This is a genomic window from Nocardia sp. NPDC050378, assembly GCF_040655675.1.
Classification (GTDB): domain Bacteria; phylum Actinomycetota; class Actinomycetes; order Mycobacteriales; family Mycobacteriaceae; genus Nocardia; species Nocardia coubleae.
Genome location: NZ_JBFAKI010000002.1, coordinates 114,587 through 171,136, shown reverse-complemented (window position 1 = coordinate 171,136; position 56,550 = coordinate 114,587). Strand labels below are relative to the sequence as shown.

Sequence of the window (56,550 nt, the reverse complement as noted above, 5' to 3'; positions counted from 1 at the left end):
TGAACGGGTCGTGTCGTTCCCGCCGCAGCCGGTGATCACCCAGGACAACCTCACCCTGCAGATCGACTCGGTGGTGTATTTCCAGGTCACCAGTCCGCAGGCCGCGGTATACGAGATCAGCAACTACATCGCCGCCGTCGAGCAGCTCACCGTCACCACCTTGCGCAACGTGGTCGGTGGCATGACCCTCGAGGAGACGCTGACCTCGCGCGACCAGATCAACAACCAGCTGCGCGGTGTGCTCGACGAAGCCACCGGCCGCTGGGGTCTTCGGGTGGCCCGGGTGGAGCTGAAGTCCATCGATCCGCCGCCGTCGATCCAGGAGTCGATGGAAAAGCAGATGAAGGCCGACCGCGAGAAGCGGGCCATGATCCTCACCGCGGAGGGCACCCGCGAGTCGCAGATCAAGACCGCCGAGGGCGCCAAGCAGGCCCAGATCCTGTCCGCCGAGGGCGCCAAGCAGTCGGCGATCCTGTCGGCCGAGGGTGAGCGGCAGAGCCGCATCCTGCGGGCACAGGGTGAGCGGGCCGCGTCCTATCTGCAGGCCCAGGGTCAGGCCAAGGCCATCGAGAAGGTGTTCGCCGCCATCAAGAACGGCAAGCCGACGCCGGAACTGCTTGCCTACCAGTACATGCAGACGCTACCGATGGTGGCGAAGGGCGATGCCAACAAGGTGTGGCTGGTCCCCAGCGATTTCGGCAAGGCACTCGAGGGGTTCGCCCAGAACTTCGCCACCAAGGGTGACGACGGGGTGTTCCGGTACGAACCGAACACCGAGGACACACCGCCGGTGAGGATCGAGGACGACTCCGACGTGGCCGACTGGTTCGAGACCGCCTCGGACCCGAAGATCGAGCAGGCGGTCCGCGCCGCCGAGGCCACCGCCCGTCAGCCGGTCGAGGGCTTCGAGCCGACGCTGCCGAAAAATCTTGCGCCCAAACCGGAACGCAACCTGCCCGAACCGCCGCCGGTGGGCCCGGTACAGTCCCAGCCCGGCGACCCGTACGGTCGCCCCTGGCAGCCGCCGCAGCAGACGTAACCCACGGTGTCGGCATTCGACACCGGTCCGGGCCTTCGTGGTCAGCGGGGGAGGGGGAGCAGTTCGACGAGAGTGCCTCGGCCGGTGCCGGGCGGAAGGACTGCCAGGGCTTGGCAGCCGATGAGGCCGGCCAGGTGGGGAGTGTGGGCGGGGCCGGTGCTGCGCCAGACGCCGCCGGTCTGTTGCTGGACGGGGACGATGCGGGTGGCATCGCCGGCCATCACGCCCGCGTCGGAGAGCCTGCCCCACATGGTCGGGCCCGGGGTGCGCAGGGTGAGCGCGTCGATGACAGCGGGGCCGACGGCCAGCAGGGCGGCGACGGCGGCGAGCGGGTTGCCGGGCAGGCCGAGCAGGACACGGCCGTCGGGGAGCTGGGCGACGAGGGTCGAGCCGCCGGGACGAATCGCGACCCGGTCGACGACGATGCGGGCACCGAGGTCGGCGAGCAGGGTGCGCAGATGGTCGGCGGCGCCCCGGCCGGTCGCCCCGACCATCACCACCAGGTCGGCGTGCGATTTCAGGGCGAGCCAGGAACGCAGCAGGTCGCGTTCGTCGGCCAGATGCCACAGCCCCGTGCTCTCGATGTCGCAGCACCGCAGGAACTCCGGCAGCACCGGACCGAGCGAATCGCGGGTCTCGCCCGGACCGAGCGGGCCGACCGCACGGATCTCGTCACCGGTCATCACCACATCCGCGCGCAACGGCCCACGCACCGTGACGGTTTCGGCCTCGGCACTGAGCGCGGCCGAGACCAGTGCGGCCGACACCCGTGTGCCGGCGGGCGCCAATTGTGTTCCGGTGGACCAGTTCTCGCCTTGCCGCCGGGTGTCGTCGCGTACCGGGGCATCGGGCGCGCGCAACACCACCGGTTTGCCGGATACCACGGTGGTGACGATGTGTTCGTCGCGCAGAGTGGCCGTGGTGCCCAACGGGGTGGCGGCGCCGGTGGCGATCCGCACCGCCTCACCGGGGGCGAGCACCACCGAACACGGACGCCCCGCGTACCCGACTTGCTCGTGCACCCGCCACCACGGCCCCGGCCCCGCGACCGCGTAACCGTCCATGGCCGCCGTATCCACCCGCGGCAGCGGCGTGGCCGCACGCAACGCCACCGCCAGCGTTGCGCCGAGCGCCTCGCCCACCGGTAGCTCACGCACCCCCACCGGCTCCAGACCCGCCGCGATCCGCGCACGCACCTGTTCCAGCCCGCACCGCGTCACCGCGACGATCTCCGCCCGCGCGCTCACCACCACGTCCACCCTTCCGCCCGCCGATACTCCGCCCATCGTCCGCACCCCCCATTGCCTGCGATTTTCTCCCCAGTTGCCGCCCGATAACGTTGTCCTCACCCCCACCGGTCCCCGCCGGTGCGATGCGGTTCGGCGTGGTCTCGGTGCGCGGACCGGATTCGCGTGGCTGAATGGAGGGGTGGACACGGGACAGCGGAAGCGGGCACAGGCGTTTGTCGAGCTGCATCGGTCGGGGTGTTTCCTGTTGCCCAATGCGTGGGACGCGGGGAGTGCGCGGGTACTCGAAGCCGCTGGATTCCCGGCGATCGCCACGACCAGTGCGGGGATCGCGTTCTCGTACGGCAGGCCCGACCACGACTTCCACGCCGCGGCGGAGGACGGGCGGGTCGACAAGGGCACGATGCTGCGCCGGATCGGGGAGATCACCGGTGCGGTGGGGATTCCGGTGAGCGCCGACCTCGAGGAGGGGTACGGGCCGGACGCGCAGGCCGTGGCCACCACCATCGCGGAGGCCATCGCGGCCGGGGCGGCGGGCGGCAACATCGAGGACTTCACCGGTGAGCGCGCGGCCCCGCTGTTCGAGGAGGTGCACGCCGTCGATCGGGTACGTGCCGCCCGCGCGGCGGTCGCGGCCAGCGGTGCGCCGTTCGTCCTCGTCGGCCGCACCGACGCCCTGCTCGTCGGTGGCGGGCTGGACGAGGCGATCCGCCGGGGCAACGCCTATCTCGCGGCGGGCGCGGACTGCGTCTTCGTTCCCGGTGCCGCCGACGCCGAAACCATCGCCACCCTCGTCCGCGAACTCGACGGCCCCCTCAATGTCGTCATGGGACTCACCGCCAGCCTGACCATGGCCCAACTCGCCGACCTCGGTGTCCGACGGGTCACCGTCGGCGGCAGCATCGCCCGCATGCTCTACCGCCACCTGTTCGACGCAGCCCGCGAACTGGCCGACCACGGCACCTTCAACTACGCCGAGAACCAGCTCGGTCAGGACGCGCTGAACGACCTTTTCACCCGCCGCGCCCTCCCGGGCGAGTAGGTCACGGCCGCGCACCGCGCAACTCGAGCAGCACACCGAGGGAGCCCATTTCGCGGCTCTGCGACTGCGCCATGGACCGCGCGGCCTGTTTGACCGGTCCCTCGGTGAGCAGGGCGTCGGCGGCGCGGGCCATCGTTATTCCACCCGCGTGGTGGTGGTACATCAGCCGAAGGAACATGATCTCGGCCTCGGCACCCCGTGCCGTGGTGAGGGCGTCCAGGTCGGCCTGTGTCGCCAGCCCCGGCATGGTCGTGGGACCGGTCGAATGGTGGTGCGTCGTCAGCCAGCTCATCGGTGTGGTCGCGGTCGGCGCGGCTCCGGCGAGCTGTGTCCAGCCGAGCAGGGTGCCGATCTCGACCCGCTGGGTGTCGGCGATCTGCTCGGCGAGCGCGCGAACCGCCGCGTCGACGGCGGGGTCGAGTCGTTGCACGAGGATCACGGCCTGCTGGTGATGAGCCGTCATGTCCTGCACGAAACCCAGCTCGGTCGTGTTCAGCACCGGTGCGGGCGTGGATGTTTCGGGCGCGAGCAGCGGTCGCGACGCCGCACCGAGGACGAAGAAGAACACGGCTGCCGCCAGGGCGGCCGCCACTCCGAGAGCCCTCGGGCGAGCAGCGGACGTGCTCATGACCCGAGCGTCGAAACCTGGTCGGCGGGCGCCCGATACACCGACTCGTCCAGATTCAGCACCATGAACCCGTTGTCGGAACAGGTGACGTACAGCTGATTTCCCCGCCACTCGGGCGGTGACATGCACCAGTCCGCCGACAGATCACCGAACGCGACCCGCCCCGCCCGCGCCGACAACACCTGCGCCGGGTCGAACAACCCGTCCGCCATGGCCCGCAGTGCGGCGGGCGCACTCATCGCCGGGATACCGATGATCGAGGCCAGCGCGTGCGGGGAGTTCCAGATCTCGAGGTTGCGTCCGGTGCGGGCGGGCGGGTTGAAGTAGGCGATCTCCCGGATCGCTGCGGGGTCGCGCACGTCGAACACCCGGATACCCGACGAGGTCCAGCCACAGGCGAGCGCGGTCGGGTCGGCCGGGCGGTCCGCCGTGCAGTAGTGCGGATCGTAGGAGAACAGCGAATTGCCCATCGCCGAACCGATCTGGGCGTCGACGTGCTCGCCGAGATTGATCTCGAGTTTGATCTTGTTCACGATGCGCGGCGCGGTGTCGTCGGAGACATCGATGAGTTTCACCCCGCCGGAGCCGCCTTCGTCGACGGTGAACAGGTGCGGCACACCGTCATAGGTCACCGGCACGCTGTGCTGGGTGGCCCAGCCGTCGGTCCAGAAGGTGCGCCCGAGGTGGGGCACCTGCGGGTTCGGATCGCGACGCTGCACGGCGCTCACGTCGAGCACGGTGAACCCGCCGAGCGCGGAGAGGTAGAGCCGGTTCCCGTCGGGGCTCACCCCGAAGCCGTGCGCCTCGATCCCGGTGAGCCCCTGCCAGATCACGCGCGGATTCGCCGGATCGGTCAGGTCGATCGCGCTGAGCAAGCCGGGCGCGATGCCCGAGGCCCAGTAGGTGCGGCCGTCGGGGGAGAAGCCGCCCTCGTGCGTCGTGATCGGCAGCGGCATCACGGGATTCGTGCCCGGTCCCGGATTCAGCAGCCGGGGATGCGCGCAATCGGAGATGTCGTACACCGACAGGAAGCCCGCGCCGATGGCGAGCGGAACCCCGGTGCCGACGAGCAATTCGCGAGTCGTGTTGACCTTCAACGTCTCCCAGGTACCGGCCAGCATCGCGGGTTCGGCGAGAGTCGCGGTGTGCCGTGGATTCGCCGGGTCGGACACGTCGAGCACCTGCACGCCCGGGTGTTCACCGAGCAGGGTGCCGGGAAAGAACGACCCGACATAGACGCAGTGTTCGAAACTGGTCGAGGTGATTCCGGCTCCGCGCCCGGTGTATCCGCCTGCCATCGACATGTTGCAGTGGTAGCCCTGCGCGCTGCGACCACTGTCCCGGTCGGCGGCGGGCACATCGCCCTGCAGCCCCGTCTCCGGCGCGGACCCGGGCCCGCACTCCGCGCGTGGCACCGATGTCCGCCCGATGTCGAAGAATTCGTGTACCAGCTGGTCGAAGGGCTGATCGGCGGCCGCGCCCGACGGCAGTCCGATCGCGATCAGCGCGGCTACCGCCGCCGGTGCCGTCGCGCGTACGACCCGAGTCCACAGGTGCATCGTTGCCTCCTCGATCCGCCCCCGACGACTACTGACTCAGACAGTCGTCTGTGCGAATCGTAAAGCAACCGAAAGATTGCCGGAGGTGGTTTCGGGGAACCAAGTCAAGGCTGGGTCGTGCCTTACCCGAGGTCCGCATCGATGCGCTGTACGGTTGCTGCAACCGGCCGGTTCGTCTGGGCGGGCCGGTGTGCGTGCGGCCGGAAAGGAATACGGACTCCATGTCTTACAACGCTGTCGACAGATCCGGTGACGCCGACGCGACACCGGGAGCGGTACCCCCGGGAGCATCGCGTAAACCGGGGCTCGATCGATTCGTCTTCGCCGCCACCGCGATCGGTGCGCTGGCCTTCGTCGCCTGGGGCGCACTCGACGACGAAAGCCTCGCCGCCGCGGCGAGCTCCGCCCAGAAGTGGGTCATCACCAACACCGGCTGGTTGTTCGTGCTGGTCGCCACCGCGTTCGTGGTGTTCGTGATCTGGCTGGCGGCGAGCCGCTACGGTCGTATCCCGCTCGGCGCCGACGACGAGAAACCCGAGTTCCGCACGGTCTCCTGGATCGCCATGATGTTCAGCGCGGGCATGGGCATCGGGTTGATGTTCTGGGGCGTTGCCGAACCGTTGTCGCACTTCGTGAATCCGCCGCCGCACACCGCCGAGCCGGGCTCACCGGCCGCCGCCGAGGTCGCGATGGCGACCACGCTGTTCCACTGGACGTTGCACCCGTGGGCGATCTACGCCGTCGCCGGCCTCGCCATCGCCTACGGTACGTTCCGGAAAGGCCGCTCGCAGTTGATCTCCTCGGTGTTCCGGCCGCTGCTCGGCCGCCACGCCGACGGCCTCGGTGGCCGCGCGATCGACATGATGGCGATCTTCGCGACGCTGTTCGGCTCGGCTGCCTCCCTCGGCCTCGGCGCCCTGCAGATCGGTGCGGGCATGGAGTTCAACGGCTGGATCGACGGTGTCGGCAAGATCGGTCTCGTCGCCGTCATCTCGGGCCTGACCGTGGCGTTCGTGTTCTCGGCGGTCTCGGGTATCGAACGCGGCATCCAATGGCTGTCCAACATCAATATGGTGCTGGCCCTTGCCATCGCGGCGTTCGTGTTCATCGCCGGGCCGACGCTGTTCGTGCTGAACCTGTTGCCGATCGCTCTCGGCGACTACGTCGAGATGCTGCCGACCATGGCCTCACGCACCGGCGCCGGTGACGAGGCGATGAAGGCCTGGCTGTCGAGCTGGACGATCTTCTACTGGGCGTGGTGGATCTCGTGGACCCCGTTCGTCGGCATGTTCATCGCCCGCATCAGCCGCGGCCGCACCATCCGTCAGTTCGTCACCGGTGTGTTGCTGGTGCCGAGCGTGGTGAGCCTGCTGTGGTTCGCCGTCTTCGGTGGCGCGGGCATCGCCGAGCAGACCAAGGACCGCGCGCTCACCGAAGCCGACGGTTCGGTCGACTCGAACTTCGCCCTGTTCCACCTGCTCGACCAGTACCCGCTCACCTCGATCACCACCGTGGTGGTGATGATCCTCGTGGCGATCTTCTTCGTCTCCGGTGCCGACGCCGCCTCCATCGTGATGGGCACGCTGTCCGAACGCGGCAGCATCGAACCGTCGCGGTGGATCGTCATCTTCTGGGGCGCGGCGACCGGCGCGGTCGCGGCGATCATGCTGGTCATCGCCGATTCCGACAATCTCGGTGGCGCGCTGACCGGCCTGCAGGCGCTGACGACGGTCGTCTCGCTGCCGTTCCTCGTGGTGATGATCGCGATGTGTTTCTCCCTTTACAAGGACCTGCGCGACGACCCGCTGATCGTGCGGGCCGACCGGGGCGCGGAACTCATCGAGATCGCCGTCGACAAGGGCACCGAATTGCACGACGGCGACTTCGCTCTGGTCACCGAGCCCGCTACCGACGAGATCGTCATCGATCTGAAAAAGAAGGACCCCAGCGACTGACCAGTTACTTTAGGTTAGGCTGCCTTTCGTGAAATTGTCTGTGGGTCGGATCGGTCTGGTTTGTGTCACCGCCGCGGTGGCGAGCGTGCTCGTCGCCTGCGGCGAATCCGAGCAGGTCGAGACTTCCGCTGCGGCGGCAGGCGGCGAAGGCCGCACCAGCTATCCGCTCACGCTGGACAACTGCGGAACCGGCGTCACCCTCGACGCGCCGCCGCAGCGGGTGGTGTCGCTGGATCAAGGATCCACCGAGATCCTGCTGTCGCTCGGACTCGGCGACCGGGTCGTCGGCACCGCGTCCTGGACCGACCCGGTGCGCGACAACCTGGCCGAGGCGAACAAGTCGGTGCCGCGCCTGGCCGACAACGCCCCCACCTACGAGGTCGTCCTCGACACCGACCCGGACTTCGTCACCGCGTCGTTCGGTCGGCACTTCGAGCAGGGCGGCGTCGCCGATCGCGCCCGGTTCGCCGAAACCGGCATCGACACCTACCTGTCGCCCACCGATTGCGACAACGGGGTGAGCATCAACGGCGGCGGCAAGCGAACCGACCCGCTGACCATGGACTCGCTGTACCAGGAGATCCGCGAGCTGGCGACGGTGTTCGACGTGACCGACCGCGGCGACCGGCTCATCGCCGAGCTGCGCACCCGGGCGGACGCGGCCGTATCGGGGATCACGAAGACGAACATTTCGATGGCGTTCTGGTTCGCCGACACCAAGAGCCCCTATGTCGCGGGCGGTCTCGGCTCGGCGAACCTGCTCGCCACCACGGTCGGCGCGACCAATGTGTTCGCCGACCTCACCGACGACTGGCCCGCCGTCGGCTGGGAGACCCTCGTCGACCGCAACCCCGACGTACTCGTCCTCGGTGACCTGCTGCGCAACCGTTTCCCGGGTGACCGGCTGGCCGACAAGACCGCCTTCCTCGAATCCGATCCCGTCACCCGCGATCTCGAGGCCGTCCGCACCAAGCGCTACATCGCGTTGCACGGCGCCGAGATGAATCCGTCCATCCGTGCCGTCGACGGCCTGGAGAAGGTGGCCGCGGGCCTGCGCGAACTGAAGGTGCCCAACTGAGTACCGTGCGCGAGCAGGCACGCACCACCCTCGGTCCGGTTCGGGAGCGTCCCCTGGTGCTCTGGACGCTGATCGTCGTCGGTGGGCTCGCCGCGCTCGCGGTGTCGATCCTGATCGCCGTCACCCTCGGCCCGGCCGACATCTCGCCGGTGAACGTGCGCGACGTGCTGCTGAACCACCTCGGGCTCACCGATGTCCCCGTGCGGGTGTCGAAGAACGCGATCGTCTGGGAGGAACGCCTGCCGCGTGCCCTGGTCGCCGCCGCGTGCGGTGCCGGGCTCGGCATCTGCGGTGTGATCATGCAGTCGCTGCTGCGCAACCCGCTGGCCGACCCGTTCGTCCTCGGTATCTCCTCCGGTGCGTCGACCGGCGCGGTGATCGTCGGTGTGCTCGGGGTGGGCGGGGCGGCGCTCGGGTTGTCGGGTGGGGCGTTCCTCGGTTCGCTCGTCGCGTTCGGGCTGGTGCTGCTGCTGGCCCGTATGTCCGGCGGCAGCAACGACCGGGTGATCCTGGCGGGCGTCGCGAGCACGCAATTGTTCTCCGCGCTCACCTCGTTCGTCATCTTCGCATTCGCCGACTCCGACGAGACACGCGGCGTGATGTTCTGGCTGCTCGGCTCGCTGGAAGGGGTGCGCTGGGACGACGTGACGCTGTGCGCGATCGTCGTGCTGACGGGTGCGGCGGTGTGCCTGTACTTCGCCTACGTGCTCGATGCCTTCTCCTTCGGCGACGATGTGGCCGCCTCGCTGGGCATCGCCGTCGCCAAGGTGCGCATGCTGTTGCTCATCGTGACCGCGCTCATCACCGCGACCCTGGTCAGCGTCGCGGGCGCGATCGGGTTCGTCGGGCTGGTCCTCCCGCACGCGGCGCGGTTCCTCGTCGGTCCCCGCCACAGCCGGTTGGTTCCCGCGACCGCGCTGCTCGGCGCGGTGTTCATGGTGTGGGTGGACGCGATCTCACGGGTGGCGTTCGCGCCGACCCCGCTGCCCGTCGGGGTGGGGACGGCCCTGGTGGGTGTGCCCGCGTTCATCGTCATTCTGTCGCGGCGAAGGAGTGTGCGATGACGCTGCACGCGCGGAACGTCACCTGGGATCGGGGCGGGTCGCTGGTTGTCGACGGGGTGAGTCTCACGCCGTCGCCGAGGGAGACCGTCGGCCTGCTCGGGCCCAACGGGTCGGGAAAATCCTCGTTGTTGCGGCTTCTCAACGGGGTGGTGCGGCCGACCTCGGGCGTGGTGACCCTCGACGGTGACGACCTCACCACCGTCAAGCGCAGGCAGATCGCGCGGGCGGTCGCCGTGGTGAGCCAGCACGCCGACACCGACGTCGACATCACCGTCGCCGACGTGGTTCGCCTCGGCCGCATCCCGCATCGCGGCACCTTCGGCGGCAACACCGCCGCCGACGAAGCCGCGGTGGCCGCCGCGCTCGAACACACCGGCCTCACGGCGAAGGCGGACCGCTTGTGGCATCGGCTCTCCGGTGGTGAGAAACAGCGCGTGCAGATCGCGCGGGCACTGGCGCAGGAACCGCGTGAACTCCTGCTCGACGAGCCGACCAACCACCTCGACATCCACCATCAGCTCGAATTGCTCGCCCTGGTCACCCGGCTGCCGGTGACCAGCGTGATCGCCCTGCACGATCTGAACCTGGCCGCCATGTTCTGCGATGCGGTGGTCGTGTTGAAGGAGGGCCGGGTCGTGGCGGGTGGACCGCCGGTCGACGTCCTGACCGCCGATCTGATCGCCGAGGTGTACAACGTGCGCGCCGAGGTGATCACCGACGCGGCGAAGGGCCGGTTGTCCATCCTGTTCGAACCGGGGCCGGTCCCGGTCCCCGCACCCTGACCCGCGGTGCAGGGTTCGGGTCGGCCACTGCTCGACCGGTGGTCGCTGGCGCGTGATCTGGTCGCCGCGACTGCGGCGGTGCGGTTGCTCGTGCTCACCCAGTTGGCGTTCAACGTCGGGTTCTTCATGGTGCTGCCGTACCTGTCGGTGTACCTGACCGAGGATCTCGGGCTGCGCGCGGCGTTCGTCGGAGCGGTGCTCGGATTACGCACCTTCTCGCAGCAGGGGATGTTCTTCGTCGGTGGTTCGCTGGCCGACCGATGGGGTGTGCGACCCGTGGTCGTCGCCGGATGCCTTTGTCGCGTAACAGGGTTCATCGGTCTGGCAGCGTTCACCTCGGTGTCGGGGATCGTCGTGGCGACCGTGCTGATCGGGTTCGCCGGCGCGTTGTTCTCGCCCGCCGTCGAAAGCGCGCTCGCCACCGCGGCCGGGAGCGCGGGGCGGGTACGCACCGAGGCGTTCGCGTTGTTCTCGGCATTCGGGCAGGTGGGGGCGTTCGCCGGACCGCTGCTCGGGGCCTTGCTGCTCGCCGCCGACTTCGCGGTGGCCTGCCTGGTCGCGGCCGGGGTCTTCGTGGTGATCCTGCTCGCGCACCTGCGGTGGCTGCCCCGCACACCCGGGGCGCACAGCACCTGGCGCGAGGGCTGGCGGGAAGTGCTCGCCAACAAGCGGTTTCTCGTGTTCGCGGTGGCGATGAGCACGCAGTTGGTCGCCTACAACCAGCTGTATCTGCTGCTGCCGCTCGAGGTGGAGCGGGCATGGGGTTCGCAGGCGCCGCTCGGCTGGTTCTTCGCCCTCTCGTCGCTGTTCGTGGTGGTCGCGCAGTTACCGGTGACCCGGCGGACGCGTTCGGCCGCTGCCCTGCCGGTCGGGCTGCTCGTGATGGCGACCGCCTTCCTGGTGATGGCGGTGTGCGCGCCCGCCCGGTGGTACGGCGTGGCGGGACTGATCCCGGCGGCGGTGTTCGTGCTGCTGCTGGCGCTCGGGCAGATGATCGTGCTGCCGGTGTCGCGGGACACGGTGGGGCGCATCGCCGGTGAGCGGCGGCTCGGGACGTACTACGGGTCGCTCGCGTCCATCGGCGGGGTGGGTGTGCTGATCGGCTCCGTGGTCACCGGTGCGCTGGTCGATCTGGTGCCCGGAGGGAGTTCACCGTGGGTCGCGGTGGCGGTCGCGCTGTGCGCGAGTGCTGTCGTGCTGCGGCGCGGCGGTTAGGCGGCGAGCTGCTCGAGGGTGGCCGACAATGCGGTGCAGGCGTCGCGTAATCGTGTGCGGAGCACGTCGGCGGATTCGGCGACGGCGGCTTGGGCGCGCACGTATTCCGCACGGCCGTTGGGGGTTTCGACGCGGACCGGTTCGTAGCCGAAATCGCGCAAATCGTATGGGCTGGCGCGCATGTCGAGTTCCCGTGCGGTGCAGGCGAGTTCGAAACAATCCAGCAGCAGGTCCGAGGGGATCAGCGGGGCCAGTTTGAAACCCCATTTGTACAGGTCCATGTTCGCGTGCAGGCAGCCCGGCTGCTCCCGGTGCATCTGATCGGCCCGCGTCAGCGGCTCGGCATTGCGTCCCACCGCGTCCGGGGTGAAGAACCGGAAAGCATCGAAGTGCGTGCACCGCAACGACATCGACTCCACCACCGCATCGGTCCCCGCATGCCCCAACCGCAACGGCACCTGCTGATGGCGCACCTCGTCGGTGCGGTACACCATCGCCCACTCGTGCAACCCGAAACACGACAGCTGGGCGGGGCGCATCGCGGTCGCTGTCAGCAACCGCCCGACGAACTCCACCGTTTCCCGCCGCTTCACCAGATACGCCGGGTCGGCCGTGAACACGTCGTCGCCCACCCGGTGATACCCGCGAGCCCCCGCGTACTCCCGCGCTCCCCGCAAACCGATCCCGAATCCGGGATGCCACCGCCGCAATTGCGCGGGCTTGTTCCCGTAGTAGGTAAACAAGAAATCGATGACGGGATGCGCGGTCCCCGCCGCCCGCCGCTCCAGATACGGACCGACCAGCCGATCGAGTCGCTCCCGGTGTGCAGACGCGGCGGCCTGCCACTTGACCTCGGGCAGTACCCGCAGGTCGAGAGCGTGGTCCAGGTCGTTGTGCGTGCTCACCGCGTCATTGTCCCGCATCGACCGGAGCACCGACGACCCGGCGAAGGTCAGGCTCGCAGGAGCGCCGCCTGCACCTGTTGGAGCCGATCCACATCGCCGCGGAAACCGGCGACCGCGTCGTTGTACAGGAACGCTTCCCACAGCCGCACCAGGGCATAGGCCAAGGTGTCGCGGGCGATGGGCGGCTGATAGCCCTCGGCCTCGGCGCGTTCGATCAGGCCCGTGACGACCGCGACCGCCGTCTGGTGGACGAGGCCGTCGCTGCGCGTGATCAACCGCAGGGCGCTGGTCGACTCGTTGTCGAAGTAGCTGCGCAGCGAATCGTCCTCGACCAACCAGTGGATGCAGCGGTCGAGGATCTCGGCGAGGCGTTGCGCGCCGGTCGCCCGGCACGTGCGGGCAGTGTGGGCGACCATGCGCTCGAGCTGGTGGGCGATCGCGGCTCCGAGCAGGCCGTCGCGGGAGCCGAACCACCGGTAGATGCTGGTGCGCCCGAGGCCGAGCTGGGCGGCGATGGCGTTGACGTCGACGCGCTTGCCCGCGAGGAACGTGTCGATCGCGACGCGCAACACATCGTCACGGGTGGCCGCGGCCGGTCGCCCGGGCGCGCGTGTCCCTTCGGTTCGCGTCACAGGGGACAGCATAGGCCGCCGGGGGTATTTGAAACATATCGCTCTCTGTGTAACATTCCCGAGCATGCAATTGGCACTCACCGAGGACGAGCTCGCCTTCCGCGACGAGCTGCGCGCCTTCTTCCGGCAGGAAATCCCCGACGACATCCGTAATCGCACCCGGCACATGGCCGAGGTCAGCAAGGACGACATCGTCACCACCCAGCGCATCCTCAACGCGCACGGGCTCGCGGTGCCGCACTGGCCGGTCGAATGGGGCGGCCGTGACTGGACCCCCGTCCAGCGTCATATCTGGCACGACGAGATGCAGCTCGCCTCGGTCCCCGAACCGCTCACCTTCAACACCAACATGATCGGGCCGGTCATCGCCCAGTTCGGTACGCCGGAGATGAAGCAGCGCTTCCTGCCCGCGACCGCGAATCTCGACATCTGGTGGTGCCAGGGCTTCTCCGAGCCCGAGGCCGGATCCGACCTCGCCTCGCTACGCACGGTCGCCGTCCGCGACGGCGACGACTACGTGATCAACGGCCAGAAGACCTGGACCACCGCCGCGCAGAGCGCGGACTGGATGTTCTGCCTGGCCCGCACCGATCCGAACGCACCCAAGAAGCAAGCAGGCATCTCGATGCTGCTGTTCCCGCTGGACACACCGGGCGTCACCGTCCGCCCGATCGAGCTGATCGACGGCGGCTTCGAGGTGAACGAGGTATTCCTCGAGGACGTGCGGGTGCCCGCCGACCAGCTCGTCGGCCGGGAGAACCAGGGCTGGACCTACGCCAAGTTCTTGCTCGGCAACGAACGCACCGGCATCGCCGCCGTCGGCCAGACCAAGGTGCGGCTGTGGCTGGCCAAGGAACACGCCAAGCAGACCCGGCTCGGATCCGGCACCCTGCTCGACGACCCGATGTTCGCCGCCCGCATCGCCGAACTCGAAAACGAGCTCATCGCACTTGAACTCGTGCAGGCGCGGGTCGTCGCCGGTTCCGCCGACGGCGCACCGAATCCGGTGTCCTCGATTCTCAAACTGCGCGGCACCGAACTCCAGCAGGCGGTCACCGAACTGCTCGTCGACATCGCGGGTCCGGACTCGCTCGCCCGCGAGACCGATGAGCCCGACTGGGCGCGGCGCAGCACCGCCACCTACCTCAACTACCGCAAGACTTCGATCTACGGAGGATCCAGCGAGGTGCAGCGCAGCATCATCGCCTCGACGATCCTCGGACTGTGAGACAGCGCAATGGATTTCGAATTCACCACCGAACAGGACATGCTGCGCGACACCGTCCGTAGCGTCCTCACCCGGCATTACACCCACGAACGGCGCGCCACCGTCGTCGCCACCGACCCCGGCTGGGATCCGCAGGTGTGGTCGACCTTCGCCGAGATCGGTCTGCTCGGGCTCACCATTCCCGCCGACGACGGCGGACTCGACGCGGGCCCGATCGAGACCATGCTCGTGCTGGAAGAACTCGGGCGTGCGCTCGCACCGGAACCGGTGCTCGACTGCGCGCTGATTCCCGGCGCCGTCATCACCCGGGCGGGCTCGGCACGACAGCGCAAACAGCTGCTGCCCGAGATCGCGGCAGGCGAGCGCAGGCCGGTCTTCGCCCATGTCGAGCTGGGGATGCGGCCACCGTCCGCCTCGGTGACCACCCGGGCGACCCGCGACGGTGACGGCTGGCGGCTGACCGGGCGCAAGCATCCGGTCGCCGCCGCGGATTCCGCCGATCAGTTCATCGTGAGCGCGGCGCTGCCCGACGGCGGCACCGGCCTGTTCCTGGTCGAACCGACCGATCCGGGCGTCGCGGTCACCGCCTTCCGCACCCACGACGGCCGCCGCGGTGCCGACCTCGCCTTCGACGGCGCCGCCGCCGAACCGCTCGGCGACCCGGTCGACGCCGCCGATGTGATCGGCGAAATGATCGTCACCGCCCAGGCCGCGCTCGGCGCCGAAGCGGTGGGCGCGATGGCCGAAGCGCTGCGCCTGACCACCGGGTACCTGGGCACCCGCAAACAGTTCGGGGTCGCATTGCGCACCTTCCAGACGCTCACCCACCGCGCCGCCGACATGTACGTCTCGCTGGAGCTCGCCAGGAGCATGAGCCTGTACGCGTCGATGTCACTGGCCGACGGCATCGCCGATCCCATGGTCGCCGCCCGCGCGAAACTGCGCATCGGCCGCTCCGGCAGGCACATCGGGCAGGAAGCCATCCAGATGCACGGTGGTATCGGCATGACCGCCGAGTACCCCGTCGGCCACTACACCGCCCGCCTGACCGCCATCGAGCACACCCTCGGCGACTCGAGCGATCACCTGCGTTACCTGACCGCCCACGTCACCGACCACCAGCTGGCGGAGATCTGAGCCGACATCCGGTCCCGGCGGGCGCGAGTGCCGCCCGCCGGGTCGTTCGGCGGCACGCGGCCGGACCGCCAGGGGTCAGTGTGACGACTCGAGGTGGTGGAGCCGGTCGGGGGAGGTGAGGGTGATCGTCGGGTCGTGGAGGGTGATCAGGTTGTCCCGGTCGAATTCTTTGAGGGCTTTGTCCAGGGTGGGGACAGCGGTGCCGAGCATGGCGGCGAGGGTGCGGTGGGGCAGGTCGACGGTGTTGTCCACGGCTTCGTCGAGCAGGAGCTGGGCCAGTTGGGTGGGCAGCGGGCGGCCGAGCATGTTGACGAGACGGCCCTGACCGGCGGCGAGGCGCTTCGCCACGCTGGTGAGCCAGCGGCGGGCGATGTCGGGGTGGTCGGCCAGGAGTGTCTCGAAGGCGGCGGCCGGCAGGAACAGGCAGTGCGAATCGCTGCGGGCGCGGGCGGTGTAGGGCAGCGGCGTTTCGAGCAGCAGGGCGAGGTCGCCGTCGAGGTCGCCGGGGCGCAGGACGTCGATGACCGTTTGTTCTTGCGCCGAGCCGACCGACAGCTCGATCAGTCCCTGCCGGACGAACCACACCCCCTCCGGCGCCGTCCCGGCGGTGAACAGCGACGAGCCGGCGGCCAGGGGTTTCGGCTCGAAACGGTCGGCGAATTCGGCGTAGTCCTCGGGACGCAGCGGGCAGGTGCGCAGGCGGCCGACGCACCGCGCCACCCAGGCCGCGTGCCGTAACTGGTCGTCGCCGAAATTCTCCTCGCCCGTGGCGCGGACCAAATGGGAAAACGCCCGATGACTGTGGATCATTGCTCGCTCCTGATGGTGGTGCCGCAACCTCGTCCCACTTCGATTATCCTCGCCGAACTACGCGAATGCCCGCCTGCGTAATGGCCCATCCGGCGGCTTCATCGGCCCGTCCCGGCACGGCGCGGACCTCGGGCCGACCACCGTCGAGGCGCGCCGACGCGGAATGTTCGTCATGCGGCGGCGCCGGGGCGCATGCCAGACTAGCGGCGTGGGCGCGATGGGGAATGCGAGCGCTGAGGCGCGAACGGACGGACAGCAGGGCCGCGACCGAGGCGAGGTGATCGGTGGCGGACTGCTGTGGCTGGCCAAATGGGCACTGTGTGTCGTCGCGATCGCGGCGGGCGCGTGGGTGCTCGGCACGATCGCGGGACGACTGTGGGTGGTGCTGTTGCCGGTCGCGCTCGCGGTCGTGGTGACCACGATCCTGTGGCCCGCGACCCGATGGCTCACTGCCCACCGGATGCGGCCCGCGCTGGCCGCCACGATCACCCTGGTGGGTTTCCTCGCGCTGGTGGCGGGAGTGATCGCACTGATCGTGCCGTCGGTCGCCGATCAGGCACCGCAACTGGCGGACAAGGCGACCGCCGGTGTGAACAAGGTGCGTGACTGGGTTCAAGGTCCGCCGCTGAACATTCGCGACGAGCAGCTCGACTCCGCCGTCGACGCGATCGTGTCGCGACTGCAGTCCAGCGGCACCCAGATCGCCAACGGTGTCTTCACCGGCGTATCCACCGCGACGTCGGTCCTGATCACGATTTTCCTTGTGCTGGTCCTGGTGTTCTTCTTCCTGAAGGACGGTCCGCGCCTGCTGCCCTGGATGCATGTCGTGTGCGGCAACCGCAGCGGCCGTCACGTCGAGGCCGTGCTCGAACGGGTCTGGGGAACCCTCGGCGGGTTCATCCGCACGCAGGCGATCGTCAGCTTCGTCGATGCCGTCCTCATCGGCGCCGCCCTGTTCATCCTCGACGTGCCGTTGGCGCTGGTGCTGTCGGTGATCACCTTCGTCGGCGGTTTCATCCCGATGGTCGGCGCGTTCGTGGCCGGCGCGCTCGCCGTCCTGGTCGCGTTGGTCGGCAACGGTTTCACCACCGCGCTGATCGTGCTCGGTGTCGTGATCGCGGTGCAGCAGCTGGAAGGCAATGTGCTGCAACCGGTCCTGCAGAGCCGCAGCATGGAGTTGCACCCCGTGATCGTGCTGCTCGCGGTGACCGCGGGCGGCTCCCTCTACGGCATCACCGGCGCCTTCCTCGCGGTCCCGGTGGTCGCGATGATCGCGGTGGTCCTGCGCTATCTCGGCGAACAGATCGACGCCACGACCACGCCGGATCAGGCAGAGTGTGACACTGCGGCGAAGGCTGCCGTCCCACCCCCGGTCCAACCATCCGGCGATCCCGCCTGACCAGGCCACCTCGTCCCCGACGGTCATCTGCGCGGGGTGGTCTCGTCCACCCCGCGCATGCCCGGCCGGGGACCGCGCTCACTCAGGTTTGCGATGGGTCCCGTCGCGCACGGTACCGACGAACTCCTCCACCAGGTCCTCGAGCGCGACGACGCCGACGGTATTTCCGCGGGCATCCACCACCCGGCCCAGATGACTGCTGGTGCGGCGCAACCGGGCCAGGGCCTCGTAGAGCGCGGTGGTGGTGGTGACCGTCGGCAGCGGGCGGATGTCGGTGCGGGGGATCTTGGTGTCGGGGCCCGCGTTGTCGTCGGCGACCTCGTCGAGCACATCCTTGATGTGCAGGTAGCCGACGAGCGAACCGTCGGCCGCGCGGACCGGGTACCGGGAGAATCCGGTCTCGGCCACGGCGGCTTCCACATCGCCGAGGGTGGTTCCGTCGCCGCGCAACGGCACCGAACGCGCGTCGGCCAGCGGCACCATCACATCACCGACGATCCGCTCGGAGGTGCCGAGGGCCTGGGTGAGCCTGCGATGTTCCTCCTCGTCGAGCAGACCCTCCGACCGCGACTCGCCGATCATCTCGGCCAGTTCCACCGTGGACACCGTCGCGTCGAGTTCGTCCTTGGGTTCGATGCGCAGCATCCGCAGGGTGAGGTTCGCGGCGTAGTTGTATAGCGCGATGAGGGGGCGCGCGATCCGCAACCACATCAGATGGATCGGTACCAGCAGCAGCGCCGAGCGTTCCGGACCGGCCAGCGCGATGTTCTTCGGGACCATCTCGCCGAGCAGGATGTGCAGGATCACCACCAGGGTCAGCGCCAGCGCGAACCCGACCGGGTGCAGCAGCTGCTCGGGCAACCCGAGCAGTTCGAACGGGCGCTCGATCAGGTGCGCGATGGCCGGTTCGCCGACCCGGCCGAGCAGGATCGAGCAGATGGTGATGCCGAGCTGGGCGGCGGCCAGCATCATCGACAGGTTCTCGCCTGCCTCGATCACGGTCGCGGCCTTCTTCTTCCCCTGTGCGACAAGGGCTTCCAGGCGATCGCGACGGGCCGAGATGAGCGCGAACTCGGCCGCGACGAAGAAGGCGTTGCCCGCGAGCAGCACCACGGTGAGGACGATTCCGAACAGGTCACCCATGGTTGTGCTCCCGTGCCGCGAGGTTCGCGTCGTCGACGGGCACCAGGCGCACCCGATCGATCCGCCGTCCGTCCATCCGTTCCACCCTGGCCACCCAGCCGCCCGCACCGCCACGCGATTCGGGCAGGACGACCTCGTCGCCGCCCATCGGGATGCGGCCCAGTTGGGTGAGGACGAGTCCGCCGAGGGTTTCGTATTCGCCCTCGGGGGCGTCGTAGCCGGTCGCGCGGGACACCTCGTCGATGCGCAGCAGACCCGAGCAGTCCCAGCCGTCGCTCACCCGGCGCACGTCGCGTTCCTCCTCGTCGTGCTCGTCGCGCACGTCGCCGAGGATCTCCTCGATCAGGTCCTCCATGGTGACCATGCCCGCGGTGCCGCCGTACTCGTCGACGACGAGCGCCACCTGCATGCCGTCGGCGCGGACTCGTTCGAGCACCTCGTCGCCGTCGAGACTGGCCGGCACGATCGGTACCGCGACGGCGAGTTTCCCGAGCGGGATCTGCTTGCGCAGGTGCGCCGGATGGGTGAAGGCGTGTTTGACGTGGACGACGCCGAGGGTGTTGTCGAGGTCGCCGTCGATCACCGGGAACCGGGAGTACCCGGTACGCGCCGAGGCGGCGATGAGGTCGGCGATGGTGTCGTCGCGGTCGAGCGACTCCACCTTCACCCGGGGGGTCATCAGGTCCTCGGCGCTGCGTTCACCGAACTCCAGTGAGCGGTCCATCAGCTGGGCGGTGCGCTGATCCATCGCCCCGCGCTGGGCCGAGGTGCGCACCAGCGACCCGAGTTCCTGCGGCGACCTGGCCGACCGCAGTTCCTCGGCCGGTTCGATGCCGAGCCTGCGGACCAGCCAGTTGGCGGCGTTGTTCAGGAATCGGATCAGCCATTTGAAGAACACGGAGAACCCGATCATCGGGCCCGCGGTGAGCCGGGCCGTCGCCATCGGCTTGGCGATGGCGATGTTCTTGGGTACCAGCTCGCCGTAGATCATCGACAGCGAGGTCGCCAGGATCAGTGCCAGCGCGAGCGCGACACCGGTCGCGGCGGTTTCGCTCAGGCCGATGCCGTCGAGCAGGGGCGCCAGCAGTCGTGCCAGCACGGGCTCGGCGATGAAGCCGGTGATCAGTGTGGTGATGGTGATGCCGAGCTGGGCGCCCGAGAGCTGGAACGACAGGGTGTTGTGCGCCTGTTTGACCAGTCGTGACCGGGTGTCACCGGAACGCGCGGCCGATTCGACGGTGCTGCGTTCCAGGGCGGTGAGGGAGAACTCGGCGGCCACGAACAGGGCGGTACCGAGGGTCAATGCGGCGAAACCGAGCAGGCTGAGCACTGTCAGCACGGTGGACATCCTCAGCACCACCCATGCGGTGCGGGGGCGAGACCAGAGGATCGGACGGACGCTGCGGAAAGGAGGACGCCGGGTTTGTCACCCGGCTCCGTAGAGGAGCCCTCCTGTGTGGCGCCCTTGGACGCGGGTGACAACTGGATCCTTTCGAGGTGGGAAAAGAAGCTACGCCGAGATCGGCAACTCCATAGTAATCCGTCGCCTCGGTTGATGTGTCAGCGGCGCGGCCGACCGGCGCCCGTGGGGCGTCCGGTCGGCCGGTCGGTCACCAGCCGCTGGGCAGCGGCCTGCCCTCGGCGAACCCGGCGGCGGACTGCACACCGAGCACCGCGCGCTCGTGGAACTCGGGCAGGGTGCGGGCGCCCGCGTAGGTGCAGGAGCTGCGCACACCCGAGCAGATGTGGTCGATGAGGTCCTCCACGCCCGGCCGCTCGGGGTCCAGGCGCATGCGCGAACTGGAGATGCCTTCCTCGAACAGTGCCTTGCGGGCCCGGTCGAAACCGCTGTCGGCGGCGGTGCGGGCGGCGACGGCGCGCTTGGACGCCATGCCGAAGCTTTCCTTGTAGGCGTTGCCGTCGCGGTCGACGCGCAGGTCGCCGGGGGATTCGTAGGTGCCGGCGAACCAGGAGCCGATCATCACGTTCGACGCGCCCGCGGCCAGCGCCAGGGCTACGTCGCGGGGGTGCCGGACACCACCGTCGGCCCATACGTGCACGCCGAGTTCCTGTGCGGCGGCGGCACATTCGGCCACTGCGGAGAACTGGGGGCGGCCGACACCGGTCATCATGCGGGTGGTGCACATCGCACCGGGCCCGACACCGACCTTGATGATGGTCGCGCCCGCCTCGGCCAGGTCGCGGGTGCCCTCGGCGGAGACGACGTTGCCCGCCACCAGCGGCAGCCCGAGCCCGAGATCGGCGACGGTGCGCAGGGATTCGAGCATCTTGGTCTGGTGACCGTGGGCGGTGTCGAGGACCAGGACGTCGGCGCCCGCGTCGGCCAGTGCCTTCGCCTTGGCGGCCACGTCACCGTTGATGCCGACGGCGGCGGCGACGCGGAGTTTGCCCTCGGCGTCGACGGCCGGAGTGTAGATGCCCGCGCGGATGGCGCCGGTACGGGTCATCACGCCCGCCAGGGTGCCGTCGGGGTGGGTGAGCACGGCGAGCTGGGTGTGTGATCCGGCGAGCCGGTCGAAGATGTCGCGGGGCGAGGCGTCGACAGGGGCTTGCACGAAATCGGTCTGGGCGATCTCGCGCAAGCGCGCGAACCGGTCGACGTCGGCGCAGGCGGCCTCGGTGACCACACCGACGGGTTTGCCGTCCTCGACGACGACCACCGCGCCGTGCGCGCGCTTGTGCATCAGCGCCAGCGCGTCGGACACCGCCGCGTCGGGGTCGAGCGTGACCGGGGTGTCGGCGGTGAGCGAGCGGCTCTTGACGAACGCGATGGTCTCGGCGGCCGCCGGGATCGGCAGATCCTGGGGCAGGACGACCAGTCCGCCGCGGCGGGCGACGGTCTCGGCCATCCGCTTACCGGCCACCGCGGTCATGTTCGCGACAACGAGGGGGATGGTGGTACCCGAGCCGTCGACGCTGGCCAGGTCCACATCGAAGCGGGACGCGACATCCGTCCGGTTCGGGACGAGGAACAGATCGTCGTAGGTCAGGTCGTACGGCGGCGGTGGGCCAGGAAGAAATCGCACTGTGCCGATGATAGCCGTGTGAGCGGTCCGGCGGGCGGATGCGCGTGGCGCGCTCGGAACGTGGGGCCGGAAACGGCGCGTGGCCGAACCGTAATCGGTTCGGCCACGCGGCGATTCGTGGTGATCAGTTTGCGGAACGGTTGCGGTTGCCCGCCGGAGCCGCCGGACGACCGGCGCGACGCCGCGAATTCGTCGGCGTGTCGCCGCTCCGGGCGTGTCCGCCGGCGCCCGCGGGCTTGCGGGAACGGGACTCGCCGGTCGGACGGTCCCGGCGCGGCGCGCCCGAACCCCGGCTGTGCCCGCCCTCGGAAGCCGTTGCGCCACCGGGCCTCGCGCGGCGCGGACGACCCGCACCGTTCGAGGTCCGCGTCGGCTGTGCCGGTGCGGCGGGGGTGGCGAGCGCGATGCCGCTGGGCTTGCGGGCGCCGGTGATGTCCACCAGATTCCGGTCGCCGGGGCGGACCTCGATACCGTCGGTCCGCACGCCCGCCTTGCGGGTCATCGCGGCCACGTCCTTGCGCTCCTCGTCGGTGACCAGGGTGACGACCACGCCGTCCTCCCCGGCGCGCGCGGTGCGACCGGCGCGGTGCAGGTAGGCCTTGTGCTCGGCGGGCGGGTCGAAGTGCACGACCAGCGATACGCCGTCGATGTGGATGCCGCGCGCGGCCACGTCGGTGGTGACCAGCACCGGCACCGAACCGTCGGCGAAGGCCGCCAGCGTGCGCACACGGTTGTTCTGTGCCTTGCCGCCGTGCAGCGAGCCCGCGTCGACACCGGCGCCGCGCAGCTGCTTGGCCAGGCGGTCGGCGCCGTGCTTGGTGCGCACGAACATGATGGTGAGGCCGTCGCGAGCGGCGATCTCGGTGGCGACGGTGCGCTTGATGTTCTTGTCGCGCACGAAGAACAGGTGGTGGGTCATGGTGCTCACCGACGCCTCGGCGGGCGCGGTGGAGTGGGTGACCGGGTTGCTCAGGTAGCGCTTCACCAGCTTGTCGACATCACCGTCGAGGGTGGCCGAGAACAGCAGGCGCTGACCCTGCTTCGGGGTGCGGTCGAGCAGGCGGGTGACCTGGGGCAGGAAGCCCATGTCGGCCATGTGGTCGGCCTCGTCGAGGGCGGTGATCGCCACGTCGGACAGGTCGGCGTTGCGCTGCTTGATGAGGTCGTCGAGGCGGCCGGGGGTGGCGATCAGCAGATCGACACCGCGTGCGAGCCGGTCTGCCTGACGCTTGATCGGGGCACCACCGACCACGGAGGCGACGCGCAGACCCAGCGACCGAGCGGCCTCTTCGAGCGCCTTCTCGATCTGGGTGGCCAGCTCACGGGTAGGCACGAGCACCAGACCACGCGGGCGGCCCGGCTTGGACGGCGGGCCCTCGGCCAGACGGGTGAGGATCGGCAGGCCGAAGGCGAGGGTCTTGCCCGAGCCGGTGGGGCCGCGACCCAGCACGTCACGCCCGGCGAGCGCGTCGCCGATGGTGGCGGCCTGGATGGGGAAGGGCGTGTCGATGCCGGAGTTGCGCAGTGCCTGAACCAGCGCCACGGGCAGGCCTAGTTCGGCGAAGGTCGGTTCGGTCGCGTCGGAGACAGCAGAGGTGGACAAAATGGCCTTTCGTTGGGCTGCGAATCGCGCTGGAAGATCACCGGCGCCGATTACCCGAAACACGCGAACCGCGTACGGGGTGCGGCCCAGCAGGAAGGACCGATCTCCCAGGATAGGCGTGATTGTGTTCGCGTGGGTAAACAACCTGGTCAGCGGTGACGGCGAGCGCCGGTCCGGCCAGGGGTGATCAGCCGAGTCGGTGGTGCGTGCGTCGTACCCGGTTCGGGGTGGGTGATCGCCAGGTCAGCCGTGGAACAACCGGCTCAGTTCCTGCAGCCACGGCACCGCGACGGCGAGGGTGGGAACCACCAGAATCGCGGCGGATCCGAGGTAGGCGGCGGTGGCGATTCTCACGTCGCCGTTGGCGCCCGCGAGGCGCTGGATGCGGATGAGGGTGCTCGGACCGCCCGCGGCCAGCGCACCTTGCGGTGCGGTCGATTTCGCGCACGCCACCAGGGCGCGGGCGAGCGGTTTGGGGCCGGTGACCTTCACCGCGGAGTCGTCGGCGAGCAGTTCGATGAGCAGTTTCACCGAACCGAGCGCGGCCTTGCTGCGGACCACCCGGGGGAACGCCTCGTGGACGGCGGTGAACGCCTCGAGCACCAGGTCGTGGCGGGCCCGCAGATGCGAGCGCTCATGGCTCACGATCGCGGTGACCTCGGCGTCGTCGAGGCTGGTCAGGGTGCCTTCGCTGAGCACGACGCGCTGACGCAGACCCGGCAGGCAGTAGGCGATGGGTTCGGTGGCGGCGAGCACCCGGATGTCGGCGGCGCGGCGCACGGGACCGCTCTGATCGAGCAGATCGACCAGCATGCGGTGCCGGGACCGGCGGCGCCGGGTGTGCACGCCGACGCGCACGATGGAGAACATCAGCCGCGCGCCGATCATCAGCGTCAGCGCGAACACGGTGACGTAGACGAGCCACAGCGGCAGCCCGAGCGCGTCGATCTCCTTGGTGGGGGAGGTGGTCGGCCTACCGTCGGGGCCGGGAACGAGCAGCATGCTGGCGATCGCCAGTCCGGAACCGAAGGCGCTGAGCACCGCGGCCAGCGCGATGGCCTGCCACAACACCACCGCTGCCCGCGGACTGCGGTGCGGCCAGGTAGCACGGCTGAGCAGCGCGGGCACAGGCCCTGCGAGTAGCAAGGCGAGACCTGCGAAGACTGCCGCGGTTGCGTTCATCGACTCTGCTCACTGCGTTGTGGGGCCAGGGGCGCTCACGTCGTTGTGAGAGCCGCCAGGGAGTCTAGCCGCTGTTTTCGTCGGATTCGAGCTTGGCCAGCGCCTCGCGCAACGCATCGGCCTCGTCCTTGCCGACCTGTTCCACGAAGTGCACCAGCGCCGCGGCACGGCTGCCCGCCGCGTCGGCCTGCTGCAACGCGTCGACCATCAGGCTCGCGACCAGTTCGTCGCGGCTGTGTACCGGGGCGTACCGATGCGCGCGATCGTCGCGACGCTGCACAACCAAATCCTTTTTCGCCAGCCGCTGCAGCACGGTCATCACCGTGGTGTACGCGAGCTCGCGACGAGCCGCCAGTGCTTCGTGTACCTGCCGCACCGTGAGCGGTTCGTCGGCGGACCACAACTGGTCCATCACCGCTTTTTCGAGTTCGCCGAGACCTGCCATCCCTCCGATTTTACGGACTCAACGACAAAGATGCGTACTACAGATTGTCGTAACGGGGTGTTTGCTGGTGTGTCATTCGTCATACCCGGCCGCGCCGTGCACGTGTCGCGTGCCGATCGGCACGACCATCGGCCGCCCCGAGACCGGATCGGTGAGCACCTTCGCGTCGAGTCCGAACACCTCGGCGAGCAGTTCGGCTGTGATGATGTCGGCCGGTTTTCCCTGCGCGACGATGCGGCCCGCCGCCATCACCACCAGTTCGTCGCTGTAGCGGATGGCGAGGTTGAGATCGTGCAGCACCATCACCACGGTGCGTCCGAATTCGGCGTGCAAGCGGTCGACCAGGTCGAGCACTTCCAGCGAGTGCGCGAGGTCGAGATAGGTGGTCGGCTCGTCGAGCAGCAGGATGTCGGTGCCCTGGGCCAGCGCCATCGAGATCCAGGCGCGCTGCCGCTGCCCGCCCGACAGTTCGTCGAGCGTGCGGTCGGCCAGGTCGGCGATGCCGGTCTGGGTCAGGGCGGCGGCGACCTCGGTCTCGTCGTCGGCGGACCACTGCCGCAGCCAGGACTGGTGCGGGTGCCGACCGCGTGCGACGAGATCGGCGACGGTCAACCCTTCCGGCGCGACGGGGGTCTGCGGCAGCATGCCGATCACCCGCGCGACGTCCTTGGTCTTCATCGTCGAGATGGCCTTGCCGTCGAGCACCACCTGACCGTCGCGCGGGCGAAGCAACCGGCCGAGCGACTTGAGCAGCGTCGACTTGCCGCACCCGTTCGGTCCGATCACCGTGGTGACCACGCCGGGGGCGATGTCGAGACTGAGCCCGTCGACGATCACCCGCTCGCCGTAGCCGAGGGAAACGGTGTCGGCGGCGAGGCGATGGGCGGGGCTGGTCATGAGAGCGTGGCCTTCCGGTTCATGCGGACGAGCAGGTAGAGCAGGAACGGCCCGCCGAGCGCGGCGGTGACGATACCGACCGGCAGGTCCACGGGCAGCAGTGCGCGCGAGATGATATCGGCCCCCGCCACCAGCGCGGCGCCGGTGAGCGCCGAGGCGATCAGCGGTTCGCCGGGCGTGCGCAACGCCATGCGGGCGATCTGCGGTGCGGCCAGCGCGACGAACCCGACGGGCCCGACGGCCGCGGTCGCCACCGAGGCGGCGACCACGGACGCCCCGATCAGCAGCGCCTGCTGGGACTGGATCCGCACGCCGAGCACCCGGGTCGACTCCTCGCCGAGGCGCAGCGCGGCCAGCGTGCGCGCCGAGACGAGCGCGACGACGGTGACCACGGTGAGCGCGATCGCGGCGGGTACGACACTGGACATGTCGGCCGCGTCGAGCGAGCCGTTGAGCCAGACCTGGGCGCGGGCGGCGTCGGTGAGGCTGGCGCGGGTGAGCAGCCAGCTGATCGCCGACATGAGTACCGCGTTCACGCCGATACCGATGAGCACGAGCCGGAAACCGGTGACGCCGCGTTCCCCGCCGCCACCGCGTCCCCACGCGAGCAGGTAGATGACGACGGCGGTGAGCAGCCCGCCGGCCAGTGCCGCCAGGGGAGCGCCGACCGTCGCGACGAGACCCGTTGTCGCCCCGCCACTTCCGACCAGTACGGCGACCGCGCCCACACTCGCACCGGTGGTGATACCGAGCACGTCCGGCCCCGCCAGCGGGTTGTGCAGGATGGACTGCATCAGCGCACCCGCGAGACCGAGGGCGGCACCGACCACCACGGCGGTGAGCGCCCGGGGGAGTCGCGATTCGAGCACGATGAACCGCTGCGATCGGGAACCACCCCCGCCGAGGACGTCGAGCACCCGGCTCAGCGGGACATAGGTGTCGCCGACGGCGATATCGACGCAGAACAGCACGAACACAGTCACGGCCAGTGCCACGACGAAACCGAACATCACCGGGCGCAGCACCAGCGACAGCGGACCTACCCGCAACGCGGGACGCACCTTACGCAGATCGGCGGTCGTGTCGATGTCGGCGCTCACAGCGTCACCAGCTTCTTGCGGCGCACCAGGGCGATGAAGAACGGTGCGCCGAGTGCCGCCAGCATCACGCCGACCTGCAGTTCACCCGGCCGCGCGACGACGCGGCCGGTGATATCGGCCGCCAGCAGCAACAGTCCGCCCAGCAGGGCCGAGTAGGGGATCAGCCACCGGTTGTCGGGTCCGGTGACGATGCGTGCGATATGCGGGACCACCAGTCCGAGGAACGCGATCGGCCCGACCGCCGCGGTGGCCGCACCGCTGAGCAGCACCACCGCGACCAGTCCGAACGCGCGCGCCCGGCCGATGTCGACACCGAGCCCGCGTGCCACCTCGTCGCCGAGACCGAACAGGTTCAGGGCGGGCGCGGCGGCCAGGGCCATGCCGAGGCCGATCACGAGGAACGGCAGGACCTGCCAGAACACGTCGGCCTCGCGGCCGTTGACCGTGCCGACCACCCAGAACCGGTAGGTGTCGAGCGCCGCGTTGTCGAGCACGACGACGGCGTTGGTCATCGCCTGCAGGAACGCGGTCACCGCCGCACCGGCGAGCACCAGGCTCAACGGGCTGGCCTTGCCGCCGCCGATCGAGGAGACGCCGAACACGATCAGTCCCGCGATCGCCGACCCGGCGAAGGCGAACCAGATGTACTGACCCGGCGCGGTGAAGCCGAACAGATAGATGCTCAGCGCCGCCAGGAAGCCGGCGCCCGCATTCAGTCCTAACAATCCGGCATCAGCTAGCGGATTCCGGGTATACCCCTGGATGAGCGCGCCCGCGACCCCCAGCGCCATTCCGGCGACGAGGGCCAACGCGGTGCGCGGGAGACGCAGCTCACGCACGATTTCCTCGGCGGTGGAGCGGGCCGGGCATCGGAACGGGCCGCCGTCGCAGCCGAAAGCGTGGGTGACGGCGTCGAACACCGTGGACGGTGCGAGCGAGCGGGTGCCGATGGCGATGCTGGCGACCACTGCCACGGTGAGCAGTACAGCGAGCAGGGCAAGCCCGGCCAGACGACGGCGTCTGACGGTGCCAGGGTGGATCACGGCGACGAACTTCTCCTGCCTCGAAACCGGACACGACTTGTGAAGTCTGGTAAGCCTAACCTATGTTCCGAGACATCATCGTCACGGGAACCAACCGTTCGAGGAGGTTCGATGCCCGAGCCCGTCATTACCACCACCACGACCCGCAACACTCTCGCGTTCGATCGCGCCTGTGCGCGGTTGCAAGCCCTGCAACCGGAGCATCCGCGGGTCTATGCCGTGGCGGCGATGGCCGGACAGGGGAAACGGCGATGGTGGCATGTCCCGAACGGGTTGTCCGAGGGCCGCGTCGAACTGATGTACCGCAGGCACGCCGCGGAGATGATCAACGACGAGATCGCCGCCGAGGTGGTGGCGACCGCGCTCATCCACGCCGTCGTCGGCCGGGTCACCGCGCTGTTCGTGATGTCGGCGCAGGCCTGGGATCCGGGGCGCGACAACCTGTGGATCCACCACGACAACGACGGCGGCATCGACTGGGCGGGCTTGTCCGACACCACGATTCGCGTCGTCGACGGTGACCCGCAGGCCGCCGAGCCCGGCACCGTCGCACTGCCCTGCGAGGCGGCGATGGCGGTGTGGCTGGTGCAGCGCAGCGCGTCGTCGCTGATCCCGTTGCAGTCGGTGCTCACCCGCTGCTCGGGTCTGCCCGCGCGCCGGTTCTGGCCGCTGGTCGGTGAATCCGTCGTCGGCGCGGCCACCTACGTGCCCGATCTGGCACGCACCGATGCCGCCGCCGCGGCGCGCCGTGGCCAGTTGCTGCTCACCGCCTTCGAGGAGCGTGGTTTGCCCGTGCGGCGCAGCAGCGTGCTGCAACGCTGAGCGCGTCGCGCGCTTCACCGGCGCGGTCGCGGGTATAGGTTGCGCATGACCGTTGTCCTGAAGCGGGCTGTCACCACGCCGCTGCTGTACTTCTTCATCCTCGGCGACATTCTGGGCGCCGGGGTGTACGTGCTGGTCGGATCGGTGGCCCGGGAATCCGGTGGCGCCGTGTGGTTGCCGCTCGTCATCGCGCTGGTGCTGGCCACGCTCACCGCCGGTTCGTATGCGGAACTGGCGACGAAGTTCCCGAGGGCGGGCGGATCGGCGCACTATGTCACCCGGGCGTTCGGGCCCGCGGCCGGGTCGTTCGTCGGTTTCTGCATGCTCGCCGCGGGTGTGGTGTCGGTGGGTGCGCTGGCCAGGGCATTCGCGGGGGACTATCTACAGGCGCTGGTCTCGGTGCCCGTCGTCGTGGTGGTCGTGGTGTTTCTCGTGCTGCTCGCGGCGCTGAACATTCGTGGCATCCGGGAGTCGTTGGGCGCCAATGTGGCGGCCACGCTGGTCGAGGTCGGCGGGTTGCTGCTCATCATCGGGCTCGGTCTGTGGGTGATGCTGCGCGGTGATGCGGACCTGAGCCGCCTCACCCAGGTGGGCACCGCCGAACAGGGTGCGGTCGGGGCGGTGCTCGCGGGCTCGGTGCTGGCGTTCTATTCGTTCGTCGGCTTCGAGACCTCGGTGAATCTGGCCGAGGAGGTGAAGGATCCACGCCGGTCCTACCCCACGGCGCTGTTCGGCGCGCTGCTCACGGCCGGGGTGGTGTACGCGCTGATCGGCGTGGTCGCCAGTGCCGCGGTGCCCACCGAGCGGCTGGCGGAGTCGAGCGGACCACTGCTGGAGGTGGTGCGGGTGGCCGGGGAGGTGCCCGACTGGTTGTTCAGCGTGATCGCGCTGGTCGCGGTCGCCAACGGAGCCCTGCTCACCGGCATCATGTCCTCGCGCCTGGCGTACGGCATGGCCCGCGACGGTCTGCTGCCGTCCACGCTCGCCCGGATCCTGCCCGGCAGACGCACACCCTGGGTGGCGATCCTGGCGACATCGTCGGTGTCGTTGCTGCTGGCACTGACCGGCGAAGTCGATTCGCTGGCAGCGACATTGGTGCTGTTGCTGCTGTTCGTCTTCGGTTCCGTCGACGCGGCGGTGCTGGTGTTGCGCCGCGAACCGGGCGAACCGGGCCACTTCCGGATTCCGACCGTCGTGCCCCTGCTCGGTCTGGCGTCGTGCCTGTTCCTGTTCACCCGCATCGACGGTGAGGTCTGGGCGCGCGGGCTGATCCTCGTCGGTCTCGGCGCGGTGCTGGCCGTGGTGAACGCCGTTCGTGCCCGCGGTGGTGTGGACGCGGAAAAACGGGTAGAGCCAGCCGAGGACCCGCAGAGGAGGAAGCTCATGACCACACCACGCGACCGCGACGACGACACCGCCGAACCGAAAGGCGGACGACCGGGACCGAGTGACCAGGGCAAGGACGGTGGCATGGCCACCCGCGAAGTCGCCCCCGATGTCGCCGAGACCGACGAGGGTGCGCAGGAACCGCCGGACTAGCCGACGGCACCCCGGCCGGTCACGGCGTCGGCGAGCCTGCGGAACGAGCGCAATAGCAGCTCGCCGTAGTGGTCGGGGTCAGGCATCATCACGGCGTTGGTGGTGATGGTGACGGCGAGTTCCGCGCCCTGCGAGGTGATGAGATGGCGCAGGCCGTCGCCGTCGTGGATCGGCAGCGCACCGAGCACGCGCACCAGCGGCCGTCCGGCGAACCTCAGGTCGTCGCGGACCGGTGGCACATTGCTGATCGTGGTGTTGCTCAGCGGGATCGAGGTCGCCTCGTCGAACCGGCGCAGGGTGCGCGCCCAGCCCGCGGCTCGCAGCAGCAGGGCGGGCGCGGTCTCGACGCGCGACTCGGTGCGCAGGGTGACCGGGTCGGCGGCAGTGGCCTTGGCCCGCTTCGCCGATTCCGCGATCGCGAGCAGTCGCCGCACCGGGTCGTCGATGTCGGTGTGCAGATCGACGAACATCTGGGTGAGCTGATTCACCGAATCCCACCGCGCCACACCGCGCATCGACATCGGGACCATGGCCGCGAGGGAAGCCTCGGGTGTCTCGTCGTGCTCGGCCAGATACGCCGCGAGCGCGCCCGACACGGTGGTCAGCATCAGGTCGTTGACGGTGACCCGGATCGGGCACGCCGCCTGCACGGCGCGGACCTCGGCCATCGAGAGGGTGACGACATGCAGGGTCAGCGGTGCGTGGATATCGCGGTTGAAGCGGGTCACGGGTTGCTGGGTCACCGCGCTTCCGTCGCCGGGTGCCCGGGTCCGGGCCATGCCGAGGGCGAATCGTGCGGGAGCGGTGAGCGCAGTGGCGGCGGTCCGCAAGGCCGCGCCGATCAGGTCGTCGCCGCCGAGTTCGACCTCGGGGGCGGGCGCGTCGCCGAAGAGTTTCGCCTCGAGTTCGCGGGTCGCGACCCCGTCGCAGACGCTGTGGTGGAGTTTGAGCACCACCACCGTCGCCGTCCCGATCCCCGGCACCTCACGTACCCGGTCCAGGACATGGATCTCCCACGGCGGCTTGACGAGATCCATTCTCGTCGAAGCGAGTTCGGCGATCCGCCGCTGGGCGACGGGCCAGGTATCCGGCGTGTCGAGGAAGACGTGATCGGCCATGTTCGCCACCGGAGCGGGCACCCAGTACGGCAGGTCGAGATCGAAGGGGGTGCGGCGCAGGCGGCGGTGGAACAAGGGCGAGTGGCCGAGACGAGCCCGCGCCCACTCGCGGACCTCGCGCGTGCTCAGGGGCGCGGTGCCGTCGTCGGCGAAGACGTAGACCGCGACGATATGGGAGAGGTGCCGGTCGGTCTCGTCGTAGACGAACACCGCGTCGCGCGGCGCCAATCGCCCGGGGCGTACCCGCAGAATACTCACAGGCCGAGCGCCGTCGCCATCATCGGCCAGGAAGCGTGCAGATCGTCTTCCCAATAACCCCATGAATGAGTTCCGGTCGCGCGCATATTGTAGGTGATATTCGTCCGCCCGAGTTCGCGTGTCCGCTGGGCCATCTGCGCGGTGCAATACATGGTCGCCGCTTCGATTCCGCCGCCGACGAGCATTTGATTCTGCAGAATGGACGCGGGGTTTTTTCCTTCGACATGTACCCGGGGATTGGCGAGGGTGTCGTGCACGCCCGGCAATCCACTTCCGGCGGCGATATAGATCGGGATATCGGGCAGCCGATGCGCTTGCACATACGGGTCGTGCTCGCGCCAGGCGGCGTCGCCTGCCTGCCCCCACATGTTCTCCACCTTGCCGCCGCCGAGGCGGACCACGAGCGAGACGAACTCGCGGCCCACCGGGTCGCTCGTCATCGCGCAGCCGCTGTAGGAGGCGACGCTCCGGTAGAGCTGTGGGGCCTGGATGGCCAGGTCGAGGACCGAACTGCCTGCCATCGAGATGCCGGCCAGCGAGTTCACGCCCGTGGTGCCGAAAGCCGCGTCGATCACAGGCGGCAACTCCTGGGTGAGGAAGGTCGTCCACTTGTTGACGCCGTTGTTCTTCAGGTTCTTCGCCAGTCCGGGGTCGGGCTGCTGCCAGTCGGTGTAGTAGCTGAACGCCCCTTCCATCGGCATCACGACATTGACGTGCTTACCGGCGAAGAACTCGGCCGCATTCGTCTGACCTGCCCAGTTGGCCGAATCCTCGCCGCCGCCCGCACCGTTGAGCAGGTACAGCGTCGGGGCGGGAGTCGCGGTGTCGGCGGGGCGAAGCACGCGCAGCGCGATGGTGCGGTCCATCGACGGCGAATAGACGCTGATCTCGGCGGTCTGGCCGGTCTGACCGCGGCTCACCAGGTGGGCGCCGGGCGCGGCGGTCGCCCGCGGGCCGTCGGCGAGCACGGGAGCGGTGGCCAGCGCGGCGACACAGGCGGCGGCGAGGAGGGTGCGGAATGCGGGTGTGTTCATCGGTGGTACGAGCCTGCTGACTTCTCGAAGAGCTACCGGGGGCCGGCCGGTGGGCCGGCCCCCGTGACAGAGCTGAGGGCTACTTGCCGGGCGACGGCGTGCCGCCGCTCGCCGAGATGAGCGCCTGCACGAAGGGCAACGCCGCATTGCTGAGGCTGCCGGCGCCGGTCTCCAGCAGTTCGTAGAGGGATCCCATGTGTTTCTCCTGGTGGTGATGGTGAATCAGGCTCGCGTCAACGGGCGAGCCGGGTGACCGGACGGCCGGATTACGGGAAGAAGGCTTCCACCGAACCGAGGAAGACGGCGAGCAGACCGTCGCCTTCGGCAGCCGAACCGAGTCCCGCGATGGCCGCGGTCAGAAGCTCACTCAACGAGCCCATGTATCTCTCCTTGCGTTGTGGCCACACCAGGCTTCGATGTGACGCCGGTAACGTAACCCGTTGCCCCAGGTGTGGCAACCCAATGTTTCACTCCGATCGAACTGTTCATATTTTTCTTCCGGGCGGAATCAACTTGCGGATTGCCGACGGGGTGCGCCGGTACTAGGTGTGACCTGTGGTTACTGCCACTGTCTGGCACAGTTATCGGCCGTTCGGCAGTGAACACTGATGTACAGGGAAAGAGTGTCAAGGGGGCTTTTTCCCGCTGTGAACTGCGGTGGTGCGATGAGCTTCGGCGCTGTGCCTGTGTGCGTCGACGGGCGGGGTGTGCGGTGCTGGATGTCGTGTCGGACCCGAGTGCGTTGCGGCGCGGGTGCGTCGAACCGGTGTTGCCAGGTGGACGCGCAAGCCCCTGCTTTCGGGGTTATGCCTCGGCGCGATCGTTTCCGGCGGCGTTCTCCGGACGTTGTGTGGCTATGTCGTACAGCTATTGAACGGTAACCCGCGCTGGTGTTGTGAACGGGCCGGAGGGGGCTCGTCGGCCCGCTCCCGACCCGCTCGCCTGATCGCTACTTACCCGGTGACGGCGTCCCGCCGCTGGCCGTGATCAGTGCCTGGACGAAGGGCAGCGCGCCTTCGCTGAGACTGGCCGCGCCGGTCTGCAGCAGTTCGTAGAGAGATCCCATGGTGTTCTCCTTTCGGGAATAGGTGATCGATTACGGGAAGAAGGCTTCGACGGAGCCGAGGAACACGGCGAGCAAACCGTCCCCTTCGGCGGCGGAACCCAGTCCCGCAATTCCTGCCATCATCAATTCGGTGAGTGAACCCACAACGGTTCTCCTTGCGATATTTTTCGGATCTGCATCACCTGCGGTCACCCGCCGTGATGCCGGTAACGTAGCCGCCGACGATTTCGTGTGATCCGATTTTTGGCGTATCCGGACAATTCATCCCGAATTCTTTCCGACGGAAAGTATCTCGCCGGGTTGGCGAACGTCACTACCGCTGATGCTGTGACCTGTGTCGACGCACAAGGCTTGTCACGCGTCGCCCTTCCGTCGGCGAGCCGCGTCAATCCCCCTGTCCGCCACCGGGGGTGGGCAGCAGCACCTGTCCGCCGGTGGCCGGGCACTCGGCGCGGCCGGTGACGAGCATCAGCAACTCCGCGGCAGTGCCCGTCACCACCGTCCCCGATCCAGCTGTCCACCCGGTGTCGGTCGCGCACAGCTGGTATCCGGTGAGCCGCTCGGGAGCGTGGAACGGCGCACCCATCGCCCATACCCGCTCCAGCGACCACTGCGCGGGCTCCGTCGGCGCGACCCGCTCGATGCCGAGCGGCACGGCGATGTCCTGTCCGTGTACGAGCAGGTCCATCAACCGGTCGAGCGGCGTCGTGCCGATCGGTGTCGCACGCGACCCGATCGTTTCCCGCAGCTGTGCGAGCAGTCCCGTGGTGGTCGTCCGGTCGGCGTACCGAACGGCACTGTCGTGGATGAGCCGGTCGATGTTTCCCCGCGCCCGCACCAGTTCCACCGCAATCGTCGCGAGCGTGAACCGGGTCGCGAGCACTAGATGGGCAACCACATCGCGAACTCGCCACCGCGCGCACAACGACGCTGCGTCCCACTCGGATTCGTCGAGCCCGGCCAGCAGCTCGACCAGGGTGGTGCGCTCCTCGGCCACGCGCCGCCAGACGGTGTCCGCGCTCGGTCGTTCGATTGTCATCCTGTCTCCTTCGGTCGATGTCGTCGGTACCGTAGGAGCTCCACCGAGGTGGAGGTGCCAGGAGAGGTGACGCACAACACACGTCTGACGATCGGTGAGCTCGCCGCGAGAACCGGCGTCGCGGTGCGCACCATCCGCTACTACTGCGACGAAGGGTTGCTGGCTGCCGAGCGCACGTCGACCGGGCATCGGATCTTCGGGCCGGACGCGATCGACCGCCTCGTCCTGCTGCGCCGCCTGCGCGCACTGGGAATCGGCTTGTCCGCTATCGCCGACGTCCTCGCGGGCACCCGTGCCCTAGGGGAGGTGATCGCCGCCGAACGCGAAGCGGTCGTCGGCGAGCTCGCCGCGCTGCGCCGACGCGAGGCACTGCTGACCGCGGTGACCGGAGGTGCCGGTGAGGTCGGCGACGGGGTGAATCTGATCGCGGCCGTTGCCGAGCCGGCTGCCGCGCGCGACGTGCTCGTCGACTTCTGGCGGAATCAGCTCGCCCCGCTGCCCGCACCCGTGCTGCACGACTTCATCGAGATGAATGTGCCGAGCCCTCCGGTCGATCCCGACCCGCAGCATCTGCTGACCTACGCCGAACTCGTGGCGGCCGTGCGTGATCCACGGCTGAAGGCGGCGATGTTCGACACCGTCCGGCACAGCGCCGTTCCTGGAGTGCGTGACGAAAAGGGCTTGCTGCTGTCCGTCGCGCAGGCGTGTCTCTCGGCGGTCCCGCTCGTCGCGATCGGCGAGCAACCTCGGCCCGGTGCCGAACTCGACCATTACGTGCACGCCCACGCCGCCGCTCGCGCCGAGCGAGATACTCCGGAATTCCGTAGGCGATTGGCCCTCGGCGCCGCCGACCACCGCGTCCGCCGCTACTGGCATCTCACCACGGCCCTGACGGGTGAGCCGGTCACCTCCGGCGCCGCGCACCTGTGGCTCTTCGACGCCTTGACCGAATCGGTCGCACGATCGGCGGGCTGAACCCGCCGGGGGGCGAACGAGGGGAGGCCACCGGGTGGCCTCCCCTCAGGGGACGATCAGGGAACCACTTCGACGATGTCGCCGGGTTCGAGCCATTCGTAGTGCGCCTTGGCGCCCTCGGGGGTCAGGCGGATGCAGCCGTGGGACTGCTCCTCGGTAGGGCCGATGTGGTAGGCGATGTCGCCGTTGAAGAAGATCGCGTATTCCATGGGGGCGTTGTGCAGGGTGCTCCAGTGGAACGGCTTCTTGAACGCCACCTTGAAGGTGCCCGGCGGCGTAACCGGGGCGGCCGTGCGACATCGGGGTGGGACCGTAGGTCACCTTGCCGTTGTCCATCAGCCACGCGTTGTTGGTGGACAGCTGCAGGCACGCGCGGGCCTGCTCGCTGCACGGCGCCACCACCGGTTCCGGTTCGGGCGCGGGAACGATGGCGGGCACGCCGGGGATATCGGGCCCACCGGGCCACAGTGGTTCGGCCTGCACGGGTGCGGCGAGCGCGGTGCCGACCACCGCCGCACACATCGCCGCGCCCGCGGCCCACCGGGGAATACGACTACTACTCACGAAATCTTGCCTCTCTCGCCGCGCCCACCCCTGGTCGTCGTACGCCCAGAACATGAGCTTTCACCATCGACACAAGCCTCGGAACATAGAGGTGTGAACGATCATGGAGTATTGCGATTGTGTTGAGCAAGCCCTGGATATCGCTACCGGCGCGTCGCATCCGGGCAGCCACTTGACCACTTAGGTAAGCCTGACCTATGCTCATCGTGGCGTATGGATGAGCCGGTGGTCCCGAGGGCTGCGGTCGACCCCCTCGTTCCTGCCGCGGCGGGCTCCGTTCTCGTAACGGGGTCCGCCGCTTCGTTTTCCCGGTGGCGACGCCGGATTTCTGATGGTGTAAACCGGACGGTATGAGCGAAAACTCCCTGTCGTGGGCCGATATCACGCCCGAGCTGATGACCAAGATGAGCGAAGGCACCTTCACCGACCTCATCGGCATGCGCTTCACCGAGGTCTCCGCCGACCGCGTGCGCGGCGAATGGGAGGTGCGCCCCCAGTTGCACCAGCCCGCCGGCATCCAGAACGGCGGCGTGTACTGCACGGTGATCGAAACCCTCGCCAGCGTCGGCGCCAGCGTCTGGTTCGGTGAGCGCGGTCAGGTGGTCGGCGTCAACAACAACACCGACTTCCTGCGCGCCGTGCGCGAGGGCACCCTCACCGGCGAGGCCACCCCGATTCATCGCGGCCGCAGCCAGCAGCTGTGGGTCGTGGTGATCACCGACGCCGAGGGGCGCATGGTCGCTCGCGGTCAGGTCCGCCTGCAGAATCTGGCCGCCTGACCTCACCGCGGTCCTCGGCCCGCTGCGACCTTTCCTGCCACATGGCGCACATCGCGGTGCGCGATCAGCCATTCGCCGTCGTGCTGCTCGAACTCGTCGCGGACGAGCCCGATCACCGTCCAGTCCGCGGGCCTGCCGGCGTCCGGGTTCGAAAACCAGTGCCAGACGGTGGCGTACGCGGTGAGCAACGGGCGGTCGCCGGTCCATTCGATGGTCGCCTGCCCGATCACATGGGCCACCGGAGCGCGCTGGGACTTCGGCACCCGGCTCATATAGTCGGTGAACGAGTCGCGTCCGTGGAAGCGAACGGGTGGGCCGGGCATGATCCGGTATTCGATCAGGGCGTCGGGGGTGAAGCATTCGGAGAAGCGTTCACTGTCCTGGGTGTCGGCGATCCGGAAGAACTTGTAGAAGGTCCGGAAGATGGCGCGCTCGGCTTCGATCGTCGTGAGCAGTGGGTCGCGTGGTCCGGTCACATCGGGTCCTTATGCGTATCAATGGTTCTCGTAGGCGCGCAGCAACGTGCCGACGGTGCGCATCTCTGCGGTGGTGACCTTGCCGGTACCGAGGTGGGTCCGGCCCTCCAGCGGTCCGGCGATCAGAGCGGGGAACTGTTCGCCCGCGGTCGCCGGGTCGTAGTCGGCCGGACAGGGCCAGGCGCGCGAATCGGTCGGCGAGTGCTTCGCCCAGCCGGTAGTTCGCCGTTGACGCCACCCCTGGAGTCTAACCGGATTCTGGCGAAAAGTTGCCTCGCTGGTTCAATTTTCTAGACCAGTGTGAACAGCTAACGGCCGGCGTCGGCGCCTCGGTCGACCGGGGTGTCGAAGGCGAGTACGCAGTCATTTCGGGCAGGTTTCTGGCGGTGCTTCGTTAACTTCTCGTTAATCGAGCCGGGTTCGCCCCAGGTCACGGTGTCGGCACAAGACCCCTGGGATCGCGCACGTGCCAGAATGTCGCTCACCGACCACGACCCGCCCGAGGAGAACCCCGATGCGACTGTCGCCGCACGAACAGGAACGGCTGCTGCTGAGTTACGCGGCCGAGCTGGCGCGGCGCAGGCAGGCCAGGGGTCTCAAGCTCAACCATCCCGAGGCGGTCGCGCTCATCACCGACCACGTGCTCGAGGGTGCGCGGGACGGGCGAACCGTCGCGGAACTGATGTCCTCGGGCCGCCAGGTGCTTACCAGGGACGACGTGATGGCGGGTGTGCCGGAGATGATCCACGATGTTCAGGTCGAGGCGACCTTCCCGGACGGAACCAAACTCGTCACCGTGCACCACCCGATCGGATAAGAACAATGATTCCCGGTGAGTACCTGTGTGCCGAGGGCACGATCGAACTGAACGCGGGCGCGGTACGCGTCGAATTGGACGTGGTCAATACCGGTGACCGCCCGGTGCAGGTGGGCAGCCACGTCCACTTCCCGCAGTCCAACGCGGCACTGGACTTCGACCGTGCCGCCGCCTACGGGCACCGCCTCGACATCCCGGCGGGCACGGCCGTCCGCTTCGAACCCGGTCTGCCGCAACGGGTTTCACTGGTTCCCATCGGTGGCACCCGCGAGGTATACGGCATCAACGCCGACGCACCGGGTCGCCTCGATGGCTGAGCGTTCGATGAGTGGGCGCCACCGAACACCGCACGCCGTTTCGCCGCAGCTTCCGGGAGAGAGCCGATGACCGAACTCAGCCGCGCCCGCTACGCCGAACTGTTCGGCCCGACCACCGGCGACCGGATCCGGCTGGCCGACACCGACCTGCTCATCGAGATCACCGAAGACCGTTGCGGCGGACCGGGACTGGCGGGCGAGGAAGCCGTCTTCGGCGGCGGCAAGGTGCTGCGCGAGTCGATGGGGCAGTCGCGCGCCACCCGCGCCGACGGCGCACCCGACACCGTCATCACCGGGGTGGTGATCGTCGACCACTGGGGCATCGTCAAGGCCGATGTCGGCATCCGCGACGGCCGTATCCGCGGAATCGGCAAGGCGGGCAACCCCGACACCATGTCGGGCGTGCACCCCGACCTCGTCATCGGCCCGGCGACGGAGATCATCGCGGGCAACGGCCGCATCCTCACCGCGGGCGCCATCGACTGCCACGTGCACTTCATCTGCCCGCAGCTGATGGAGGAGGCCCTCGGCGGCGGCATCACCACCCTCATCGGCGGCGGCACCGGCCCGGCCGAGGGTTCCAAGGCCACCACCGTCACACCCGGTTCCTGGCACCTGGCCCGGATGCTGGAATCGCTCGACCACTGGCCGCTGAACATCGTGCTGCTCGGCAAGGGCAACACGGTGAGCCAGGAATCCATGTGGGAGCAATTACGTGGCGGCGCATCGGGATTCAAGCTGCACGAGGACTGGGGTTCCACCCCGGCCGCCATCGATGCCTGCCTCACCGTCGCCGACGCGGCGGGCGTACAGGTGGCGCTGCACTCCGACACCCTGAACGAGGCGGGCTTCGTCGAGGACACCCTCGCCGCCATCGCGGGCCGTGGCATCCACGCCTACCACACCGAGGGCGCGGGCGGCGGCCACGCACCCGACATCATCACGGTCGCTTCGCATCTCAACGTGCTGCCCAGTTCGACCAACCCCACCCGCCCGCACACCGTCAACACCCTCGACGAACACCTCGACATGCTGATGGTGTGCCACCACCTGAGTCCGTCGATCCCGGAGGATCTGGCCTTCGCCGAATCCCGCATCCGGCCCTCGACGATCGCCGCCGAAGACCTGCTCCACGACCTGGGCGCCATCTCCATGATCGGCTCGGATTCCCAGGCCATGGGGCGCATCGGTGAGGTGGTGCTGCGCACCTGGCAGACGGCGCACGTGATGAAACGCCGTCGCGGTGCGCTGCCGGGCGACGGCGCCGCCGACAATGCCCGCGTCCAGCGCTACATCGCGAAATACACCATCTGCCCGGCTGTTTCGCACGGACTCGACGACGAGATCGGTTCGGTGGAAGTCGGCAAACTGGCCGATCTGGTGCTGTGGGAACCGGCGTTCTTCGGTGTCCGACCGCACGTGGTCCTCAAGGGCGGCATGATCGCCTGGGCCGCGATGGGCGACGCCAACGCCTCCATCCCCACCCCCCAACCCGTCCTGCCGCGCCCGATGTTCGGTGCCGCCGCTCCCGCCGCGGCCGCCACCTCCCTGCACTTCGTCTCCGAGCAGGCCATCGACGACCGTCTCGCCGACCGCCTCGACGTCCGCCGAAAACTGGTCCCCGTCAAGAACGTCCGCCGCGTCACCAAGACCGACATGCCCCACAACGACGCCATGCCACGCATCGAGGTCGACCCCGACACCTTCACCGTCCGCGTAGACGGCGAGGTCTGGACCGAGGCCCCCGCCACCGAACTCCCCATGGCCCAGCGCTACTTCCTGTTCTGAGGGCCCGCCGGGTGTCGGCGGCCGGCGGTGGTCTCGGCGCGATCCGAGCCGGGCGGGTACCGGCATTGTCGTCGAGATCCTCGACAGTCCGGCGGTTGCCGCTGTGTGGTGCCGGGTGGTGGCAGACTGCGGGTATGACCAGTGCTGAGTGGGCCGATGTCGACAGTTATCTCGTCAGTGCGCTCGTCGGGGAGGAGGGGGTGCCCGCGCTGCAGGCGAACGCCACTGCTGGGCTGCCCGCGATCGATGTGTCGCCGCCGCAGGGGAAGTTGCTGAACCTGTTGGCACGCACCGCTCGTGCGCGTCGGGTGCTCGAGATCGGCACGCTCGGCGGGTACAGCACCGAATGGCTCGCGCGTGCGGTCGGTGCGGGCGGGACCGTGGTGACCCTGGAATTCGAGCCGCGCCATGCCAAGGTCGCGCGGGAGAACCTGGACCGGGCCGGGGTGGGGGAGCGCGTCGACATCCGGGTCGGCGCCGCACTCGACACCCTGCCCGAGGTCGCCGAGGACAGCAGCGAGCCGTTCGATCTGGTCTTCATCGACGCCGACAAGGTGAACAACTCGAACTATGTGCAGTGGGCGCTGCGGCTGACCCGTCCGGGTTCGGTGATCATCGTCGACAATGTGGTGCGCGGCGGGGCGGTCGCCGACGAGCACTCCGACGACCCGAACGTGCGCGCCAGTCGCGAACTGATCGACCTGCTCGCCGCCGAACCGAGCCTGGACGCCACGGTGATCCAGACCGTCGGCGCCAAAGGGTGGGACGGTTTCGCGTACGCGGTGGTCAACGGCCCGGAGGCCTAGCGGTACGGCCTCGTCGCCGATGGCTGGTTTCGTGTCGGTACGACAGGGGTAGCGGTGGGCCGGGTACCCGGACCTGTCGGCGGCGTGCCGGTACCGCGACGGGTCGCGCTCGCCCGGGTCAGCGCACGGGTGACAGTGCCCGGGGCGACAGCGGCTGCGCGCCGGTCGCGATGTCGATGGCTTCGGCCAGGTCGAGCCGCAGTTCGTGATCCGATGCCGGTGCGGGTCCGTCGTGGTGGGTGATGCCCTCGGCGGTGCGTACGTAGTGCAGCACGGTGTCGCCGATATGCACGGTGACGGTGCCCGCGTCGACGACCCGCGCGAGGGCCCGGCCCAGGGGCAGGGCCAGCCAATGCGCGCGCACCGCGTCGGTGGGATTGCGCTGCCCCAGCAGCGGCGCACCCCACCCGGCCAGCGCGTCGAGCACCGGTCGCAGCCCCCGGCCGAGTTCGGTGAGCTCATAGCTCGAACGCATCCCGTTGCGGTGGTGGGTGAGCACACCGTCGCGCTCGAGCCCCTTGAGCCGGGTCGCGAGCATATCGGTGCTTATCCCGGGCAGGTCGGCGAACAGATCACTGTAACGGCGTGGGCCGGAACACAATTCGCGGACAACGAGCAGGCTCCACCGGTCCCCGACGAGGTCGAGCGCGCGGCTCACGGCGCAGTAGTGGTCGTAGCTTCGGCGTGACACGGCTATCACTCTAACCTGATACTTGGAAAATCCAAGTGAGATCTTGGAAAAACCAAGTAGTGTGTGCGGCAACCACATCGCGGAGGGAAGTCCATGCAGTTCAAGCAGTCGAGCAAGCTGTCGGGAGTGTCGTACGAGATTCGCGGTCCGGTGGCCGAGGAAGCCGCCCGGCTCGAGGCCGAGGGGCATCACGTCGTGAAGCTCAACACCGGCAATCCGCTGATCTTCGGGTTCGACGCGCCGCCGGACCTGTTGCAGGACATGGTGCGAACCCTGCCCGCCTCCACCGGCTACACCTCGTCGAAGGGCCTGCTCTCGGCCCGGCGCGCGGTGGTGCAGTACTACCAGACGCTCGGCGTGGCCGATGTCGACGTGGAACAGGTGTTCCTCGGCAACGGTGTCTCCGAGCTCATCATGATGGCGATGACGGCGCTGCTCGAGAACGGCGACGAGGTCCTGGTGCCCGCCCCCGACTTCCCGCTGTGGACGGCCGCGACCGCGCTCAACGGCGGCACCCCGGTGCACTATCTGTGCGACGAAGGCGCCGACTGGTACCCCGACCTGGCCGACATCACCGCCAAGATCACCGACCGCACCCGCGCGATCGTCCTCATCAACCCCAACAATCCGACCGGTGCGGTGTACCCGCCCGAGGTGCTGCGCGAGATCCTCGAGATCGCCCGCAGGCACAACCTCGTCGTGTTCGCCGACGAGATCTACGACAAGATCTACTACGACGAGCTCGAGCACACCGCGGTCGCCTCGCTCGCTCCCGATCTGCTGTGCCTGACCTTCTCCGGCCTGTCGAAGAACTACCGCGCCGCCGGTCTGCGTTCCGGCTGGCTCGTGGTGTCGGGCCCCGTTCAGCACGCGGCGAGCTACCTCGAGGGTCTGACCATGCTGGCCGGTCTGCGGTTGTGCGCGAATGTCCCCGCGCAGCAAGCCATCCAGGCCGCGCTCGGCGGGTATCAGAGCATCGACGATCTGGTCCTGCCCGGTGGCCGGCTGCGCGAACAGCGCGACCGGGCGTGGGAAGCGCTCAACTCCATCCCCGGTGTCTCGTGCGTGAAACCCAAGGGCGCGCTCTACGCCTTCCCGCGCATCGACCTGGACATGTACCCCATCCACGACGACGAGAAGTTCGTCCTCGACCTGCTGCTGCAGGAGAAGCTGCACATCGTGCAGGGCACCGGCTTCAACTGGCCGCGTCCCGACCACTTCCGCATCGTCACCCTGCCGCACGCCGACGAACTCGAGGCCATCATCGAACGCATCGGCCGCTTCCTGGCCACCTACCGGCAGTAGGTCAGGTCGGGCAGCCCTGCCCGGAGTCACCGGACGCCGAGGGCGGAAGCTGGATGAGGCAGAGGGCGAGCCCGGCCATCGCGTCGGCCAGTTCGCCGGACCCCGTGTGGACCGTCGGGCGGTTCGGCCCGGGGATCTCGGCCGAGGCGGCCGGTGCGGCGAGTACCGGCACCGCCGCGGCACAGACGATCAGCGCCGCGGCGGCGAACTTCTTCGGCATGATCGGCCCCTGTCTCCCGGATGACGTCTCGGTCCCGATGCTACGCCCGGGGCGTGCCCGCGGACTTCGGCGCAGCGATGAGGGCTGAGCGCAGCCACGAGACAGAAGGACTCACCGCAGCCGGACCGGGAGGTCGAGCAGGCCGCGGATGAGCGTGCTCGTCTGCCAGTGCATGGTCGCGGCGGGATCGGCCGGGCGCAGGTCGGGAAAGCGCCGGAGCAGGGCGGTGAAGGCGACCTCGGCTTCGAGGCGGGCCAGGGGAGCTCCGACGCAGAAGTGGATGCCGTGCCCGAAGGCGAGGTGGCCCGAGGTCGGCCCGTCGACGGTGAGCGTATCGGGGTCGGTGAAACGGGCGGGGTCGCGGTTGGCGGCCGCCAGCGCGACGTTCACGATCTCACCCGCCGGAATCTCGACACCGCCGAGGGTGACGGGCTCGGCGGTGAACCGCAGCGTCGCCATGTCGACCGGCCCGTCGAAACGCAGGAACTCCTCGACGGCCTCGGGCACGCCGGCCGGGTCGGCACACAGTGCCGCCCATTGGCTGGGCTCGCGCAGCAAGGCGTGCACACCGTTGCCGATCAGGTTCACGGTGGTCTCGTGCCCGGCGACCAGCAGCAGGAACGCCATCGACACCAGTTCGCGGTCGGTGAGCCGGTCGCCGTCCTCGTCGGCGAGCACCAGCTGCGACAGTAGATCCTCGGCGGGCCGGGCCTGCTTGGCGCGCACCAGACTCGACAGGTACGCCGCCATCGCGGCCGCGGCGGCGGGCCGCCCCTCCTCCTCACCGACCACCCCGACCAGCGACCGGGTCCACGCCTGGAAGTCGTCCCGGTCGTCGAAGGGAACACCGAGCAGTTCGCAGATCACGGTCACCGGAAGTGGATTGGCGAAGGTCTGCATGAGGTCGACCTCGTCGTGGCCGTCCATCGCTGCCAGGAGGTTCTCGGTGATCTCCTCGATGCGAGGGCGCAGCGCCGCCACCTGACGGGTGGTGAACGCCTTGTTCACCAATTTGCGCAGGCGGGTGTGCTCGGGCGGGTCGGTGCTCAGCATGTGCTGCAGCAGCACCATGGTGTTGGCGTCGGTGGGGGCGCCGTCGCGTTTGGCGCGCAGGATCTCGTCGGCACGCACGGTGTCCTTGCGCAGCCGAGGGTCGGCGAGTGCGGCGCGCGCCTCGGCATGACCGATGACGATCCAGCGGATCACGTTGTCGGGGAACAGCACCCGATGCACCGGTCCGGTGGTGCGCCAGCGGCGGTAGTGGGCGTGCGGGTCGTCGAAGAAGTCGGCGCCGATGGTCTCGACAGGGGCGGCGGCGGTGGTGGTGTCGGCCATTTCGTCACGGTACCGGGGTGGCCGCGGCGACGCGCCGGAAGCGACCACCCCGATTACCGAATTCCCTTGTGACAGGCGATGTCCGGTTCAGCGGGCGGACCCGTGCAGGGCGATCTTGCCGTTGCGTCCCGGCGTTTCCGAGGCGACGGCCGCGTCACCGGCCTTGTCGAGGGGGAACTCACCGTCGAGTTCCAGGCGCAATGTGCCGTCGGCGGCCAGCCCGACCAGTTCGGTGATGAGCCGCACATAATCGGCGCGGTCGATCTCGGCACTGCGCTGCTGGCCCCAGAAGCCCTTCACCACAGCCTGTTTGAAGATCACCGCACCGGTGTCGATGATCATCGGCTTGCCCGACAGCGCGCCGAAGGAGATGAGTTCACCGCGCGGGGCGAGCAGCGACATCAGCGTGGCCGCGGCCGGACCGCTGACCTGGTCGACGGCCCGTACGATAGGTTCGCCGCCGGTCACCTCGGTCACCCGCTCGGCCCACCCTTCGCTCTCGGTGTCGAGGACCGGGCCGTAGCCGAGGTCCTCGAGTGCCCGCACCGAACCGGGTCCGCGCACCAGGCTCAGCACCCGCACTCCGCGCTGCTCGGCGAACAGGTTGACCTGCCGGCCGACGGCGCCGTTGGCGGCGTTCACCACGATCCACTGACCGGGCTGCACGGCGAGATCGTCGAGCAGCATCAGCGCGCTCAACGGCATGGCCAGCAATTGACAGGCGGTCTCGTCGGGCACCGTCGGCGGCATGGGAACCACCTGGTCGGCGCGCGCGACGAAGTAGTCGGCCCACGCGGCCCTCGCCCCGGCCACCGCGACCCGCTGCCCGACCTGCACCCGATCGGCACCCGGGCCCACCGCGTCGACGACGCCGACGGCCTCGGTGCCCGGGATCGCGGGCAGCGGGGGTTTGTAGCCGTATATCCCGCGCACGATCGCGAGGTCGTGGTTGTGGATGGGCGAGAGCGTCATCGACAGCCGCACCTCACCTGGTCCCGGTTCGGGCGCGGGCACGGTCTGTGCCGCGAGTACGTCCTTCGGCTCCCCGAATCGTTCGATCACCACTGCCTGCATGTCCGCCTCCGAAGCTGGTCGCGAGTCGTGCACGATGCGCCCATTCTTCCACCGCGCCGCACTTCCCCGACGCCGCACGTTCCGGTCGCGCGTCTCGCGCACTCGGCACAGAGGCCAGTGGCAGCCCGCCTCGGCTCGGGATGCGAGGCTGCGGCGATCGACCCACAGGAGACGTTCCGGCCATGGCGAACGCTCACAATGCGCTCGTGTCAATACGCCGCAAGGGTGACCGACGCCCCCTGCGGTAGCTTCACCGAATCGGTCTTACGGGGGACGACCGGCGAGGAGCTGCGGCCTACTCTCGGTCCATGACAGCCGGAACCCCTTCACCCGCGGCATCTTCCGGCCGCCGCATCGGCGAGGTCGACATCCTGCGCGGATTCGCCCTGTTCGGCATTCTGATCACCAATGTGATCATCGCGACCACGCTGTGGTCCGCCGTCGGCACCCGCGAGGACCCGCGTTCACTGTTCGACGGCACCGCCGATCAGCTGGTCCGCGCGGGCGTCGACGCGCTGTTCACCGGACGTTTCTACCTGCTGTTCGCGTTCCTGTTCGGATACTCGTTCACCCTGCAGATCGCGGCGGCCCAGCGGGCCGGGGCGCCACCGGTGCGGCGGCTGCTGCGGCGGTGTGCGGCACTGATGGGAATCGGCCTGCTGCACGTGTACTTCCTGTGGGTCGGCGACATCCTCACCCTGTACGCGGCGCTGTGTCTGCTGCTGATCGCCCTGCGCAAACTCTCCGCCCGCACCGCCGTCATCACCGCGATCGTGCTGTATTCGCTGTGGTCGGTCTTCGCCTTCCTACCCGGAAGCGGCACGGGCACGCTCGGCCTCGGCCTGTTCTTGGACCTGCCGAAGATGTCGGCGGACTTCACCGGCAGCATCGCCGACACCTTCGCCGCCCAGACCTCCGTCGCCCCGGTGTTCGCGATCCTCATCTGGATAGGCCAGGGCGTGCCGAGCCTGGCGATGTTCCTGCTCGGCATGGTGGCGGGTAAACGCAATCTGTTCGAGGACGCCGCGACCATCGCGCGCTGGTCGCCCCGGGTGCTGTGGATCGGGTTCGGGCTCGGGCTCCCGATCTCGGCCATGACCTTCGCCCAGCTGATGGACTGGTGGCATCCGCCGGTCCCGGTCCACGGATTCCAGTACCTCATCGCGCCCGCCATGACCTTCGCCTATGTCGCGCTGATCCTGCGGCTGGTGGGCTCGCCACGCACCGGCCGGTATCTCGCCGCGCTCGCGCCCGCCGGGCGGATGGCGGCCACCAACTACATCGGTCAGTCGGTGGTGCTGATGGTGGTCTACACCGGATACGGTTTCGCCCTCGCCGATACCGTCGCGCCGCCGGTGGTCGTGCTCGTCGCGTTGGTCACCTTCGCCGCCCAGCTCGCGCTCAGTGCCTGGTGGTTGCGTCACCATCCCTACGGTCCGGTGGAATGGGTGTTGCGCGCGGCCACCTATCTGAGGCTGCCCGCGTGGCGGACACCGAAAGCGGCTGCGGCCCAAGCTGTTCGCTGACCTAGCCGGACCGGTCGGCGCGCGCGGCGAAACCGTCGCAGAGCGCGTCGAGGCCGAGGTAGAGCAGATCCTGCGAGGTCAGCTCGCTCACGCCCGCGCCCTCCAACTCCGCCAAGGCGGGCGGCACCGGGAACTGTGGTGTGCCTTCCAGTAGGTCGCGCAGACCGTTGGGGTCGTCGGTCGCGGTGCGCTTGTCGGCGAGCAGGGCGCCACCGACCACCGGCAGGCTCGCGCCCGAGATGTAGTTCCACACCGTGAAGGCCATGGTCGTGGCCTCGCGCGCCGACACCTCGAGCTCGCGCAGGCCCGCCACCAGCCACGCCAGGCTCGCCAGCCCCTGGGGGCCGAAGCTGTAGCGGGGGACCGCGAAGGTCAGCAGCACCCACGGATGCTGCTGGTAGAGCTGCCAATCGACCTCGGCGGCGATGCGTACCCGGTCGCGCCAGGTCCAGTTCTGGCCGGTGGGGTCGGGATAGGGGTGCCGAGCGGCGATCTCGTCGGTCATGGCCGCGATCAGTTCGTCCTTGCTGTCCACGTGCCGATACAGCGACATGGTCCCCACCGCGAGCCGATCGGCGATGCGCCGCATCGACACCGCGTCGAGGCCGTCGGCGTCGGCGAGGGCGATCGCGGCGTCGACGATCGCCGCCCTGGTGAGCTTGGCCTCAGTCATCCCATGACTCGCTTTCGTCATCCGGTCTTAATGCGTACACTGTACCGGTGCCTCGCGTACGCCGTACGCACACCTGGGAAGGAACTCGGAATGACGAAGCTGGAACCGGCGGTGCCCACCGCAGTCGCCGGTGGACGCCGCGCATGGCTCGGATTGGGCGTGCTGCTGCTGCCGGTGCTGCTGGTGTCGATGGACATCTCGGTGCTGTTCCTCGCCATGCCGACCCTGACGAGCGACCTCGACCCCACCGCCTCCCAGCAGCTGTGGATTCTCGACATCTACGGGTTCATGCTGGCGGGCCTGCTCATCACGATGGGCAATCTCGGCGACCGGATCGGCAGGCGCAACATCCTGCTCGCCGGCGCGGCCGTGTTCGGTGTGGCATCGGTGCTCGCCGCGTTCGCGCCGAGCGCCCCGGTCCTCATCGCCGCGCGCGTGCTGATGGGTATCGGCGGTGCGACCCTGCTGCCGTCGAGCCTGGCGCTGATCTCCACGCTCTTCCCCGACGCCCGCAGGCGCGCCACCGCCATCGGCATCTGGACGGCCTTCTTCGCGGGCGGTTCGGCCGTCGGCCCGATCATCGGTGGCCTGCTGCTGCACCACTTCTGGTGGGGTTCGGTGTTCCTCATCAATATCCCGGTGCTCGCGATCCTGCTGCTGTTCGGACCGTTCCTGCTGCCCGAGCACCGCTCTACGACCCTCGGCCCGATCGATCTGCCGAGTGTGGCGCTGTCGATCGGCGGCATCCTGCCGGTGGTCTACGGCATCAAGCACATCGCCGCCGACGGGTTCGATCTCGTCTCCCTGGTGATCGCGGCTATCGGTGCGGTGATGCTCGTGCTGTTCGTGCGCAGGCAGCGGCATCTGAGCGAACCGCTGCTCGACCTGTCGCTGTTCACCCGGCCGCTGTTCCGGGTCGCGATCGGCGCCAGCATGGCCGGCATGATGTCGCTGGCCGCGATGAGCTACCTGACCAGCGTGTATCTGCAGTCGGTCACCGGGCGTGACCCGTTGCAGGCCGCGCTGCTCGGTATTCCGATGGCGGTGGCCGTGTTCGTCTGCTCGATGAGCGGGGCGAATCTCGGGTTGCGGATCGGAGTGCGGGCCGCGTTCACCCTGGCGCTCGTCGCGTCGGCGGTGGGCAATCTGATGCTGCTCGGCGTCGGTGTCGACGGCGGGTCGGCCTGGTACGTGGCCGGTTCGGTGATCGCCGGTGTCGGTTACGGCATCTCCTTCACCCTGGTGTCGGATGTGGCGGTGTCGGCGGTGCCTGCCGAGCGTGCGGGCTCGGCGGTCGGCATCTCGGAGACCAGCTTCGAGCTCGGCAACGCGCTCGGGCTCGCGCTGCTCGGTTCGCTGGCGGCGCTGGTGTTCCGCTCCGGCGGCGACTTCGACGAAACGCTGGGGGAGACCCTCGCGCACTCCGGTGGCGATGCGGGTCTGGCGCACGCCGCTCGCGAATCGTTCGTCAGCGGCATGCATGTCGCCACCACTGTCGGTGCGTTGCTACTGCTGGCGATGGCCGCGCTGGCGTGGCGTTCGGCCCGGTCGACGCGCTGAGACGACCGGTAGCGGCGGTCCGCGTGACTGCCCTACCGGTCTTGCGGTCCCGCGCAGCACTCGCTCGTTTGTGAGGAGAGCCACCGGGGCCGCGGCCGGACGCGGCTCGCCGCGCGTTGCGGTGCCGGCGTTGCATAGGATCGTCGGATGCGAAACGAGGGCGCGACGGGCCTGGCGACATTGCTCGCGCTGGCTGATTCGCGCCTGCCCATCGGCGGGCACGTGCACTCCGGCGGTGTCGAGGAGGCCGTGGCGTCCGGCCTGTTGCGCGACAACGCGAGCGTCGAGCTGTACCTGCGCCGCCGCATCGTCACCACCGGCCTGGTGGCTGCCTCGCTGGCTGCCGCAGTCTGCGCGGGCACGCTGTCGCCTGAGCGCGCCGACCTCGAAACCGACGCTCGCACACCATCTCCCGCCGCGCGCACCGCCTCCCGCGCCCAGGGCCGCGGCCTGCTCCGGCTCGCCAAACAGCTCTGGCCGAACCCCGCGAACCCACCGGGTACGCGTGCGCCGCGACCGAACGGCTCCCGCACCGACGATCGCGCCGGGCTCCTCCGTGCCGCCCTCCCACGCCCCCTGGCTCCCGACACGCACGCCCCCGCGACCGAACCGGGCGACACGCACCACCGGCTGGATTGGGCGAGCGTCGGCCCGCGACCGCACCTGCCGACTGTGTTCGGCATGGTCGGCCTGGTTTGCGGGGCGAGTCCGCAGGAGCTGGCCGGTGTCGTCGTCTACACCACGCTCACCGGTGCCGCGACCGCCGCTCAGCGCCTCCTCGCTCTCGACCCCGCGGCCATCGCGGCGAGCACGCTGCGCCTGGCACCCCTGTGCGACCGGGTCGCCGCCGAGGCCGCCACGGGGTTGGCCGCGCTGTCGGACCCGTTGCAGGACGCCCTCGCCGAACGTCACCTCCACCGCGACATGCCCCTGTTCGCGTCCTGATCCCGAGATGAAGGAGTTCCCATGCCGCCGCACCTGATCGATGGTGAACCGCACGATCACAGCCACGACCGGCCCAAGCGCGATCGGGTTCCCGGTGAGGCGCTGCGCGTCGGCATCGGCGGCCCGGTCGGCTCGGGCAAGACCGCGCTGGTCGCGGCGCTGTGCAGGCAGCTGCGCGACGAGCTGTCGCTCGCGGTGCTGACCAACGACATCTACACCACCGAGGACGCCGACTTCCTGCGCCGCCACGCGGTGCTGCCCGACGAGCGGATCACCGCCGTGCAGACCGGCGGCTGCCCGCACACCGCCATCCGCGACGACATCACCGCCAACCTCGACGCCATCGACGACCTGGTCGCGGCCAATCCGCCGCTGGACCTGATCCTCGTCGAGTCCGGCGGCGACAACCTCACCGCCACCTTCTCCTCCGGCCTGATCGACGTGCAGATCTTCGTGATCGACGTGGCGGGCGGCGACAAGGTGCCGCGCAAGGGCGGTCCCGGTGTCACCTTCTCCGATCTGCTCGTGGTGAACAAGACCGACCTCGCCCCGCTGGTCGGCGCCGACCTCGGCGTGATGGAGCGCGACGCCGCGAAGGTGCGCGAAGGCCGTCCCACCGCGCTGATCTCGCTTACCGACGACCCGGCCGCCACCCCCGTCCTCGCCTGGGTGCGCGAACAGTTGCGGCTGACCGCCGAGCAGGACGCGGCCGCCGGCGTTGCGCACTGAACTGAGCATCGTCGCCGCGCCGGACCGCCTGCCGCGCATCGATGCGGTCGGCGGCCTGGCCGGGCGACACACCGGCGCCGATACCGTGCACCTGATCGGCACCGCCGCCACCCCGCTCGGCGGGGACGAACTCGACGTCCGCGTGGTGGTGCTGCCCGGTGCGCGACTGGTTGTCCGCTCGGTGGCGGCGACGATCGCCCTTCCGAGCACCACCAGTCCGGTGTCCTCGGCGCGCTGGCACTTCGAAGTCGGTGCCGAGGCGGAGCTGGACTTCGACCCGGAGCCGACAATCGTCGCGGGCGGGGCACATCATCACGCGGTGACCACAGTCGTGCTCGGCCCCGGAGCGCGGTTGCGGTTGCGGGAACGGATCCAGCTGGGCCGTAGCGGGGAGGACGGCGGCGGCTGGCGCGGTGATCTGATCGCCGACGTGGGGGAGCTGCCGCTGCTGCGGCACCGGCTGGAACTCGGGGCGGGCACGTCTGCCGACGACCGGCTGAGCGCAGCGCGAGCGCTCGACAGCGAATTGCGCTATCCCGACGATCGACCCGCCTGGTCGGGCGGCCTGGACGCGGTCCGGCTGCCGCTGGCCGCGGGCGGCTCCCTGGCGACCCGCACGAGTGCGCGCCTGCACGCACCGGTTGCGGTCGGTTAACTGAGAAGTGGTGGGAGCCGGACGTATCCGACTCCCACCACCCGGCACCCCGACGATCAGGCGATGGCCAGCCCGCTGTCCTCGGCCTCGACCGTCTCGGGCGCGTCTTCGCCGTCGACGGCGTCGGGCGACATTCCGCGCGGCGGCGCGAGGAAACCGTTCGTCGCACCGACCACGGCGCCCACGCCGGCACCGACGATCGTGGCGGGCACCGACACCGCCATGTATCCGGCCACCCCGCCCAGGATCGGGCCCGCGACCAGGCCGACCGGGAAGAAGACGAGCCCGGTGACGAGCCCGGCCACCGCGCCGACCGTGCTGCCCATCATCGCGGCCGGAATCGCCACCGTCGACCCGACGGCGGCACCGCGCGCGGCGGTGCCGAGGGTCTCCTGGGCGATCCGGTCGGAGCGACTGCGCTCGAGCCCGATCGAGTCGAGGAACGTCGCCAGGTTCGCCTCGGTGTTGGCCGAGGCGTCGTTGATCTGGATCGACGTCTCCACCGGAACGAAGTCGGGCACCGGAACCTGCTGGTCACCGAAGCGGAACTGGCCTGGCGGCGGCAGGATCGGCGGAACCGGCGCCACCGCGGTCGGCAGGTGCAGCGGGCCGACCGGAGACAGATAATCGGTCTCCGGACCCGTGCGTGCCCACGCCAGCGAGCTGCGGGTGTTCGCAGGCTTCGGCGCGGTCACGTAGGGGGTGGCATTGGGCGCGGCCGCGTCGTACTCCGGTGCGATCGGCTGTTCGGGCTGGGTCACCGCCGCCTGCGCGGGATCGGCATTCGCGGTGCCCGTGCCGATCAGGGCCATGACAAGGGGTACCGCTCCTGCCGCGACGACCGAACCCACCTTCTGTCGCTGCGGGCTCGGCGCCCTGTGTTTCCCCGTCGCCATAGATCACCTTTCATCCGGGGGATTTGGTCACACATATGACCTCCGACATTCGGTCCGGCGCGGAGGCCGGATGGGTCCGAAACGTCGGCGACCCGCAATATCGGTGTGCCGGAAGGTAACCGGAGACGACAAAGCCGGATGGTTCGACGGAACCATCCGGCTTTCGGGCAGGTGTACTACCCGGACTTGCGCTCGTCGATCTGTTTGCGCCCCGACGGCGGGGCGCCGAGGTGGGCGGCGAGCTCGTCGGCCTCGGAGACGTCGGAGTTGACCTCCTCGATCGCCAGGCGCGCGAACACCCACTGCTCGGTCGCCGCCATCTGACCGCGGTTGCGGCCGAGGAAGGACACGAACCAGCCGATCACGGTGACGATCCGGCTGCGGTAGCCGACCAGGTAGTACAGGTGCAGGGCCAGCCACGCGAGCCAGGCGAGGAACCCGCTGAACTCGAGCTTGCCGATCTGGCAGACCGCGTCGAAACGCGAGATGGTCGCCATCGAGCCCTTGTTGAAGTACTTGAACGGCTTGCGTTCGGCCGGGGTCTGCCCCTTCAGCCCGGCCTTGATGGCCTTGGCCGCATAGGTGGAACCCTGGATCGCGCCCTGCGCCTGACCGGGCACACCCGGCACCGACATCAGATCGCCGACCACGAAGACGTTCGGATGACCCTTGACCGTGAGGTCGGGCTCGACGATCACGCGGCCGGCCCGGTCCACCTCGGTGCCGTCGGACCGCTCGGCGATCATCTTGCCCAGCGGGCTGGCCTGGACGCCCGCCGACCACACCTTGCACATCGCCTCGATGCGGCGGGTGCTGCCGTCCTTGTCCTTGACGACCACGCCGTGCGCGTCGACATCGGTCACCATGGCGTTGAGCTGGATCTCCACGCCCATCTTCTCGAGCCGCTTGGCGGCCTTGGCGCCCAGCTTCGGACCCATCGGGCCCAGCACCGCGCCCGCGCCCTCGAGCAGGATGACGCGCGCGTCGCGCGGGTCGATGGTGCGGAAGGTGCCGTCGAGGGTGCGGTCGGCGAGTTCGGCGATCTGCCCGGCCAGCTCGACACCCGTCGGGCCAGCGCCGACGACGATGAAGGTGAGCAGCCGGTCGCGTTCCTCCTGCGTTTCGGCCAACTCGGCCTGCTCGAAGGCGCCGAGGATGCGGGCACGCAGTTCCAGGGCGTCGTCGATGGTCTTCATACCGGGCGCGTAGGTGGCGAAGTGGTCGTTACCGAAGTAGGACTGCTGCGCGCCGGTGGCGACGATGAGGCTGTCGTAGGGGGTTACCGTGTCGCGGTTGAGTAAGCGCGAGGTGACCGTCTGGTTGTCCAGGTCGACGTCGACGACGTCGCCCATCAGCACCTGCGCGTTCTTCTGCTTGCGCAGCACGAGCCGGGTGGCCGGGGCGATCTCGCCCGTCGACAGGATGCCCGTGGCCACCTGGTACAGCAGCGGCTGGAACAGGTGGGTCGACGTCTTGGAGATCAGCGTGACATCGACATCGGCCCTGCGCAGGTGCCGGGTGCCGAACAACCCGCCGAACCCGGAACCGATCACCACCACGCGGTGCCGCTGGTTCCCGACAGACTGAGTGCTCATCGTCCTGACTCCTCGGCTGACTGGGGTGATTACAGAACCGACCTTACGGGACGTGCCGCCTCAGCGACCCGCAAGGAGCAGCTGGGCCACCTTGGTGTCGGTCTCGGCGCCCTCGGTGTAGCCGCCGTCGGCGCCGAGTGCGTTCATGATGGCCAGGGTATAGCGCTCGCCCTCGCCCGCGACGCCGACCGAGTTGACCACCCAGCCGTCGGCCTCGGCCGACCAGCCGTTCTTCAGGCCGGGACGCATCGCCGCACCGGCGCCCCACACACCCCAGTGCTGGTTGGAGTCGACCGAGCGCATCCGGTCGAGCAGGTAGGCCAGGTCGTCGGGGTGCATGGTGTCGAGGATGGTGTTCATCAACCGGTCCAGGTCGGCGGCGGTGCACTTCTGGAACGACCAGTCCGGGAACAGCGCGGTGTTGGTCGGCTGCGGGATCAGACTGACCATGCCGTACGCGCGGAAGGCGTTGTTGTAGGCCATCCGGTCGAAGCCGATGTACTTGTGCCACAGCACATCCGTGGCCTGGTCGTTGGACGTGGCGAGCATCGCCTCGATATTGCCCCGGTCCTCCGGCGACAGCGCGATGGCGCCGACGCGGGCCCGGTTGAGCAGGTCGGCGGCGATGGCAAGCTTGATCGTCGAGGCGGTCCACACCTGGTTCTCGGCGTGTTCGTTGGCGTAGATGCCGCCGGTGACGCGGTCGCGCAGCACGTAGCCGACGACGCCGGGGCGCCCGGCCAGGTAGCTGTTCACCCGCGCGATCCGCGAACTCATGTCGCAGTCGAAACCGGACAGGCACGCCTGGGTCAGGACCGGCGCGGCCTGCGCGGTGGCGGTGAGTACCGGGACGCCCGGGGTGAGGGCGGCCGCGGCGGCGAGGAGACAGGCTGTTGCTGCGACCCGGGAAACGACGCGGGTGGCGGGGGAACGGTCACGCACGAGGCACCACACTGGCACATCGGCGGCCCGGGCGCACCCTTCGCTGCCGAATCGTCACATATCGACCTTGTGGCACAGCGGGATTGCGATCAGTGATGCGCGGCGTGCGGGGTGGCGATGGGGCAGCCGTTGAGCCGGTGGCAGTGCTCGAACGCCTCGCCGTGGCGATCGAGGGGCCATGAGTGCAGCACCTGGTCGGGGCCGTAGCGCCGGGAATTGATGAGTTCCCAGCGGGCGCCTGCGCGGCGGACGACGAACCCGCCGTCGGGAACCAGGGCAATCACCTGCGCGATCATGAACCGAACCCGCCTTTCGTACTGCGGCCGAACCGTCCCACCCGAGCCTGCAGAGTCCCACGCCCCGGTTTCGTGCCGGCGCAGGCGTGGCCGGTAACGCGTTGCAGTGTGGTCTATTTCACTAGCTCTTGCCGGGGGTGCGGGCGGGGTCGCATGATTGCGGGTCGGTCGCTGGGCGTATAAACGACGGATGCCGTTGCACCTCCATCGCGCCGAACGCGCCGACGCGCTGGCCGACGGTCTCGGGCAGGTGCTCGCGGTCGCTCCCGGTGATCCTTTCGCCACCGAGGTGGTCGCCGTTCCCGCGAAAGGTGTCGAGCGCTGGCTGGCGCAACGGTTGTCCGGTGTGCTCGGCGTGGGCGGCGCCGGTGACGGGGTAGCCGCCAACATCTCCTTCCCCTCGCCTGCCGCGCTGGTCGCCGACGTGCTGGCCGCCGCGAACGGGATCACCGCCGAGGACGACCCGTGGTCCGGGCAGCGGGTGGTGTGGTCGGTGCTGCGGGTGATCGACGAGGTAGCCGCCGAACCGT

54 protein-coding genes (2 of these 54 only partly in view) are annotated in these 56,550 nt (G+C 69.1%); 25 read left to right on the top strand and 29 right to left on the bottom strand.

Going from position 1 to position 56,550, the window contains the following annotated elements:
* On the top strand, positions 1-1,039 hold the 3' portion of the coding sequence (locus tag AB0I35_RS04705; RefSeq protein ID WP_357394399.1) for an SPFH domain-containing protein. The gene continues 191 nt to the left of window position 1, outside the view; the window shows 1,039 of its 1,230 coding nt (coding positions 192-1,230); the start codon falls outside the window, past its left edge; its stop codon occupies positions 1,037-1,039.
* Between the two features lie 41 nt (positions 1,040-1,080).
* On the opposite strand, the gene AB0I35_RS04700 is transcribed toward AB0I35_RS04705, so the two are convergent.
* Complete coding sequence (locus tag AB0I35_RS04700) at positions 1,081-2,325, bottom strand: molybdopterin-binding protein (RefSeq protein ID WP_357394398.1); 1,245 nt, start codon at positions 2,323-2,325, stop codon at positions 1,081-1,083.
* Positions 2,326-2,467: 142 nt separating this feature from the next.
* Between AB0I35_RS04700 and AB0I35_RS04695 the strand changes: the two genes are divergently transcribed.
* Positions 2,468-3,328 carry an isocitrate lyase/phosphoenolpyruvate mutase family protein gene (locus AB0I35_RS04695; RefSeq protein ID WP_357394397.1) on the top strand — a complete coding sequence of 287 codons (861 nt, stop codon included), beginning with the start codon at positions 2,468-2,470 and terminating at the stop codon, positions 3,326-3,328.
* A 1-nt stretch (position 3,329) separates the two neighbouring features.
* On the opposite strand, the gene AB0I35_RS04690 is transcribed toward AB0I35_RS04695, so the two are convergent.
* Both AB0I35_RS04690 and AB0I35_RS04685 read right to left on the bottom strand, forming a co-directional pair.
* Positions 3,330-3,956, bottom strand: coding sequence for a DUF305 domain-containing protein (locus AB0I35_RS04690; protein ID WP_357394395.1), 627 nt, complete (start codon positions 3,954-3,956; stop codon positions 3,330-3,332).
* Positions 3,953-5,515, bottom strand: coding sequence for a hypothetical protein (locus AB0I35_RS04685; protein WP_357394394.1), 1,563 nt, complete (start codon positions 5,513-5,515; stop codon positions 3,953-3,955). Before AB0I35_RS04685 ends, AB0I35_RS04690 begins: the two co-directional genes overlap by 4 nt.
* A 221-nt stretch (positions 5,516-5,736) precedes the next feature.
* Here AB0I35_RS04685 and AB0I35_RS04680 point away from each other — a divergent pair, with 221 nt between their 5' ends.
* From AB0I35_RS04680 to AB0I35_RS04660, 5 genes are read left to right on the top strand one after another with little or no spacing between them, the layout of a single operon-like run.
* Complete coding sequence (locus AB0I35_RS04680) at positions 5,737-7,470, top strand: BCCT family transporter (protein WP_357394393.1); 1,734 nt, start codon at positions 5,737-5,739, stop codon at positions 7,468-7,470.
* A gap of 28 nt (positions 7,471-7,498) precedes the next feature.
* Positions 7,499-8,548: an ABC transporter substrate-binding protein gene (locus tag AB0I35_RS04675; protein WP_357394392.1), complete on the top strand. Its 1,050-nt coding sequence runs from the start codon at positions 7,499-7,501 to the stop codon at positions 8,546-8,548.
* Between the two features lie 56 nt (positions 8,549-8,604).
* Complete coding sequence (locus AB0I35_RS04670) at positions 8,605-9,612, top strand: iron chelate uptake ABC transporter family permease subunit (protein ID WP_357394983.1); 1,008 nt, start codon at positions 8,605-8,607, stop codon at positions 9,610-9,612.
* The gene (locus AB0I35_RS04665) at positions 9,609-10,394 is read left to right on the top strand and encodes an ABC transporter ATP-binding protein (protein WP_357394391.1); all 786 of its coding nucleotides are present in this window, start codon (positions 9,609-9,611) and stop codon (positions 10,392-10,394) included. The genes AB0I35_RS04670 and AB0I35_RS04665 overlap by 4 nt, the downstream gene beginning before the upstream one ends.
* Before the next feature lie 6 nt (positions 10,395-10,400).
* Positions 10,401-11,609, top strand: coding sequence for an MFS transporter (locus AB0I35_RS04660; RefSeq protein ID WP_357394389.1), 1,209 nt, complete (start codon positions 10,401-10,403; stop codon positions 11,607-11,609).
* Here AB0I35_RS04660 and AB0I35_RS04655 read toward each other — a convergent pair.
* Positions 11,606-12,514: a 3-methyladenine DNA glycosylase gene (locus AB0I35_RS04655; RefSeq protein ID WP_357394388.1), complete on the bottom strand. Its 909-nt coding sequence runs from the start codon at positions 12,512-12,514 to the stop codon at positions 11,606-11,608. The two genes, AB0I35_RS04660 and AB0I35_RS04655, sit on opposite strands and share 4 nt — an antisense overlap.
* 47 nt (positions 12,515-12,561) lie before the next feature.
* The gene (locus AB0I35_RS04650; RefSeq protein ID WP_357394387.1) at positions 12,562-13,146 is read right to left on the bottom strand and encodes a QsdR family transcriptional regulator; all 585 of its coding nucleotides are present in this window, start codon (positions 13,144-13,146) and stop codon (positions 12,562-12,564) included.
* A gap of 64 nt (positions 13,147-13,210) precedes the next feature.
* Between AB0I35_RS04650 and AB0I35_RS04645 the strand changes: the two genes are divergently transcribed.
* Both AB0I35_RS04645 and AB0I35_RS04640 read left to right on the top strand, forming a co-directional pair.
* The gene (locus AB0I35_RS04645) at positions 13,211-14,374 is read left to right on the top strand and encodes an acyl-CoA dehydrogenase family protein (protein ID WP_357394386.1); all 1,164 of its coding nucleotides are present in this window, start codon (positions 13,211-13,213) and stop codon (positions 14,372-14,374) included.
* A gap of 9 nt (positions 14,375-14,383) precedes the next feature.
* A complete protein-coding gene (locus AB0I35_RS04640) occupies positions 14,384-15,511 on the top strand; it encodes an acyl-CoA dehydrogenase family protein (protein ID WP_357394385.1) in 1,128 nt (375 codons plus the stop codon).
* A gap of 75 nt (positions 15,512-15,586) precedes the next feature.
* On the opposite strand, the gene AB0I35_RS04635 is transcribed toward AB0I35_RS04640, so the two are convergent.
* A complete protein-coding gene (locus tag AB0I35_RS04635; protein WP_357394383.1) occupies positions 15,587-16,321 on the bottom strand; it encodes a Crp/Fnr family transcriptional regulator in 735 nt (244 codons plus the stop codon).
* 217 nt (positions 16,322-16,538) lie between these two features.
* On the opposite strand from AB0I35_RS04635, the gene AB0I35_RS04630 reads away from it, so the two are divergent.
* Positions 16,539-17,720, top strand: a complete 1,182-nt coding sequence (locus tag AB0I35_RS04630) for an AI-2E family transporter (protein WP_357394382.1) — start codon at positions 16,539-16,541, stop codon at positions 17,718-17,720.
* Positions 17,721-17,798: 78 nt separating this feature from the next.
* Here the strand turns inward: AB0I35_RS04630 and AB0I35_RS04625 are convergent, their stop codons facing one another.
* The 9 genes from AB0I35_RS04625 to AB0I35_RS04585 all read right to left on the bottom strand — a co-directional run bounded on the left by AB0I35_RS04625 (position 17,799) and on the right by AB0I35_RS04585 (position 28,180).
* Positions 17,799-18,863 (bottom strand): hemolysin family protein, encoded by a 1,065-nt coding sequence (locus tag AB0I35_RS04625; RefSeq protein ID WP_067493807.1) that lies wholly within the window; start codon positions 18,861-18,863, stop codon positions 17,799-17,801.
* Entirely contained in the window at positions 18,856-20,211 is a 1,356-nt protein-coding gene (locus tag AB0I35_RS04620; protein WP_357394380.1) for a hemolysin family protein, read from the bottom strand. The genes AB0I35_RS04625 and AB0I35_RS04620 overlap by 8 nt, the downstream gene beginning before the upstream one ends.
* Positions 20,212-20,473: 262 nt before the next feature.
* Entirely contained in the window at positions 20,474-21,910 is a 1,437-nt protein-coding gene (locus AB0I35_RS04615; RefSeq protein ID WP_181698111.1) for a GuaB1 family IMP dehydrogenase-related protein, read from the bottom strand.
* Between the two features lie 124 nt (positions 21,911-22,034).
* Positions 22,035-23,513: a DEAD/DEAH box helicase gene (locus tag AB0I35_RS04610; protein WP_357394378.1), complete on the bottom strand. Its 1,479-nt coding sequence runs from the start codon at positions 23,511-23,513 to the stop codon at positions 22,035-22,037.
* 243 nt (positions 23,514-23,756) lie between these two features.
* Positions 23,757-24,695 (bottom strand): M56 family metallopeptidase, encoded by a 939-nt coding sequence (locus AB0I35_RS04605; RefSeq protein WP_067491898.1) that lies wholly within the window; start codon positions 24,693-24,695, stop codon positions 23,757-23,759.
* Positions 24,696-24,759: 64 nt separating this feature from the next.
* A complete protein-coding gene (locus AB0I35_RS04600; protein WP_279537543.1) occupies positions 24,760-25,149 on the bottom strand; it encodes a BlaI/MecI/CopY family transcriptional regulator in 390 nt (129 codons plus the stop codon).
* A 63-nt stretch (positions 25,150-25,212) separates the two neighbouring features.
* The gene (locus AB0I35_RS04595; protein WP_357394376.1) at positions 25,213-26,037 is read right to left on the bottom strand and encodes an ABC transporter ATP-binding protein; all 825 of its coding nucleotides are present in this window, start codon (positions 26,035-26,037) and stop codon (positions 25,213-25,215) included.
* Positions 26,034-27,047, bottom strand: a complete 1,014-nt coding sequence (locus tag AB0I35_RS04590) for an iron chelate uptake ABC transporter family permease subunit (RefSeq protein ID WP_245655234.1) — start codon at positions 27,045-27,047, stop codon at positions 26,034-26,036. Before AB0I35_RS04590 ends, AB0I35_RS04595 begins: the two co-directional genes overlap by 4 nt.
* 86 nt (positions 27,048-27,133) lie before the next feature.
* Complete coding sequence (locus AB0I35_RS04585) at positions 27,134-28,180, bottom strand: iron ABC transporter permease (protein WP_357394374.1); 1,047 nt, start codon at positions 28,178-28,180, stop codon at positions 27,134-27,136.
* 111 nt (positions 28,181-28,291) lie between these two features.
* Between AB0I35_RS04585 and AB0I35_RS04580 the strand changes: the two genes are divergently transcribed.
* Positions 28,292-29,002 carry a hypothetical protein gene (locus tag AB0I35_RS04580; protein ID WP_357394373.1) on the top strand — a complete coding sequence of 237 codons (711 nt, stop codon included), beginning with the start codon at positions 28,292-28,294 and terminating at the stop codon, positions 29,000-29,002.
* A gap of 45 nt (positions 29,003-29,047) precedes the next feature.
* Positions 29,048-30,541 carry an APC family permease gene (locus AB0I35_RS04575; RefSeq protein WP_357394371.1) on the top strand — a complete coding sequence of 498 codons (1,494 nt, stop codon included), beginning with the start codon at positions 29,048-29,050 and terminating at the stop codon, positions 30,539-30,541.
* On the opposite strand, the gene AB0I35_RS04570 is transcribed toward AB0I35_RS04575, so the two are convergent.
* The 3 genes from AB0I35_RS04570 to AB0I35_RS04560 form a co-directional block, all read right to left on the bottom strand.
* Positions 30,538-31,917: a wax ester/triacylglycerol synthase family O-acyltransferase gene (locus tag AB0I35_RS04570; RefSeq protein WP_357394369.1), complete on the bottom strand. Its 1,380-nt coding sequence runs from the start codon at positions 31,915-31,917 to the stop codon at positions 30,538-30,540. The genes AB0I35_RS04575 and AB0I35_RS04570 overlap by 4 nt on opposite strands.
* The gene (locus AB0I35_RS04565) at positions 31,914-32,951 is read right to left on the bottom strand and encodes an alpha/beta hydrolase family protein (protein ID WP_357394368.1); all 1,038 of its coding nucleotides are present in this window, start codon (positions 32,949-32,951) and stop codon (positions 31,914-31,916) included. The genes AB0I35_RS04570 and AB0I35_RS04565 overlap by 4 nt, the downstream gene beginning before the upstream one ends.
* A gap of 1,451 nt (positions 32,952-34,402) precedes the next feature.
* Positions 34,403-35,056, bottom strand: a complete 654-nt coding sequence (locus AB0I35_RS04560) for a maleylpyruvate isomerase family mycothiol-dependent enzyme (protein ID WP_357394366.1) — start codon at positions 35,054-35,056, stop codon at positions 34,403-34,405.
* A gap of 66 nt (positions 35,057-35,122) precedes the next feature.
* Between AB0I35_RS04560 and AB0I35_RS04555 the strand changes: the two genes are divergently transcribed.
* On the top strand, positions 35,123-36,031 hold the full coding sequence (locus tag AB0I35_RS04555; protein WP_357394365.1) for a MerR family transcriptional regulator: 909 nt from the start codon (positions 35,123-35,125) through the stop codon (positions 36,029-36,031).
* A gap of 56 nt (positions 36,032-36,087) precedes the next feature.
* Here AB0I35_RS04555 and AB0I35_RS04550 read toward each other — a convergent pair whose 3' ends face one another.
* The gene (locus tag AB0I35_RS04550; protein WP_357394363.1) at positions 36,088-36,288 is read right to left on the bottom strand and encodes a L,D-transpeptidase; all 201 of its coding nucleotides are present in this window, start codon (positions 36,286-36,288) and stop codon (positions 36,088-36,090) included.
* Positions 36,289-36,945: 657 nt separating this feature from the next.
* Between AB0I35_RS04550 and AB0I35_RS04545 the strand changes: the two genes are divergently transcribed.
* A complete protein-coding gene (locus tag AB0I35_RS04545) occupies positions 36,946-37,374 on the top strand; it encodes a PaaI family thioesterase (protein WP_357394361.1) in 429 nt (142 codons plus the stop codon).
* Positions 37,375-37,376: 2 nt separating this feature from the next.
* On the opposite strand, the gene AB0I35_RS04540 is transcribed toward AB0I35_RS04545, so the two are convergent.
* Positions 37,377-37,850: a nuclear transport factor 2 family protein gene (locus AB0I35_RS04540; RefSeq protein ID WP_357394359.1), complete on the bottom strand. Its 474-nt coding sequence runs from the start codon at positions 37,848-37,850 to the stop codon at positions 37,377-37,379.
* Positions 37,851-38,364: 514 nt separating this feature from the next.
* Between AB0I35_RS04540 and AB0I35_RS04535 the strand changes: the two genes are divergently transcribed.
* The 4 genes from AB0I35_RS04535 to AB0I35_RS04520 all read left to right on the top strand — a co-directional run bounded on the left by AB0I35_RS04535 (position 38,365) and on the right by AB0I35_RS04520 (position 41,578).
* Entirely contained in the window at positions 38,365-38,667 is a 303-nt protein-coding gene (locus AB0I35_RS04535; protein ID WP_357394358.1) for an urease subunit gamma, read from the top strand.
* A 5-nt stretch (positions 38,668-38,672) separates the two neighbouring features.
* Positions 38,673-38,984, top strand: a complete 312-nt coding sequence (locus AB0I35_RS04530; RefSeq protein WP_357394356.1) for an urease subunit beta — start codon at positions 38,673-38,675, stop codon at positions 38,982-38,984.
* Positions 38,985-39,050: 66 nt separating this feature from the next.
* Positions 39,051-40,772, top strand: coding sequence for an urease subunit alpha (locus AB0I35_RS04525; RefSeq protein WP_357394354.1), 1,722 nt, complete (start codon positions 39,051-39,053; stop codon positions 40,770-40,772).
* Positions 40,773-40,906: 134 nt separating this feature from the next.
* Complete coding sequence (locus AB0I35_RS04520) at positions 40,907-41,578, top strand: O-methyltransferase (protein WP_357394352.1); 672 nt, start codon at positions 40,907-40,909, stop codon at positions 41,576-41,578.
* Positions 41,579-41,696: 118 nt separating this feature from the next.
* Here the strand turns inward: AB0I35_RS04520 and AB0I35_RS04515 are convergent, their stop codons facing one another.
* A complete protein-coding gene (locus AB0I35_RS04515) occupies positions 41,697-42,269 on the bottom strand; it encodes a helix-turn-helix domain-containing protein (protein ID WP_357394350.1) in 573 nt (190 codons plus the stop codon).
* Between the two features lie 93 nt (positions 42,270-42,362).
* On the opposite strand from AB0I35_RS04515, the gene AB0I35_RS04510 reads away from it, so the two are divergent.
* Complete coding sequence (locus tag AB0I35_RS04510; RefSeq protein ID WP_357394348.1) at positions 42,363-43,574, top strand: pyridoxal phosphate-dependent aminotransferase; 1,212 nt, start codon at positions 42,363-42,365, stop codon at positions 43,572-43,574.
* A 1-nt stretch (position 43,575) separates the two neighbouring features.
* On the opposite strand, the gene AB0I35_RS04505 is transcribed toward AB0I35_RS04510, so the two are convergent.
* From AB0I35_RS04505 to AB0I35_RS04495, 3 genes are all read right to left on the bottom strand, one after another.
* Entirely contained in the window at positions 43,576-43,794 is a 219-nt protein-coding gene (locus AB0I35_RS04505; protein ID WP_357394346.1) for a hypothetical protein, read from the bottom strand.
* A 111-nt stretch (positions 43,795-43,905) separates the two neighbouring features.
* Positions 43,906-45,129 carry a cytochrome P450 gene (locus tag AB0I35_RS04500; protein WP_357394344.1) on the bottom strand — a complete coding sequence of 408 codons (1,224 nt, stop codon included), beginning with the start codon at positions 45,127-45,129 and terminating at the stop codon, positions 43,906-43,908.
* Positions 45,130-45,216: 87 nt separating this feature from the next.
* Positions 45,217-46,203 carry a zinc-binding dehydrogenase gene (locus AB0I35_RS04495; protein WP_357394342.1) on the bottom strand — a complete coding sequence of 329 codons (987 nt, stop codon included), beginning with the start codon at positions 46,201-46,203 and terminating at the stop codon, positions 45,217-45,219.
* Positions 46,204-46,511: 308 nt separating this feature from the next.
* Here AB0I35_RS04495 and AB0I35_RS04490 point away from each other — a divergent pair, with 308 nt between their 5' ends.
* Positions 46,512-47,729, top strand: a complete 1,218-nt coding sequence (locus AB0I35_RS04490; protein WP_357394340.1) for a DUF418 domain-containing protein — start codon at positions 46,512-46,514, stop codon at positions 47,727-47,729.
* A gap of 1 nt (position 47,730) precedes the next feature.
* Here AB0I35_RS04490 and AB0I35_RS04485 read toward each other — a convergent pair whose 3' ends face one another.
* A complete protein-coding gene (locus AB0I35_RS04485) occupies positions 47,731-48,402 on the bottom strand; it encodes a helix-turn-helix domain-containing protein (RefSeq protein ID WP_357394339.1) in 672 nt (223 codons plus the stop codon).
* Positions 48,403-48,492: 90 nt separating this feature from the next.
* Here AB0I35_RS04485 and AB0I35_RS04480 point away from each other — a divergent pair, with 90 nt between their 5' ends.
* From AB0I35_RS04480 to AB0I35_RS04465, 4 genes are all read left to right on the top strand, one after another.
* Entirely contained in the window at positions 48,493-49,962 is a 1,470-nt protein-coding gene (locus AB0I35_RS04480) for an MFS transporter (protein WP_357394337.1), read from the top strand.
* A gap of 147 nt (positions 49,963-50,109) precedes the next feature.
* Positions 50,110-50,907 carry an urease accessory UreF family protein gene (locus AB0I35_RS04475; RefSeq protein WP_357394336.1) on the top strand — a complete coding sequence of 266 codons (798 nt, stop codon included), beginning with the start codon at positions 50,110-50,112 and terminating at the stop codon, positions 50,905-50,907.
* Between the two features lie 21 nt (positions 50,908-50,928).
* A complete protein-coding gene (gene ureG / locus AB0I35_RS04470) occupies positions 50,929-51,636 on the top strand; it encodes an urease accessory protein UreG (RefSeq protein WP_357394334.1) in 708 nt (235 codons plus the stop codon).
* A complete protein-coding gene (locus AB0I35_RS04465; RefSeq protein ID WP_357394332.1) occupies positions 51,626-52,291 on the top strand; it encodes an urease accessory protein UreD in 666 nt (221 codons plus the stop codon). The genes ureG and AB0I35_RS04465 overlap by 11 nt, the downstream gene beginning before the upstream one ends.
* A gap of 56 nt (positions 52,292-52,347) precedes the next feature.
* Here the strand turns inward: AB0I35_RS04465 and AB0I35_RS04460 are convergent, their stop codons facing one another.
* The 4 genes from AB0I35_RS04460 to AB0I35_RS04445 form a co-directional block, all read right to left on the bottom strand.
* Entirely contained in the window at positions 52,348-53,187 is an 840-nt protein-coding gene (locus AB0I35_RS04460; RefSeq protein ID WP_357394330.1) for a hypothetical protein, read from the bottom strand.
* Between the two features lie 176 nt (positions 53,188-53,363).
* Positions 53,364-54,782, bottom strand: coding sequence for an NAD(P)/FAD-dependent oxidoreductase (locus AB0I35_RS04455; RefSeq protein WP_357394329.1), 1,419 nt, complete (start codon positions 54,780-54,782; stop codon positions 53,364-53,366).
* Between the two features lie 60 nt (positions 54,783-54,842).
* A complete protein-coding gene (locus AB0I35_RS04450) occupies positions 54,843-55,724 on the bottom strand; it encodes a tat pathway signal sequence (protein WP_174550283.1) in 882 nt (293 codons plus the stop codon).
* An 89-nt stretch (positions 55,725-55,813) separates the two neighbouring features.
* Positions 55,814-56,020 carry a hypothetical protein gene (locus tag AB0I35_RS04445; protein WP_181698142.1) on the bottom strand — a complete coding sequence of 69 codons (207 nt, stop codon included), beginning with the start codon at positions 56,018-56,020 and terminating at the stop codon, positions 55,814-55,816.
* A gap of 190 nt (positions 56,021-56,210) precedes the next feature.
* On the opposite strand from AB0I35_RS04445, the gene recC reads away from it, so the two are divergent.
* Positions 56,211-56,550, top strand: partial view of an exodeoxyribonuclease V subunit gamma gene (recC, locus tag AB0I35_RS04440; RefSeq protein ID WP_357394327.1) — the beginning only. 3,068 nt of this gene lie beyond the right edge of the window; 340 of the gene's 3,408 nt are visible here — the first part of the coding sequence; its start codon is at positions 56,211-56,213; its stop codon lies off the right edge, out of view.

Coding starts and splice junctions, on each gene's coding strand:
- AB0I35_RS04700 (WP_357394398.1), bottom strand. CDS start 2,325: ATGGGCGGAGTATCGGCGGGCGGAAGGGTGGACGTGGTGGTGAGCGCG.
- AB0I35_RS04690 (WP_357394395.1), bottom strand. CDS start 3,956: ATGAGCACGTCCGCTGCTCGCCCGAGGGCTCTCGGAGTGGCGGCCGCC.
- AB0I35_RS04685 (WP_357394394.1), bottom strand. CDS start 5,515: ATGCACCTGTGGACTCGGGTCGTACGCGCGACGGCACCGGCGGCGGTA.
- AB0I35_RS04680 (WP_357394393.1), top strand. CDS start 5,737: ATGTCTTACAACGCTGTCGACAGATCCGGTGACGCCGACGCGACACCG.
- AB0I35_RS04665 (WP_357394391.1), top strand. CDS start 9,609: ATGACGCTGCACGCGCGGAACGTCACCTGGGATCGGGGCGGGTCGCTG.
- AB0I35_RS04645 (WP_357394386.1), top strand. CDS start 13,211: ATGCAATTGGCACTCACCGAGGACGAGCTCGCCTTCCGCGACGAGCTG.
- AB0I35_RS04640 (WP_357394385.1), top strand. CDS start 14,384: ATGGATTTCGAATTCACCACCGAACAGGACATGCTGCGCGACACCGTC.
- AB0I35_RS04635 (WP_357394383.1), bottom strand. CDS start 16,321: ATGATCCACAGTCATCGGGCGTTTTCCCATTTGGTCCGCGCCACGGGC.
- AB0I35_RS04630 (WP_357394382.1), top strand. CDS start 16,539: ATGGGGAATGCGAGCGCTGAGGCGCGAACGGACGGACAGCAGGGCCGC.
- AB0I35_RS04625 (WP_067493807.1), bottom strand. CDS start 18,863: ATGGGTGACCTGTTCGGAATCGTCCTCACCGTGGTGCTGCTCGCGGGC.
- AB0I35_RS04620 (WP_357394380.1), bottom strand. CDS start 20,211: ATGTCCACCGTGCTGACAGTGCTCAGCCTGCTCGGTTTCGCCGCATTG.
- AB0I35_RS04605 (WP_067491898.1), bottom strand. CDS start 24,695: ATGAACGCAACCGCGGCAGTCTTCGCAGGTCTCGCCTTGCTACTCGCA.
- AB0I35_RS04595 (WP_357394376.1), bottom strand. CDS start 26,037: ATGACCAGCCCCGCCCATCGCCTCGCCGCCGACACCGTTTCCCTCGGC.
- AB0I35_RS04590 (WP_245655234.1), bottom strand. CDS start 27,047: ATGTTCGGTTTCGTCGTGGCACTGGCCGTGACTGTGTTCGTGCTGTTC.
- AB0I35_RS04580 (WP_357394373.1), top strand. CDS start 28,292: ATGCCCGAGCCCGTCATTACCACCACCACGACCCGCAACACTCTCGCG.
- AB0I35_RS04575 (WP_357394371.1), top strand. CDS start 29,048: ATGACCGTTGTCCTGAAGCGGGCTGTCACCACGCCGCTGCTGTACTTC.
- AB0I35_RS04565 (WP_357394368.1), bottom strand. CDS start 32,951: ATGAACACACCCGCATTCCGCACCCTCCTCGCCGCCGCCTGTGTCGCC.
- AB0I35_RS04560 (WP_357394366.1), bottom strand. CDS start 35,056: ATGACAATCGAACGACCGAGCGCGGACACCGTCTGGCGGCGCGTGGCC.
- AB0I35_RS04545 (WP_357394361.1), top strand. CDS start 36,946: ATGAGCGAAAACTCCCTGTCGTGGGCCGATATCACGCCCGAGCTGATG.
- AB0I35_RS04535 (WP_357394358.1), top strand. CDS start 38,365: ATGCGACTGTCGCCGCACGAACAGGAACGGCTGCTGCTGAGTTACGCG.
- AB0I35_RS04530 (WP_357394356.1), top strand. CDS start 38,673: ATGATTCCCGGTGAGTACCTGTGTGCCGAGGGCACGATCGAACTGAAC.
- AB0I35_RS04525 (WP_357394354.1), top strand. CDS start 39,051: ATGACCGAACTCAGCCGCGCCCGCTACGCCGAACTGTTCGGCCCGACC.
- AB0I35_RS04520 (WP_357394352.1), top strand. CDS start 40,907: ATGACCAGTGCTGAGTGGGCCGATGTCGACAGTTATCTCGTCAGTGCG.
- AB0I35_RS04510 (WP_357394348.1), top strand. CDS start 42,363: ATGCAGTTCAAGCAGTCGAGCAAGCTGTCGGGAGTGTCGTACGAGATT.
- AB0I35_RS04505 (WP_357394346.1), bottom strand. CDS start 43,794: ATGCCGAAGAAGTTCGCCGCCGCGGCGCTGATCGTCTGTGCCGCGGCG.
- AB0I35_RS04500 (WP_357394344.1), bottom strand. CDS start 45,129: ATGGCCGACACCACCACCGCCGCCGCCCCTGTCGAGACCATCGGCGCC.
- AB0I35_RS04495 (WP_357394342.1), bottom strand. CDS start 46,203: ATGCAGGCAGTGGTGATCGAACGATTCGGGGAGCCGAAGGACGTACTC.
- AB0I35_RS04490 (WP_357394340.1), top strand. CDS start 46,512: ATGACAGCCGGAACCCCTTCACCCGCGGCATCTTCCGGCCGCCGCATC.
- AB0I35_RS04485 (WP_357394339.1), bottom strand. CDS start 48,402: ATGACTGAGGCCAAGCTCACCAGGGCGGCGATCGTCGACGCCGCGATC.
- AB0I35_RS04480 (WP_357394337.1), top strand. CDS start 48,493: ATGACGAAGCTGGAACCGGCGGTGCCCACCGCAGTCGCCGGTGGACGC.
- AB0I35_RS04475 (WP_357394336.1), top strand. CDS start 50,110: ATGCGAAACGAGGGCGCGACGGGCCTGGCGACATTGCTCGCGCTGGCT.
- ureG (WP_357394334.1), top strand. CDS start 50,929: ATGCCGCCGCACCTGATCGATGGTGAACCGCACGATCACAGCCACGAC.
- AB0I35_RS04460 (WP_357394330.1), bottom strand. CDS start 53,187: ATGGCGACGGGGAAACACAGGGCGCCGAGCCCGCAGCGACAGAAGGTG.
- AB0I35_RS04455 (WP_357394329.1), bottom strand. CDS start 54,782: ATGAGCACTCAGTCTGTCGGGAACCAGCGGCACCGCGTGGTGGTGATC.
- AB0I35_RS04445 (WP_181698142.1), bottom strand. CDS start 56,020: ATGATCGCGCAGGTGATTGCCCTGGTTCCCGACGGCGGGTTCGTCGTC.